This is a genomic window from Mycobacterium sp. SMC-16 (assembly GCF_046250085.1).
In the GTDB taxonomy this organism is placed as follows: Bacteria; Actinomycetota; Actinomycetes; order Mycobacteriales; family Mycobacteriaceae; genus Mycobacterium; species Mycobacterium phocaicum.
The window spans coordinates 1-55,725 of the sequence record NZ_CP176427.1; the positions used below are offsets into that span (position 1 = coordinate 1).

The 55,725-nt window shown below is 67.1% G+C and carries 57 protein-coding genes and 3 tRNA genes (1 of these 60 only partly in view); 40 read left to right on the top strand and 20 right to left on the bottom strand.

Going from position 1 to position 55,725, the window contains the following annotated elements:
• The 10 genes from dnaA (at position 1) to ACJEIK_RS00050 (ending at position 12,204) form a co-directional block, all read left to right on the top strand.
• Positions 1–1,479 carry a chromosomal replication initiator protein DnaA gene (dnaA, locus tag ACJEIK_RS00005; RefSeq protein ID WP_409430816.1) on the top strand — a complete coding sequence of 493 codons (1,479 nt, stop codon included), beginning with the start codon at positions 1–3 and terminating at the stop codon, positions 1,477–1,479.
• A 645-nt stretch (positions 1,480–2,124) separates the two neighbouring features.
• Positions 2,125–3,315 (top strand): DNA polymerase III subunit beta, encoded by a 1,191-nt coding sequence (gene dnaN / locus ACJEIK_RS00010; protein ID WP_061006386.1) that lies wholly within the window; start codon positions 2,125–2,127, stop codon positions 3,313–3,315.
• Between the two features lie 28 nt (positions 3,316–3,343).
• Positions 3,344–4,237, top strand: a complete 894-nt coding sequence (gene gnd / locus ACJEIK_RS00015) for a phosphogluconate dehydrogenase (NAD(+)-dependent, decarboxylating) (protein WP_409430817.1) — start codon at positions 3,344–3,346, stop codon at positions 4,235–4,237.
• Positions 4,238–5,401 carry a DNA replication/repair protein RecF gene (gene recF / locus ACJEIK_RS00020; RefSeq protein WP_409430818.1) on the top strand — a complete coding sequence of 388 codons (1,164 nt, stop codon included), beginning with the start codon at positions 4,238–4,240 and terminating at the stop codon, positions 5,399–5,401.
• Positions 5,398–6,006 carry a DUF721 family protein gene (locus ACJEIK_RS00025; RefSeq protein WP_409430819.1) on the top strand — a complete coding sequence of 203 codons (609 nt, stop codon included), beginning with the start codon at positions 5,398–5,400 and terminating at the stop codon, positions 6,004–6,006. Before recF ends, ACJEIK_RS00025 begins: the two co-directional genes overlap by 4 nt.
• A 219-nt stretch (positions 6,007–6,225) precedes the next feature.
• Positions 6,226–8,253 carry a DNA topoisomerase (ATP-hydrolyzing) subunit B gene (gyrB, locus tag ACJEIK_RS00030; protein ID WP_064857432.1) on the top strand — a complete coding sequence of 676 codons (2,028 nt, stop codon included), beginning with the start codon at positions 6,226–6,228 and terminating at the stop codon, positions 8,251–8,253.
• Between the two features lie 91 nt (positions 8,254–8,344).
• Entirely contained in the window at positions 8,345–10,870 is a 2,526-nt protein-coding gene (gene gyrA, locus ACJEIK_RS00035; RefSeq protein ID WP_061001162.1) for a DNA gyrase subunit A, read from the top strand.
• Positions 10,871–10,913: 43 nt separating this feature from the next.
• Positions 10,914–11,837, top strand: a complete 924-nt coding sequence (locus ACJEIK_RS00040) for a DUF3566 domain-containing protein (RefSeq protein WP_064857430.1) — start codon at positions 10,914–10,916, stop codon at positions 11,835–11,837.
• Between the two features lie 65 nt (positions 11,838–11,902).
• A tRNA-Ile gene (locus ACJEIK_RS00045) sits at positions 11,903–11,976 on the top strand.
• 155 nt (positions 11,977–12,131) lie between these two features.
• A tRNA-Ala gene (locus tag ACJEIK_RS00050) sits at positions 12,132–12,204 on the top strand.
• Between the two features lie 33 nt (positions 12,205–12,237).
• On the opposite strand, the gene ACJEIK_RS00055 is transcribed toward ACJEIK_RS00050, so the two are convergent.
• Both ACJEIK_RS00055 and ACJEIK_RS00060 read right to left on the bottom strand, forming a co-directional pair.
• A complete protein-coding gene (locus ACJEIK_RS00055; RefSeq protein ID WP_409430820.1) occupies positions 12,238–13,401 on the bottom strand; it encodes a tyrosine-type recombinase/integrase in 1,164 nt (387 codons plus the stop codon).
• Positions 13,388–13,849 (bottom strand): XRE family transcriptional regulator, encoded by a 462-nt coding sequence (locus ACJEIK_RS00060; RefSeq protein ID WP_409430821.1) that lies wholly within the window; start codon positions 13,847–13,849, stop codon positions 13,388–13,390. Before ACJEIK_RS00060 ends, ACJEIK_RS00055 begins: the two co-directional genes overlap by 14 nt.
• Positions 13,850–14,217: 368 nt before the next feature.
• Between ACJEIK_RS00060 and ACJEIK_RS00065 the strand changes: the two genes are divergently transcribed.
• From ACJEIK_RS00065 to ACJEIK_RS00125, 13 genes are all read left to right on the top strand, one after another.
• Positions 14,218–14,424, top strand: coding sequence for a helix-turn-helix transcriptional regulator (locus tag ACJEIK_RS00065; protein WP_409430822.1), 207 nt, complete (start codon positions 14,218–14,220; stop codon positions 14,422–14,424).
• Between the two features lie 80 nt (positions 14,425–14,504).
• On the top strand, positions 14,505–14,870 hold the full coding sequence (locus tag ACJEIK_RS00070) for a hypothetical protein (RefSeq protein ID WP_409430823.1): 366 nt from the start codon (positions 14,505–14,507) through the stop codon (positions 14,868–14,870).
• A complete protein-coding gene (locus ACJEIK_RS00075) occupies positions 14,867–15,256 on the top strand; it encodes a hypothetical protein (protein WP_409430824.1) in 390 nt (129 codons plus the stop codon). Before ACJEIK_RS00070 ends, ACJEIK_RS00075 begins: the two co-directional genes overlap by 4 nt.
• The gene (locus ACJEIK_RS00080) at positions 15,253–15,585 is read left to right on the top strand and encodes a DUF2742 domain-containing protein (protein ID WP_409430825.1); all 333 of its coding nucleotides are present in this window, start codon (positions 15,253–15,255) and stop codon (positions 15,583–15,585) included. Before ACJEIK_RS00075 ends, ACJEIK_RS00080 begins: the two co-directional genes overlap by 4 nt.
• Positions 15,586–15,632: 47 nt before the next feature.
• On the top strand, positions 15,633–16,991 hold the full coding sequence (locus ACJEIK_RS00085) for an AAA family ATPase (RefSeq protein WP_406774080.1): 1,359 nt from the start codon (positions 15,633–15,635) through the stop codon (positions 16,989–16,991).
• Between the two features lie 53 nt (positions 16,992–17,044).
• A complete protein-coding gene (locus ACJEIK_RS00090; RefSeq protein ID WP_409430826.1) occupies positions 17,045–17,476 on the top strand; it encodes a hypothetical protein in 432 nt (143 codons plus the stop codon).
• 381 nt (positions 17,477–17,857) lie between these two features.
• Positions 17,858–19,324 carry a terminase large subunit domain-containing protein gene (locus ACJEIK_RS00095; RefSeq protein ID WP_409430827.1) on the top strand — a complete coding sequence of 489 codons (1,467 nt, stop codon included), beginning with the start codon at positions 17,858–17,860 and terminating at the stop codon, positions 19,322–19,324.
• On the top strand, positions 19,321–20,649 hold the full coding sequence (locus tag ACJEIK_RS00100) for a phage portal protein (protein WP_409430828.1): 1,329 nt from the start codon (positions 19,321–19,323) through the stop codon (positions 20,647–20,649). Before ACJEIK_RS00095 ends, ACJEIK_RS00100 begins: the two co-directional genes overlap by 4 nt.
• 169 nt (positions 20,650–20,818) lie before the next feature.
• Positions 20,819–21,259 carry a hypothetical protein gene (locus ACJEIK_RS00105; RefSeq protein WP_409430829.1) on the top strand — a complete coding sequence of 147 codons (441 nt, stop codon included), beginning with the start codon at positions 20,819–20,821 and terminating at the stop codon, positions 21,257–21,259.
• A gap of 96 nt (positions 21,260–21,355) precedes the next feature.
• Positions 21,356–22,216 carry a phage major capsid protein gene (locus tag ACJEIK_RS00110; RefSeq protein WP_409430830.1) on the top strand — a complete coding sequence of 287 codons (861 nt, stop codon included), beginning with the start codon at positions 21,356–21,358 and terminating at the stop codon, positions 22,214–22,216.
• Between the two features lie 3 nt (positions 22,217–22,219).
• The gene (locus tag ACJEIK_RS00115; protein WP_409430831.1) at positions 22,220–22,531 is read left to right on the top strand and encodes a hypothetical protein; all 312 of its coding nucleotides are present in this window, start codon (positions 22,220–22,222) and stop codon (positions 22,529–22,531) included.
• The gene (locus tag ACJEIK_RS00120) at positions 22,528–22,887 is read left to right on the top strand and encodes a hypothetical protein (protein WP_409430832.1); all 360 of its coding nucleotides are present in this window, start codon (positions 22,528–22,530) and stop codon (positions 22,885–22,887) included. The genes ACJEIK_RS00115 and ACJEIK_RS00120 overlap by 4 nt, the downstream gene beginning before the upstream one ends.
• Before the next feature lie 316 nt (positions 22,888–23,203).
• Positions 23,204–23,569 carry a hypothetical protein gene (locus ACJEIK_RS00125; RefSeq protein WP_135355972.1) on the top strand — a complete coding sequence of 122 codons (366 nt, stop codon included), beginning with the start codon at positions 23,204–23,206 and terminating at the stop codon, positions 23,567–23,569.
• Positions 23,570–23,582: 13 nt separating this feature from the next.
• On the opposite strand, the gene cwsA is transcribed toward ACJEIK_RS00125, so the two are convergent.
• Positions 23,583–23,951 carry a cell wall synthesis protein CwsA gene (gene cwsA, locus ACJEIK_RS00130; protein WP_064859216.1) on the bottom strand — a complete coding sequence of 123 codons (369 nt, stop codon included), beginning with the start codon at positions 23,949–23,951 and terminating at the stop codon, positions 23,583–23,585.
• 129 nt (positions 23,952–24,080) lie between these two features.
• Between cwsA and ACJEIK_RS00135 the strand changes: the two genes are divergently transcribed.
• Positions 24,081–24,608, top strand: coding sequence for a peptidylprolyl isomerase (locus ACJEIK_RS00135; protein WP_061005901.1), 528 nt, complete (start codon positions 24,081–24,083; stop codon positions 24,606–24,608).
• A gap of 111 nt (positions 24,609–24,719) precedes the next feature.
• Here the strand turns inward: ACJEIK_RS00135 and ACJEIK_RS00140 are convergent, their stop codons facing one another.
• Positions 24,720–25,139: a PH domain-containing protein gene (locus ACJEIK_RS00140; protein WP_135355971.1), complete on the bottom strand. Its 420-nt coding sequence runs from the start codon at positions 25,137–25,139 to the stop codon at positions 24,720–24,722.
• A 148-nt stretch (positions 25,140–25,287) separates the two neighbouring features.
• On the bottom strand, positions 25,288–25,572 hold the full coding sequence (gene crgA / locus ACJEIK_RS00145; RefSeq protein WP_020099906.1) for a cell division protein CrgA: 285 nt from the start codon (positions 25,570–25,572) through the stop codon (positions 25,288–25,290).
• Between the two features lie 188 nt (positions 25,573–25,760).
• Here crgA and ACJEIK_RS00150 point away from each other — a divergent pair, with 188 nt between their 5' ends.
• Together ACJEIK_RS00150 and ACJEIK_RS00155 are read left to right on the top strand one after the other, a co-directional pair.
• On the top strand, positions 25,761–26,474 hold the full coding sequence (locus ACJEIK_RS00150) for a DUF881 domain-containing protein (protein WP_061005905.1): 714 nt from the start codon (positions 25,761–25,763) through the stop codon (positions 26,472–26,474).
• A gap of 37 nt (positions 26,475–26,511) precedes the next feature.
• A complete protein-coding gene (locus tag ACJEIK_RS00155; protein ID WP_061005907.1) occupies positions 26,512–27,180 on the top strand; it encodes an aminodeoxychorismate/anthranilate synthase component II in 669 nt (222 codons plus the stop codon).
• Positions 27,181–27,201: 21 nt separating this feature from the next.
• Here ACJEIK_RS00155 and pknB read toward each other — a convergent pair whose 3' ends face one another.
• The 7 genes from pknB to ACJEIK_RS00190 form a co-directional block, all read right to left on the bottom strand.
• On the bottom strand, positions 27,202–29,085 hold the full coding sequence (gene pknB / locus ACJEIK_RS00160) for a Stk1 family PASTA domain-containing Ser/Thr kinase (RefSeq protein WP_061005909.1): 1,884 nt from the start codon (positions 29,083–29,085) through the stop codon (positions 27,202–27,204).
• Positions 29,082–30,311, bottom strand: a complete 1,230-nt coding sequence (locus ACJEIK_RS00165; protein ID WP_061005914.1) for a protein kinase domain-containing protein — start codon at positions 30,309–30,311, stop codon at positions 29,082–29,084. Before ACJEIK_RS00165 ends, pknB begins: the two co-directional genes overlap by 4 nt.
• Positions 30,308–31,786, bottom strand: a complete 1,479-nt coding sequence (gene pbpA, locus ACJEIK_RS00170) for a D,D-transpeptidase PbpA (RefSeq protein ID WP_064859213.1) — start codon at positions 31,784–31,786, stop codon at positions 30,308–30,310. The genes ACJEIK_RS00165 and pbpA overlap by 4 nt, the downstream gene beginning before the upstream one ends.
• Positions 31,783–33,288 carry an FtsW/RodA/SpoVE family cell cycle protein gene (locus ACJEIK_RS00175; protein ID WP_131808758.1) on the bottom strand — a complete coding sequence of 502 codons (1,506 nt, stop codon included), beginning with the start codon at positions 33,286–33,288 and terminating at the stop codon, positions 31,783–31,785. The genes pbpA and ACJEIK_RS00175 overlap by 4 nt, the downstream gene beginning before the upstream one ends.
• Before the next feature lie 28 nt (positions 33,289–33,316).
• A complete protein-coding gene (locus ACJEIK_RS00180) occupies positions 33,317–34,858 on the bottom strand; it encodes a PP2C family protein-serine/threonine phosphatase (protein WP_409430833.1) in 1,542 nt (513 codons plus the stop codon).
• Positions 34,855–35,322 (bottom strand): FHA domain-containing protein, encoded by a 468-nt coding sequence (locus ACJEIK_RS00185; RefSeq protein WP_064859211.1) that lies wholly within the window; start codon positions 35,320–35,322, stop codon positions 34,855–34,857. Before ACJEIK_RS00185 ends, ACJEIK_RS00180 begins: the two co-directional genes overlap by 4 nt.
• A gap of 124 nt (positions 35,323–35,446) precedes the next feature.
• Positions 35,447–36,967 (bottom strand): DUF3662 and FHA domain-containing protein, encoded by a 1,521-nt coding sequence (locus ACJEIK_RS00190; protein WP_138247539.1) that lies wholly within the window; start codon positions 36,965–36,967, stop codon positions 35,447–35,449.
• 276 nt (positions 36,968–37,243) lie between these two features.
• Here ACJEIK_RS00190 and ACJEIK_RS00195 point away from each other — a divergent pair.
• From ACJEIK_RS00195 to ACJEIK_RS00225, 7 genes are all read left to right on the top strand, one after another.
• Positions 37,244–37,326 (top strand) — tRNA-Leu (locus ACJEIK_RS00195).
• Positions 37,327–37,461: 135 nt separating this feature from the next.
• A complete protein-coding gene (locus ACJEIK_RS00200) occupies positions 37,462–37,917 on the top strand; it encodes an SRPBCC family protein (protein WP_409430834.1) in 456 nt (151 codons plus the stop codon).
• Positions 37,918–38,023: 106 nt separating this feature from the next.
• Positions 38,024–38,218, top strand: coding sequence for a hypothetical protein (locus tag ACJEIK_RS00205; protein WP_061000058.1), 195 nt, complete (start codon positions 38,024–38,026; stop codon positions 38,216–38,218).
• Between the two features lie 121 nt (positions 38,219–38,339).
• Entirely contained in the window at positions 38,340–38,747 is a 408-nt protein-coding gene (locus ACJEIK_RS00210) for a hypothetical protein (protein ID WP_135356301.1), read from the top strand.
• A gap of 58 nt (positions 38,748–38,805) precedes the next feature.
• On the top strand, positions 38,806–39,639 hold the full coding sequence (locus ACJEIK_RS00215; protein WP_061000088.1) for an SDR family NAD(P)-dependent oxidoreductase: 834 nt from the start codon (positions 38,806–38,808) through the stop codon (positions 39,637–39,639).
• Between the two features lie 29 nt (positions 39,640–39,668).
• The gene (locus ACJEIK_RS00220) at positions 39,669–40,724 is read left to right on the top strand and encodes a DUF6670 family protein (RefSeq protein WP_064858611.1); all 1,056 of its coding nucleotides are present in this window, start codon (positions 39,669–39,671) and stop codon (positions 40,722–40,724) included.
• A gap of 70 nt (positions 40,725–40,794) precedes the next feature.
• The gene (locus ACJEIK_RS00225; protein WP_110767171.1) at positions 40,795–41,442 is read left to right on the top strand and encodes a TetR/AcrR family transcriptional regulator; all 648 of its coding nucleotides are present in this window, start codon (positions 40,795–40,797) and stop codon (positions 41,440–41,442) included.
• Here ACJEIK_RS00225 and ACJEIK_RS00230 read toward each other — a convergent pair.
• Complete coding sequence (locus ACJEIK_RS00230; protein ID WP_064858610.1) at positions 41,439–41,936, bottom strand: nuclear transport factor 2 family protein; 498 nt, start codon at positions 41,934–41,936, stop codon at positions 41,439–41,441. The genes ACJEIK_RS00225 and ACJEIK_RS00230 overlap by 4 nt on opposite strands.
• Complete coding sequence (locus tag ACJEIK_RS00235) at positions 41,933–42,799, bottom strand: LLM class F420-dependent oxidoreductase (RefSeq protein WP_409430835.1); 867 nt, start codon at positions 42,797–42,799, stop codon at positions 41,933–41,935. Before ACJEIK_RS00235 ends, ACJEIK_RS00230 begins: the two co-directional genes overlap by 4 nt.
• Positions 42,800–42,883: 84 nt before the next feature.
• Here ACJEIK_RS00235 and ACJEIK_RS00240 point away from each other — a divergent pair, with 84 nt between their 5' ends.
• From ACJEIK_RS00240 to ACJEIK_RS00250, 3 genes are read left to right on the top strand one after another with little or no spacing between them, the layout of a single operon-like run.
• Positions 42,884–43,708: an SDR family NAD(P)-dependent oxidoreductase gene (locus ACJEIK_RS00240; protein WP_409431776.1), complete on the top strand. Its 825-nt coding sequence runs from the start codon at positions 42,884–42,886 to the stop codon at positions 43,706–43,708.
• Positions 43,709–43,710: 2 nt separating this feature from the next.
• The gene (locus ACJEIK_RS00245) at positions 43,711–44,313 is read left to right on the top strand and encodes a TetR family transcriptional regulator (protein ID WP_064858608.1); all 603 of its coding nucleotides are present in this window, start codon (positions 43,711–43,713) and stop codon (positions 44,311–44,313) included.
• An 11-nt stretch (positions 44,314–44,324) separates the two neighbouring features.
• Positions 44,325–44,840, top strand: coding sequence for a nuclear transport factor 2 family protein (locus tag ACJEIK_RS00250; protein ID WP_409430836.1), 516 nt, complete (start codon positions 44,325–44,327; stop codon positions 44,838–44,840).
• 9 nt (positions 44,841–44,849) lie between these two features.
• Here the strand turns inward: ACJEIK_RS00250 and ACJEIK_RS00255 are convergent, their stop codons facing one another.
• The 3 genes from ACJEIK_RS00255 to ACJEIK_RS00265 are packed head-to-tail and all read right to left on the bottom strand — an operon-like array spanning position 44,850 to position 47,094.
• A complete protein-coding gene (locus ACJEIK_RS00255; protein ID WP_061000044.1) occupies positions 44,850–45,164 on the bottom strand; it encodes a hypothetical protein in 315 nt (104 codons plus the stop codon).
• Between the two features lie 34 nt (positions 45,165–45,198).
• Positions 45,199–46,554, bottom strand: coding sequence for a neutral zinc metallopeptidase (locus tag ACJEIK_RS00260; protein WP_409430837.1), 1,356 nt, complete (start codon positions 46,552–46,554; stop codon positions 45,199–45,201).
• A 3-nt stretch (positions 46,555–46,557) separates the two neighbouring features.
• Complete coding sequence (locus ACJEIK_RS00265; protein ID WP_135357133.1) at positions 46,558–47,094, bottom strand: DUF4333 domain-containing protein; 537 nt, start codon at positions 47,092–47,094, stop codon at positions 46,558–46,560.
• A gap of 232 nt (positions 47,095–47,326) precedes the next feature.
• Between ACJEIK_RS00265 and ACJEIK_RS00270 the strand changes: the two genes are divergently transcribed.
• Positions 47,327–48,061 carry an LpqN/LpqT family lipoprotein gene (locus ACJEIK_RS00270; RefSeq protein ID WP_133425709.1) on the top strand — a complete coding sequence of 245 codons (735 nt, stop codon included), beginning with the start codon at positions 47,327–47,329 and terminating at the stop codon, positions 48,059–48,061.
• A gap of 4 nt (positions 48,062–48,065) precedes the next feature.
• Positions 48,066–48,467, top strand: a complete 402-nt coding sequence (locus ACJEIK_RS00275) for a hypothetical protein (protein WP_409430838.1) — start codon at positions 48,066–48,068, stop codon at positions 48,465–48,467.
• A 1-nt stretch (position 48,468) separates the two neighbouring features.
• Here ACJEIK_RS00275 and ACJEIK_RS00280 read toward each other — a convergent pair whose 3' ends face one another.
• The 3 genes from ACJEIK_RS00280 to ACJEIK_RS00290 all read right to left on the bottom strand — a co-directional run bounded on the left by ACJEIK_RS00280 (position 48,469) and on the right by ACJEIK_RS00290 (position 53,585).
• Positions 48,469–51,555, bottom strand: coding sequence for a BTAD domain-containing putative transcriptional regulator (locus ACJEIK_RS00280; protein WP_409430839.1), 3,087 nt, complete (start codon positions 51,553–51,555; stop codon positions 48,469–48,471).
• A 103-nt stretch (positions 51,556–51,658) separates the two neighbouring features.
• Positions 51,659–52,255, bottom strand: a complete 597-nt coding sequence (locus ACJEIK_RS00285) for a DUF3592 domain-containing protein (RefSeq protein ID WP_061000033.1) — start codon at positions 52,253–52,255, stop codon at positions 51,659–51,661.
• 160 nt (positions 52,256–52,415) lie between these two features.
• Positions 52,416–53,585, bottom strand: coding sequence for a S1C family serine protease (locus ACJEIK_RS00290; protein ID WP_064858625.1), 1,170 nt, complete (start codon positions 53,583–53,585; stop codon positions 52,416–52,418).
• A gap of 464 nt (positions 53,586–54,049) precedes the next feature.
• On the opposite strand from ACJEIK_RS00290, the gene ACJEIK_RS00295 reads away from it, so the two are divergent.
• Together ACJEIK_RS00295 and ACJEIK_RS00300 are read left to right on the top strand one after the other, a co-directional pair.
• On the top strand, positions 54,050–54,487 hold the full coding sequence (locus ACJEIK_RS00295; protein WP_064858601.1) for a hypothetical protein: 438 nt from the start codon (positions 54,050–54,052) through the stop codon (positions 54,485–54,487).
• 145 nt (positions 54,488–54,632) lie between these two features.
• On the top strand, positions 54,633–55,725 hold the 5' portion of the coding sequence (locus ACJEIK_RS00300) for a metallophosphoesterase (protein WP_234789627.1). 539 nt of this gene lie beyond the right edge of the window; the window shows 1,093 of its 1,632 coding nt (coding positions 1–1,093); it begins with the start codon at positions 54,633–54,635; the stop codon falls past the right edge of the window.

A 55,725-nucleotide genomic window follows, 5' to 3' on the forward strand; every position in this document is an offset into this window, starting at 1 on the left:
TTGACCGCTAACCCCAGTTCATCGTTCACCGACATCTGGAAAAGCGTGGTCGCCGAACTCAACGGTGACCTCGGCGGCACCACGACGCTGACCGCCCAACAACGAGCCTGGTTGCGCATGGTTCAGCCGCTGGTGCTGACCGAGGGTTTCGCGTTGCTGTCGGTCCCCACTCAGTTCGTCCAGAACGAAATTGAACGCCACCTGCGCGAACCGATCATCGCCGCGCTCAGCCGGCACCTCGGACAGCGTGTCGACCTGGGCGTGCGCATCGCGGTTCCGGAGACCGACGAACGGCCGGCGGCCACCGAGACCGCAGAAACCGCCGAGATTCCGGACCCCGAGCCGGTCACCGCGGCCGACGACCTGGACGAGGACGCCGAAGAGCTGTCCAGCGCCGACGAGACCTGGCCCCGGTATTTCAACCGGCCGCCCGCCGACGAATCGGCCGACCTGAGCCTCAACCGGCGCTACACCTTCGACACCTTCGTGATCGGCGCGTCCAACCGGTTCGCGCACGCCGCGACGCTGGCCATCGCCGAAGCGCCGGCCCGGGCCTACAACCCGCTGTTCATCTGGGGTGAATCAGGACTGGGCAAGACCCACCTGCTTCACGCCGCCGGTAACTACGCGCAGAAGCTGTTCCCGGGCATGCGGGTCAAGTACGTCTCGACCGAGCAGTTCACCAACGACTTCATCAACTCGCTGCGTGACGACCGCACCGCATCGTTCAAGCGCAGCTTCCGCGACATCGACGTCCTGCTGGTCGACGACATCCAGTTCATCGAAGGCAAGGAAAGCACTCAGGAAGAGTTCTTCCATACCTTCAATACGCTGCACAACGCGAACAAACAGATCGTCATCTCGTCGGACCGCCCGCCGAAACAGCTTGCGACACTGGAGGACCGGCTGCGGACCCGCTTCGAGTGGGGTCTGATCACCGATGTTCAGCCGCCCGAGCTGGAGACCCGCATCGCGATCCTGCGCAAGAAGGCGCAGATGGATCGCCTGGATGTGCCGGACGACGTGCTCGAACTCATCGCCAGCCGCATCGATCGCAACATCCGCGAGCTCGAGGGTGCGCTGATCCGCGTGACGGCGTTCGCGTCGCTGAACAAGACGATGATCGACAAGTCTCTGGCCGAGATCGTGCTGCGAGATCTCATCGCCGACGCCGGCACCACCCAGATCAGCATTGCCACGATCATGGCGGCCACGGCCGAGTACTTCGAGACCACCGTCGAGGAGCTGCGCGGGCCCGGTAAGACCCGCGCGGTGGCCCTCTCCCGGCAGATCGCCATGTATCTCTGCCGCGAGCTCACAGACTTGTCCTTGCCCCGCATCGGGCAGGCCTTCGGCCGCGACCACACCACGGTGATGTACGCCGAACGCAAGATCAAGAAGGAAATGGCCTCGCGGCGTGAGGTTTTCGATCACGTCAAGGAGCTCACCACCCGGATCCGGCAGCGATCCAAGCACTGAAACTGTCTTCTTCCACACCGGCCCGCAGGCGTGATCGCCTCGGGCCGGTGTTGTTTTGGCGGGACCGACAGTGGGTACCCGAGCCGCGGATCCCCCGGATCCAGCGTGATTTGTGCCCCTCCGACCCGAATCTCAAAAAAGATTTTTTGGCATCAGCAGCACCTCCAGTCACACCGTGGGGGTGTGCACAGCACTGTGTATTACTTGGGACAAACCCTGGGATTTTGCTCAGAACAATCCACATGGCCGGATCGCTCCACAAATACACGGATTGGATTAACGGCGCGTGCACAGTCCGCTCACAGGCCGGGATCCCGCCGGTGAGGCCCCGACCAGCAACTCCGTGCATCCATCCACAGCGTGCACAACCCCTATTACTAATACTTTTAGATCTCCCTAGATCTTCTTCTAAAAGCAGTCTGTTGGGGAAACTCCCGGTGGACTACCGGATCCCGACGGGATTCCGGGGGCCGTCACGCGCTGTCCGGGCTGATCGTTTAGCTTTCAACTTCACGCAGAACGCTCTACGGTGTTCTTCGATAGCCGGAACCAACGCCGATGCACACGCACGGGCCCAGCGCCCATGCGACCTGCGTCCACTGGATCCGGCAGGCAAGCGTGGTGGGGTTACAGCGAAGGGACGCTATGGACGTGGCGACGACAGCCGGTCTGACCGATTTGAAGTTCCGTCTCGTTCGGGAAGACTTCGCCGACGCCGTGGCATGGGTCGCCCGGATCCTGCCGTCCCGGCCCCTGAACCCGGTTCTGGCCGGTGTGCTGCTGACCGGCTCCGACGACGGTCTGACCATCTCCGGTTACGACTACGAGGTGTCGGCCGAGGTCCGTGTTGCGGCTGAAATCGCTTCTCCCGGAAGCGTTTTGGTGTCTGGCAAGCTGCTCTCGGACATCACCCGCGCGCTGCCGGCCAAGCCGGTGGAGCTCAGCGTCGAAGGCACCCGCGTGGCGCTGAGCTGCGGTAGCGCCCGCTTCTCGCTGCCCACCATGGCGGTCGAGGACTACCCGGCGCTGCCCGCGCTGCCGGATGAGACCGGCATCGTGCCCGCCAACGTCTTTGCCGAGGCCATCGGTCAGGTGGCCGTCGCCGCCGGCCGCGACGACACGCTGCCGATGCTCACCGGTGTGCGCGTCGAGATCTCGGGTGAGAAGGTCGTGCTGGCCGCCACCGACCGATTCCGGCTCGCGGTCCGTGAGCTGACCTGGAATTCGGCGGTGCCGGATCTCGAAGCCGCCGTGCTGGTTCCGGCCAAGACGTTGGCCGAGTCGGCCAAGTCGGGCGCCGACGGCACCGAGGTGCACCTGTCGCTGGGTGCCGGTCAGGCCGTCGGCAAGGACGGCATGCTGGGTATCCGGAGCAATGGCAAGCGCACCACCACGCGCCTGCTCGACGCAGAGTTCCCGAAATTCCGGCAGCTGCTGCCGGCCGAGCACACCGCGGTCGCCACCATCGGTGTCGCCGAGCTCGCCGAGGCCATCAAGCGTGTCGCGCTGGTCGCCGATCGCGGCGCCCAGGTCCGGATGGAGTTCGCCGACGACATCCTGCGCCTGTCGGCCGGCGCCGACGACGTCGGCCGCGCCGAGGAAGACCTGCCGGTGGAGTTCTACGGTGAGCCGCTGACCATCGCGTTCAACCCCACCTACTTGACCGACGGTCTGGGCTCGTTGCATGCCGATCGCGTGACATTCGGGTTTACGACACCCAGCAAGCCTGCAGTGTTGCGGCCCGCCGGGGAGAATCAGTACTCGGGATCCGGTCCGTTCCCCGCCGGGGACACCGACTACGTGTACTTGCTGATGCCGGTGCGCCTGCCGGGCTGACCGGAACAGAACAGCGGAGGACGCACTGATGCAACTGGGGTTGATCGGCCTCGGAAAAATGGGCTTCAACATGCGCGAGCGTCTGCGCGGTGGCGGCCACGAGGTCGTCGGGTACGACCCGAGACCGGAAGTCAGCGACGTCCCGTCGCTCGCTGCGCTCGCCGAGCAACTCGAGGCCCCGCGCGTGGTGTGGGTCATGGTGCCCTCGGGTGAGATCACCCGCGAGACCATCGAGGATCTCGCCGGCGTGCTCAACTCCGGCGACCTGGTGATCGACGGTGGCAACTCCCGCTACACCGAAGACGCTGTACACGCAAAGCTGTTGGCAGACAAGGGAATCGGCTTCATCGATGCCGGCGTGTCCGGTGGCGTCTGGGGCCTGACCGAAGGCTACGGCCTGATGGTCGGCGGCAGCGACGACGACGTCGCGCGCGTCATGCCGATCTTCGACACGTTGCGGCCCGAGGGAGATATCGCCGACGGTTTCGTCCACGCGGGCCCGGTCGGTGCCGGCCATTTCGCCAAGATGGTGCACAACGGTGTGGAGTACGCGTTGATGACCGCCTACGGCGAGGGCTACGAGATGCTGGCCGCCGAGCCGCTGATCAAGAGCCCGCAAGCGGTCTATCAAGCCTGGACCAACGGCACCGTCGTGCGGTCCTGGTTGCAGCAGCTGCTGGCCAAGGCGCTGAAGGAAGACCCCGAGCTGGCCGATATCAGCGGGTACACCGAGGATTCCGGTGAAGGCCGGTGGACGGTCGAGGAAGCGATCCGGCTGCGGGTCCCGGTGCCCGGTATCGCGGCCTCGCTGTTCGCCCGGTTCCTGTCCCGGCAGGAGGACTCGCCGACGATGAAAGCCGTTGCAGCACTTCGTAATCAGTTCGGTGGGCACGCCGTGCAGAGGGTCAGTAAGTCGGGTTAGGTGTTTGTTCGACAGCTCAGTCTGACCGACTTCCGGTCGTGGCCGCGGCTCGACCTGGAATTGGCGCCGGGTCGGACCGTGTTCGTCGGCCAGAACGGTTTCGGCAAGACCAATATCGTCGAGGCGCTGTGGTACACCGCCACGCTCGGTTCCCACCGTGTCGCCTCGGACGCCCCGCTCATCCGGTCCGGATGTGACCGCGCCGTCGTGTCCACCATCGTCGTCAACGACGGCCGCGAACTGGCGGTGGATCTCGACATCACCGCCGGACGGGCCAACAAGGCTCGGCTCAACCGCTCCCCCGTCCGGTCGGCGCGCGAAATTCTCGGCGCCCTTCGGGCGGTGTTGTTCGCCCCCGAGGATTTGTCGTTGGTGCGTGGGGATCCCGGGGAACGCCGGCGCTACCTCGACGAACTGGCGAGCACCCGGCGGCCCCGGCTGGGCGGCGTGCGTGCGGATTACGAGAAAGTGGTGCGTCAGCGCACCGCGCTGCTGAAGTCCGCGGGCGCCAGTCGTTTTCGTGGAGGCGACGCGGGTGCGCTCGAAACCCTCGACGTCTGGGACGGTCACCTGGCGAGCCACGGCGCAGAGCTCATCGCCGCCCGCGTGAACCTGATCAACGAGCTGCATCCGGAGATCACGAAGGCCTACCACCTGCTGGCGCCCGCGTCGCGGCCCGCATCGGTGCGCTACCGCAGTTCGGTCGAGGCCGTGGAAGAACAGGCCGGCACCGGATCGGTCGATGTTGCGGCCTACGAGACCGCACTACTGGACGAACTGGCCCGGCGCCGCTCGGCGGAACTCGAGCGCGGTGTCTGCCTCGTCGGCCCACACCGTGATGACCTCGAACTGCGCCTCGGTGACCAGCTCGCGAAAGGTTTTGCCAGCCACGGCGAATCGTGGTCGATGGCGCTGGCGCTGCGCCTGGGTGCGTACGAACTACTGCGGACCGACGGCACAGACCCGGTGCTGCTCCTCGATGACGTGTTTGCCGAACTCGATTCGGCACGCCGGCGGGCGCTGGCCGACGTGGCACAATCGGCGGAGCAGGTTTTGGTCACCGCGGCGGTGCCTGACGACATTCCCCAGGACTGGGACGGCACCCGGGTCAATGTGGTGATGCGCGACGACGACGGCGGGCGGATTTCGGTGGTGGACGCATGAGCGAGGTTGGCCCAGCCGATCAACCGGATCGGGCAGCCGATGCTGCGCAGCCCGACCTGCCGGAAAGTGCTTTCCCGCCAGCGCATCTCGCGCATCTCAAGGGCATGGATCTGGTGCGCCGCACGTTGGAGGAAGCCCGCGGCGCCGCCCGCAGCCAAGGAAAAGATGTCGGTCGCGGCCGCAGCGCCCCGGTGTCCAAGGCCAAGCGTGGCGGTGGCCGGCGTACCTGGTCCGGGCCGGGGCCCGACCGCCGGGACCCCCAGTTGCTGGGCTCGGCGACCATGGATCTGGCCCGCAACCGCGGGTGGTCCGGCCGGATGGCCGAAGGATCGGTGTTCGGTCAGTGGTCGACGGTGGTCGGCGAGCAGATCGCGGAGCACGCCTCCCCCACATCGTTGCGCGACGGCGTCCTGACGGTGACCGCCGAGTCGACGGCCTGGGCGACGCAACTGCGCATGGTGCAGTCGCAGATCTTGGCGAAGATCGCAGCGTCGGTCGGTGACGGGGTCGTCACGTCGCTGAAGATCCTGGGGCCGTCGGGCCCGACGTGGCAGAAAGGCCCGCGGAATTTCGGCGCCCGCGGACCGCGCGACACCTTCGGCTGAGGCCGGTTGCGGGCGTCGCTCAGCGCGCCGATGAGTCTCAGATGACGCCCCTGGAGCGTCCGGACGCGACATCACCCGAGAAATTCCCCGCACGGCGCGGACAGACGTGTCAAAACGCTGTCAGAAAGTCAGTGCCGCCGGGTCCTACCGGTAGACTGTCGACAGATCTGAGAGCGGTGTCCTCACCGCCCCCGCGAACCCCAAGGAGACGCGTCCGACGTGGCTGCCCAAAAGAAGGATGCGCCGGCTGAGTACGGTGCCGATTCGATCAAGGTCCTCGAAGGTCTGGAAGCGGTCCGCAAGCGTCCCGGTATGTACATCGGTTCCACCGGCGAGCGCGGTCTGCACCACCTGATCTGGGAAGTTGTGGACAACGCGGTCGACGAGGCGATGGCCGGTTTCGCGACCAAGGTCGACGTCCGCATCCTCGAGGACGGCGGTGTCCAGGTCACCGACGACGGCCGCGGTATCCCCGTCGCGATGCACGCCACCGGTATCCCGACCGTCGACGTCGTCATGACGGTGCTGCACGCCGGCGGCAAGTTCGAAGAGGGCGCCTACCAGGTGTCCGGTGGTCTGCACGGTGTCGGCGTCTCGGTCGTGAACGCCCTGTCGACGCGGCTCGAGGCCGACATCCACAAGGACGGCTTCGAATGGCACCAGACCTATGACAAGTCCGTCCCCGGCACACTGCGCAAGGGCGAGCCGTCCAAGAAGACCGGTACGACCATCCGCTTCTGGGCCGACCCGGACATCTTCGAGACGACGGTCTACGACTTCGAGACCATCGCCCGCCGCCTGCAGGAGATGGCATTCCTGAACAAGGGCCTGACCATCGAGCTGACCGACGAGCGCGTCGCCCCGGCCGCGGTCGTCGACGAGGTCGTCAGCGACCATGCCGAAGCGCCCAAGTCCGCTGAGGAACAGGCCGCCGAAGCCGCGGCCCCGCAGAAGGTGAAGCACCGGGTCTTCCACTACCCCGACGGTCTGGTCGACTTCGTCAAGCACATCAACCGGACCAAGAGCGCCATCCAGCAGAGCATCATCGATTTCGGTGGCAAGGGTGACGGCCACGAGGTCGAGATCGCCATGCAGTGGAACGCCGGCTACTCGGAGTCGGTGCACACCTTCGCGAACACCATCAACACGCACGAAGGTGGTACCCACGAAGAAGGTTTCCGCGCCGCGCTGACCACGGTCGTCAACAAGTACGCGCGCGACAAGAAGCTGCTGAAGGAGAAGGAAGCCAACCTCACCGGCGATGACATCCGGGAAGGTCTGGCGGCCGTCGTCTCGGTGAAGGTCCACCAGCCCCAGTTCGAGGGCCAGACCAAGACCAAGCTGGGCAACACCGAGGTCAAGTCGTTCGTGCAGAAGATCTGCAACGAACAGCTGACCCACTGGTTCGAGGCCAACCCCGCCGAAGCCAAAACGGTTGTCAACAAGGCGGTTTCGTCGGCGCAGGCCCGTGTCGCCGCCCGTAAGGCGCGTGAGCTGGTGCGCCGCAAGAGCGCGACCGACATCGGTGGTCTACCGGGCAAGCTTGCCGACTGCCGCTCCACCGACCCGACGAAGTCGGAACTGTATGTGGTGGAGGGTGATTCGGCCGGTGGCTCGGCCAAGAGTGGTCGCGACTCGATGTTCCAGGCGATCCTGCCGCTGCGCGGCAAGATCATCAACGTCGAGAAGGCCCGCATCGACCGCGTGCTGAAGAACAACGAAGTCCAGGCCATCATCACGGCGCTGGGCACCGGTATCCACGACGAGTTCGACCTGTCGAAGCTGCGGTATCACAAGATCGTGCTGATGGCCGACGCCGACGTCGACGGCCAGCACATCTCGACGCTGCTGCTCACCTTGTTGTTCCGGTTCATGAAGCCGCTGGTGGAAAACGGCCACATCTTCCTGGCGCAGCCGCCGCTGTACAAGCTGAAATGGCAACGCAGCGAACCGGAATTCGCCTACTCGGACCGCGAGCGCGACGGCCTGCTCGAGGCCGGCAAGAAGGCCGGCAAGCGCATCAACACCGATGACGGAATCCAGCGCTACAAGGGTCTGGGTGAGATGGACGCCAAGGAACTGTGGGAGACCACGATGGATCCGTCCGTCCGCGTCCTGCGTCAGGTCACGCTCGATGACGCCGCGGCCGCCGACGAACTGTTCTCGATCCTGATGGGCGAGGACGTCGAAGCGCGGCGCAGCTTCATCACCCGGAACGCGAAAGATGTTCGTTTCCTTGATGTTTAGCCACCATCGCACGCCGAAGCGCTGTGAGTCCGGTCCCGGCGACCACCGAAAAAGCAATGTTTAACGTGAAACAATCCGCAGAAGGAACCCGATGACCGACACCATGCCGCCCGAGGGCGACCGCATCGAACCGGTTGACATCCAGCAGGAGATGCAGCGCAGCTACATCGATTACGCCATGAGCGTCATCGTCGGCCGCGCGCTCCCCGAAGTCCGCGACGGCCTCAAGCCGGTGCACCGACGGGTGCTCTACGCCATGTACGACTCGGGATTCCGGCCGGACCGCTCGCACGCCAAGTCGGCACGCTCGGTCGCCGAGACCATGGGTAATTACCACCCGCACGGTGACTCGTCGATCTACGACACCCTGGTCCGTATGGCCCAGCCGTGGTCGCTGCGCTACCCGTTGGTCGACGGCCAGGGCAACTTCGGTTCGCCGGGTAACGACCCCGCCGCTGCCATGCGTTACACCGAGGCCCGGCTCACCCCGCTGGCGATGGAAATGCTGCGCGAAATCGACGAGGAGACAGTCGATTTCATCCCCAACTACGACGGCCGCGTCCAAGAGCCGACCGTCCTGCCCAGCCGGTTCCCGAACCTGCTGGCCAACGGCTCCGGCGGTATCGCCGTCGGTATGGCCACCAACATCCCGCCGCACAACCTGCGCGAACTCGCCGAGGCCGTGTACTGGTGCCTGGAGAACCACGAAGCCGACGAGGAGACCACCCTCGAAGCGGTGATGGAGCGGGTCAAGGGTCCGGACTTCCCGACCCACGGCCTGATCGTCGGGACGCAGGGCATCTCCGACACCTACCGCACCGGCCGCGGCTCGGTGCGCATGCGCGGTGTCGTCGAGATCGAGGAAGACGCCAAGGGCCGCACCTCGCTCGTCATCACCGAGCTGCCGTACCAGGTCAACCACGACAACTTCATCACCTCGATCGCCGAGCAGGTGCGCGACGGCCGGATCGCCGGCATCTCCAACATCGAGGACCAGTCCAGTGACCGCGTGGGTCTGCGCATCGTCGTCGACCTCAAGCGTGACGCCGTCGCCAAGGTGGTGCTGAACAACCTCTACAAGCACACCCAGCTGCAGACCAGCTTCGGTGCCAACATGCTGTCGATCGTCGACGGCGTGCCGCGCACCCTGCGGCTGGACCAGATGATCCGGTACTACGTCGCGCACCAGCTCGACGTCATCATCCGCCGCACGCGGTACCGGTTGCGCAAGGCCAACGAGCGCGCCCACATCTTGCGCGGCCTGGTGAAAGCCCTTGACGCCCTTGATGAAGTCATCGCGCTGATCCGTGCGTCGGCCAACGCCGATGCGGCCCGGACCGGCTTGATGGAGCTGCTCGAGGTCGACGAGATCCAGGCCCAGGCCATCCTCGACATGCAGCTGCGTCGTCTGGCCGCCCTGGAACGGCAGCGCATCGTCGACGACCTGGCCAAGATCGAAGCCGAGATCGCGGACCTCGAGGACATCCTGGCCAAGCCCGAGCGGCAGCGCGCCATCGTCCACGACGAGCTCAAGGAGCTCGCCGACAAGTACGGCGACGACCGTCGTACCCGCATCATCGCGGCCGACGGTGACGTCACCGACGAGGACCTCATCCAGCGCGAGGACGTCGTCGTCACCATCACCGAGACCGGCTACGCCAAGCGCACCAAGACCGACCTCTACCGCAGCCAGAAGCGCGGCGGTAAGGGCGTGCAGGGCGCAGGGCTCAAGCAGGACGACATCGTCAACCACTTCTTCGTGTGCTCGACGCACGACTGGATCCTGTTCTTCACCACGCAGGGCCGGGTGTACCGGGCCAAGGCGTACGACCTGCCCGAGGCCTCGCGGACCGCGCGCGGCCAGCACGTGGCGAACCTGCTGGCCTTCCAGCCGGAAGAGCGCATCGCTCAGGTCATCCAGATCAAGAGCTACGAGGACGCGCCCTACCTGGTGCTCGCCACCCGCAATGGTCTGGTGAAGAAGTCCAAGCTGGCCGACTTCGACTCGAACCGCTCGGGCGGCATCGTTGCGATCAACCTGCGCGACGGCGACGAACTGGTCGGCGCCGTGCTGTGCTCCGCCGAAGAGGACCTGCTGCTGGTGTCCGCCAACGGCCAGTCCATCCGGTTCTCCGCGACCGATGAGGCGCTGCGCCCGATGGGCCGCGCCACCTCCGGTGTGCAAGGCATGCGGTTCAACGAAGACGACCGATTGCTGTCGCTCAACGTCGTGGTGCCGGACACCTACCTGTTGGTCGCGACCGCGGGCGGTTACGCCAAGCGGACGGCCATCGACGAGTACACGGCACAGGGCCGCGGCGGCAAGGGCATCCTCACGATCCAGTACGACCCCAAGCGTGGCAGTCTGGTCGGTGCGTTGATCGTCGATGACGACACCGAGCTGTACGCCATCACTTCCGGCGGTGGTGTCATCCGGACCGCGGCACGTCAGGTGCGCAAGGCCGGACGGCAGACCAAGGGTGTGCGGTTGATGAACCTGGGTGAGGGCGACACACTGATTGCCGTCGCGCGCAACGCCGAAGAGGCCGAAGGTGGCGACGAAACCGACACCGAGGTCGTCGACACCGCGACCGAGACCGAGACCGACGAAACGTAGTGCTGCGACTGTCCCCAGCCGCCCTGATTGAAGGAGCCGCCAGGTGAGTTCCCCGAACGAGCCGGGATACACCCGTACCGGTGACGGACCCGCGAGCAACAACGGGCCCGCCACCGGATCGGGTGGCGGCGCCCACGCGGCCGACCAGAGCGGGGACACCCCGCCCTGGCAGCGGACCCGCGGTGGGGCCCAGGCGGACGCTCCCGCGGCCGGTGGACAGAGCCTCGACGAGCGGCTGAACCGCTTCGTCAGCGGCAGTGGATCGGGATCGGGGTTGTCCAGCAGTTCGCCGTCCGAGGCGGAGACGACCATCACGCCGGCCATCACTCCTGACACGCCGCCGGTCCCCCCGGTGCCGGCTGCCCCGTCGTCCCCGGCGGTCACTCCGCAGGGCAATGTGCCGCCGAAGCCGGTCCGGACGGCTGAGACCGTCCGGACGGAAACCCGGCCCGAGGCCGCCTACGCCAGCGAGATCCCGGACCTGTCCCGCCAGCCGCAGCGCCGCGCGGGCGAGCCGCGGGAGCCCCGGAGCACCGTCGCCACGGTGTCGCCGGCCCCCGCACGTTCGGCAGCGCCGCGCAGCCGTGCGGGTGCCCGGCAGGACGGCCCCGTGCGGGCCAGCATGCAGGTGCGCCGCGTCGACCCGTGGAGTGTGCTGAAGGTCTCGCTGGTGCTGTCGGTGGCGTTGTTCTTCGTCTGGATGATCGCCGTCGCGTTCCTGTACCTCGTCCTGGGCGGCATGGGGGTGTGGAGCAAGCTCAACAGCAACGTCGGTGATCTGCTCACCAGCGGTGGCGGCAGCGGCGGCGAATTGGTTTCTGCCAGTACGATTTTCGGCGGCGCGACCCTGATCGGTTTGGTCAACATCGTGCTGCTGACGGCCATGGCCACGGCGGCGGCGTTCGTCTACAACCTGACCACCGATCTGGTCGGCGGCGTCGAGGTGACGCTCGCGGACCGCGACTGACGTCGCGTTTTGGGCGCAGAGGTACCCATACGGTAATCTCATCGCTCGGCCGCAAGGCCACTTTCGGGCCTATAGCTCAGGCGGTTAGAGCGCTTCGCTGATAACGAAGAGGTCGGAGGTTCGAGTCCTCCTAGGCCCACGGAAGTCGGTATCACCGACTCCCCCACCGGAAGGGTGCACCGTGAGATTGGTTCTGCTGGTGCTCGGTGCCATGGTCGCGATCGCAGCCGGCTTTGTTTGGCGGACCCGGCATGGCGCGGAGGTCTGGCACTCCATTCAATCGGACCTCGTCGAGGGGCCTTAGCTCAGTTGGTAGAGCGCTGCCTTTGCAAGGCAGATGTCAGGAGTTCGAATCTCCTAGGCTCCACAAACAAACAAGCAGGTCAAAGCGGTTCTGGCACTACTCGCCAGGGCCGCTTTCTTCGTTCGCGGACACACTTTGGACACACTTTCGAGTAATCCCCACGGTGAGTAGGTCATTTATCGCGATTCCAACGGCTTCGACGTCGGACGGGTACAGGTGTCCGTACCGGTCCAGCGTCAGTGCCGCGGACTCATGGCCCAACATGTTCTGCACCGACTTGATGTTGGCGCCGGACAAGATCGCCAAGCTCGCCGCCGTGTGCCGCAACTCGTGCAACTTGAAGTCGTGCACCGTCTCGTCATCCCCGGCTGCGTTCCGTACCAGCTTCGGATGAATACCCGCCGCGGCAATGGCGTCGGCCCACCACCTGCGCCGCACATTCGAGCCCCGCATATGCCCACCCTGGCTGTCCGGGAACACGAGCTCATCGACTTTCCCGGCGCCGGGAAAAAGGTCGGCCACGAACGCCGGCAGCGGCACCGTGCGGCCCTTGCCGCCCTTCGGCGGCCCGATCTCGAATTCGCCGTCGACCAACGCCACCGACCGAGTGACCTTCAACTTGAGGGTCTCAAGATCGACGTCCTTCCAACGAAGCTCCGCGGCCTCACCGAATCGGATGCCGCATGTCCCTAGCACGTACACCAGCGGCCGATGCTCCCCCGCCGCGTCCGCGAGCGCGTGCAGTTGCTCCAGCGTCAGGAACCGTTGCTCCACCGCCTGCACCGTGGGCAGCTCCACGCCGTCCACGGGATTGATCGCCAGCCGGTTCTCGGCCACTGCCATCGCCAGCACCTGGCGTAGCACGCCGACCGTCTTATGCACCGACGCCGGGGCCAGGTCGACACTCAGGTCCACTACCCACTCACGAACCCACCGTCGCGTGATGTCCCCGAGGGGGATGCGTCCGTACTTCGCCAACTCACCCTCGACCACGATCCGGTACCGGGCGCGCGTCGAGGGCTTCAACTTGTGCTTCGACTCCAGCCACTCGCGTGAGAACTCGCCCAGTGTGATTCGGCCGGCCGCCGGGGCCACGTAAACGCCCTGGCGCTTGTCCACCTCGAGCTGATCGGCCCACGCCTGCGCATCACGCTTCGTCTTGAAGCCGCGCTTGCGTGTCGTCCGCCGATCCGGCGTGCGATAGCGAACCGCGTAAAACGCTGCGCCTGTAGTCGTCTCGTACTTCTCAATGGTCGCCATCGCCGAGGCTTTCTCCTGGGAACATGATCGGCCTCATGCGCTCCTCGCGCTCCCACGACGGCAGGCCCCGGGCCATGAAGTACGCGTCCTCGCCGTAGACCAGCGGCGCCGCCGCGGACAGCCACCGCCATACGACCGTGGCAGTTATCTCCTTGTGCCAGCCGGTGATAGGTACCAGGTCATCCTTCGCAACCTCCGCCAAATTCGGCATCAACAACGATGCTGGCGAAACACCAAGTGCCACAGCAAGAGCCGCCAGATCGTCAGCATCGACACGGCGTTCGTAGCTCTCGATCTTGCGCAGCCCCAGCGTCGGAATCGGTCGTCCGAGCACCTCCAATTGCGCCGCAAGTTTCACGTACTGCATATCTCCGCGCAGCAGCTTGATGTTGTCGGCAACTGCCTTGCCGGTTGCCCCAAGTGGGTTCTTCTTCTGTGGCTCTGACATGACACGAGGCTAAGCGATGAAAATCATCTCCACAACGGTGGTATTGACAGGTACACCGCTCATAACGCAAGATCACTGTTGGAGCGATGGAAATCATCGCTCAATCGATCTAAGACAACGCCATAAAGGGCACGGATGCAGATACGGGCGGGTCGCAACCGCCCACACCCCAGTGATTGCCGCCCGACCGCAAATGCGGATGCGCGGGCCGGAACTGCGGAGGGAACCGAATTCGGGCCTGAATTTCAGAAAGGAAGTTATCCACAGACCTATCCACAGAGGTGGTTTCAGCTGTCGCGGGCCTTGCGTACGCTTCGCAGCCATCCCCCACACGGGACATCACCAAAATCTAACGGAGACAACAACTCATGCTCGAAACACTCAGTCCGAAGCAAGTCGCAGAAATCCTGCACACCACCGAAGCTGGCCTCGCCCAGATGCGATACCGCGGTATCGGCCCGAAATTTTGCCGGGTCGCCGCCCGCAAGGTGATCTACACGAAGGCCGACGTCGAGGCGTACATCACGGCGAACACCCTGCAGCGCACCGATGACGTGCCGCGGGGCGCCGCGTGAACCACCCCGGAAACAGTGACGCCGCCAGGGCTGCAACCCCGACGGCGTCTGAACTCACATCTCAGCAGACAGGAAGTTCAATGACCATCGTATCCACCCCCGCAACCTGCACCGGCGACGTGTGGTGCGGCTGCACCTGCCACGCCTGCACCGTCACCTTCGAGCACTGCGACCAGATCGAGGCCGCCCGTCGCGTGCTCGACAAGGTCCACGCAGCGCTGCGGGTGCCCGCCCTGCTCGACGAGGCAGACAGGCTGTTGCCCACGCTGTTGGCCTCGCGGCTGGCGTCGGCTTCGGCGTGCTTTCCCGCGCCCGACGGCGGCACCGTCTACGTCCAGTCCAACGGCAACCGCATCACCATCGCAGTCACCGAGAAGGACTTCGAGACCCAACAGTTGGTCAGCCGGGAATTCACCGCCACGATCACGGAGGTGACCGCATCATGAGCGATCGCAACCCGTTCTCCGGCGCCCGCACCGACCGCCGACAGTCCGCCTACCTGGGCGACGTCGGCGGCGGCCTCGAAAGCTACGCGGTGACAACCGAAATTAGTTCCGACGGGTGCACCATCGGGTTCTGGATCGAAGACCGCTCCACCCCCGATTTTCGCTGCACCGACGGATGGAATGTCACCCCCGAGCACGAACGGGTCGGCCCGCTGCCCGACAGGTGGAAGTACCGCATCGAGTTGGCCCAAACCAGACTCAGGATCAAGGCTTTGCGAGCGATCACGCCCCGGTGCGGACGGCCGACGGCACACGGCACCAAATGCCTCAATCGGGTTCGGGAGGACGGCCAGCCGTGCCACCGTCACGCAGAGGCAGTCAGGTGAAAGATGCGACGGGAGGCCGGCCCTTCGGGGCCGGTTTCCCGGCGTCCCAACAAATCTCATGGTGGGACGTCCACCAGTTCGTGCAGGCGCTCGACCTGCCACCGCTGCCGTTCCCCGGCACACCCGCCTGGTGCGCACTCGACGACGAGAACAAGACGTTGGCGTGCATCGCGGCCGCACCGCACTACGCGCTGGCCCTGGACACCCGACAGGAACACCTTGCCGAGGCATCCAAACAGATTGCGGGCGCGGAGAACTGGGCCGCAGTCGCCCGCAACATCACTCGCCGGGAGTCCGGCCTGTACGTCCCACGAAGGAAAGCATCATGACAGAACCGCGCCCGGACGCCGCGCCGGCCGTCACCCGAGAGGTCGTCATGGGCGGCCAGCTGGTGACCCGCAGCCTGACCGTTACACGCGGATCCGACGTCAAGGCCAAGCGGCTGATCTGGTGGGAGGTCGGCCTGATCCTTCAGTACGCCATCAACCTGCTGGCTGCCCGTGAAGGCAAGGGCAAGTCCACCGTCGCCTCATCCTGGGCGGCACGCGAGACCCGCAACGGTGGCGTAGTGCTCTGGATCGGCACGGAGGAATCCCGCGAGCACGCCATCGTGCCCAGGTTGATCGCCGCAGGCGCCGACATGGAGAAGGTCATCTTCGTCGACGTCCAGACCGACCTCGGCACCGGCGCACTGATGTTTCCGCTCGACCTCGCCGGCATCGAGGATGTCATCCGTCAGCACGGCGTCACCATGATCTTCCTCGACCCCGCCAAGGCCGTCGTTCCGCCCGGATTCTCCGGCAACGACGACATCGCGGTACGCCAGTACCTCGAACCGATCGCCGCACTGGCAGACCGCTGCAAGGTCACCATCATCGGCCTAGCGCACTTCGGCAAGCGCGTCGGCAACGACTCCGGGCAACTCATGCTCGGCTCGGTCGCGTGGTCCCAGGTCGCCCGCTGCGTCCTGTCGATCGCAGAAGACCCGGACTCCGGCACCCGCGTGCTGACCAACACCAAAGCCAACTACGCCGGCACCGACCGCTCCGTCGAGTTCCGCATCGTCTCGACCACCGTCCAGCTCGACGACGGCACCACCGAGATCGGATCCGTGGAATGGCTCGGCGACACCAGCACCGACGCCCGCGATCTTCTGGCCGGCGACGAGGCGGAGGACGCGGGAGAGCGGACAGCGGCCGAACACTGGCTACAGGACTACCTGAAAGCTAACGGCCCACTGCCATCCAAAACGATCAAAACCGAGGCCGCCAAAGAGAAGATCAGCGAGCGAACACTGCAGCGAGCAAAGAAGAAGGCCGGCATTCTCGACACGTCGATCGGATTCCCAAGGCGATCGACGTGGTACCTGCCGAGCCAGGCCGAGAAGATCGAGGCCATGCGCGATGATGGCGCGACTGAGGGTGTCGCACAGGACGGTGGCGCGACTGGCGCGACTGAGTCCGACCAGGGAAAATTAGATGGCGCGACTGAGCTCGAAGATCAGTCGCGCCACGGTTCTACGCCTGGCGCGACTGATGGCGTCACTGAGCCCACTGGGCCATCGCCCGCCTCTATGCCCGCTAGGCAGTTCCACAAACCGGCCCGCAACCGACGCCGCACCATCGGCGGCAAACCCGCATCCAGCTACCCCGCCTGCCGCGTCTGCGCCGAACCAGTCACATGCGGACAAGGCGACACGCACCTGTCCTGCAGCAAACAACAGGCAGCCTCATGAAGCGCCGCGTCATCTTCCCCGACCCATCCATCTGGACCCGAAAGGACACCACCATGACCGACCAGCCCACACCCATCAACCGGCCACTCACCGACGACGAGCGGTTCCTGCTCGCCGACCTGACCGTCTGGTGCATCGCCGAACAGAAGGGCATCACCGACGACCAAGCACGAGACGCACTCGCCGAACTGAGCGCCAAAGGCGGACTCTCCACCACCGGCGACGCCATCAACGCCTACGTCCGCTACACCAACAGCGGCAAGGTGATCGTCCACGTCACCAGAGAATGGCTGGCCTACTGGGCCCACACCGACGAACAACTCACCAGCGACGAGCTACGCCGCGTCGTGCGGTACGACATCCCCGAGCCCAACGACACCATGGCGATGGACTGGCCCTGGCGGTGCATCCGCTGCCACCGAGGCAGCGACACCCTCAACGAGCACAAGGTGTGTGCCCAGTGCGCTGCCAAGGAGAAGCCGTGACGCCTCGTCCCTGCTTGGACTGCGGTGCGCCCAGTGCCTCTACCCGCTGCACCGGCTGCCGCGGATACGACAGTGAATGGGAGCGACTGAGCAGGAAGGCCCGCAAGCTGCAGCCCTTCTGCTCAGACTGCGGCGCCACCGAGAACCTGCAGGCAGACCACTCGCCCGAGGCCTGGGCACGACGAGCGGCAGGCAAGCCCATCCGCCTCAAAGATGTCGACGTGGTGTGCGGACCATGCAACACCGACCGAGGCCAAGCGCGACCCAATCCCCAAGGGCCGCAACAATATTCGCGAACCGAGGGTGGGGAGAAGCCCCGAGCAAACGCCCTGGTCGGACGGCCCAGCCTTGTTCCCAGTTACACACCGGAGGTGATGACCGATGCGCGCGGGGCCTAAAGCTGCGCCGAAGGGTGACCCACTGCCGCTGTGGGAGCTGCCAGAGGGTGGTTCGGGGCGGGTGGCGGCGTTCATCGAGACGTATTGCCGGGTGGTCAAGGGCGGGACCGGCAATCCGGCGGGCGAGTTGATCCGGCTGCGGCAGTGGCAGCGGGACTTCCTGGCTGATGTCTATGACCCGGATCCGCGTCCCCGTCAGGGTTTGTTGTCGGTGGCTCGGAAGAACGGTAAGAGCCTGCTGGGAGCGTCGATTGCCCTGTATCACCTGTACGCGGACGGGGAGGAGTCCGCCGAGGTGCTGCTGGCGTCGTCGGACCAGCGGACTGCCGAGGTGATCTTCAAGGTGGCCCGCCGGATGGTGGAGCTGGACGACCGTCTGGCCGGTGTCACGCAGATATTCCAGGACCGGATTTATGTGCCCGAAACGGATTCGGTGCTGGAGCCGTTGCCGGCGAACGCGAAGAATTTGCAGGGCCGCAACCCGTCGTGCTCGCTGATCGATGAGGTGCACGTCAGTGACGCCGACACGTGGGATGCGTTGGCTCTGGCCGGCGGCACCCGCGCTCGGCCGTTGACGCTGGGCCTGTCGACGGAGTGCGGTGATGATCCCGACAATCTGATGGCCCGCCTGGTCGAGCATGGTCGGTTTGGTGGCGATCGGTCGTTCGCGTTCCGCGAGTACACCGCGCCGATCGGCTGCGCGCTGACGGACCGGGATGCGTGGGCGGCGGCCAATCCGATGTTGGGCGACACTCTGGACCCGGACCACTTGGCCACCGTGCTGGGTACGACACGCGAGGCGGCGTTTCGGCGGTACCACTTGAATCAGCGGGTGTCGGCGGCCGGATCGTGGCTGCCGCCCGGTGTCTGGGATGGCCTGTCCACCGGCCGGCCGGTCCCGGCGGGTGCCGAGGTGGTCATCAGTTGCGACGGCTCGTACAACTCGGACGGCACGGGCCTGGTCGTCGCCACCGTCAGCAAGCAACCGCATATCGACGTGTTGAACTACTGGGAGCCGCCCGAGCGGGCCGAGGACTGGTCGGTGCCGCTGCACGACGTGATGGCCGAGATTCGCGCGGCGTGCCGCAAGTACCGGGTGACCGAGGTGGTGTTCGATCCGTTCCGCTACGCGCTGGTGATGCAGAGCCTTGAGGCTGAGCGGATTCCGGTGGTGGCGTTCCCGTGGAGCCCTGCACGGATCACCCCGGCGACCACTGAGCTGTTCCGGGCTGCGGTCAGTGGCGAGCTGAGCCATTCCGGTGACCCGCGGTTGGCGCGCCACGTCGCCAACGCGGTGCTACGCGAGGACGCCAAGGGTGTGCGTCTGGACAAGGCCAAGCGTGGTTCTAAAGCCCGCATCGACCTGGCAGCGGCGATGCTGCAGGCACATTCGCGTGCCACCTGGTGCGCGACCAAATCCCGTAAACGAGCTAGGAGTTTCGCATCATGACACTGTTGATTGATCTACTGCAGCGGCTCAACGAGCCGTTGGCCCGGTACGCAGACCTCGACCGGTATTACGAGGGCCGGCAACCGTTGGCGTTCCTATCCCCGGAAGCACGGACGGCGCTGGGCAACAGGTTCGGCATCATGTCCTCGAACATCCCCCGCCTGGCGGTCACGGCGCTGGCCGAGCGGCTGCGGATCACCGGATTCACGGGAGACGCGACGGTATGGGCGGATTGGCTGCGCAATGACCTCGACCAGCAGGCCGGGGTGGCACACCGCGAAGCACTGCTGCTCGGCGATTCGTACGTGATCGTGTGGGCCGACAGTCAAGGTCGGCCGCAGGTGACGGTGGAGTCTGCGAAACAGGTTGCCACGCTGAATGATCCGGGCACCCGTAAGCCGTACGCCGGGGTGAAGCGGTGGGAGGACAAGGCGCGCAAGACAACCGAGCTGATGATGTATCTGCCGGATGTCATCGTGCACAAGCGGGCCGACCAGCTCGGTGCCGTCGCGAGCGGGTTCAAGACGGTCGAGGAGTTCCCGAATCCGCTCGGCGTGGTCCCGGTGGTGAACCTGCGGAATACCGACCGCATCGTGAACTTCAACTACTCGTCGTTGTTCGACTACGGGCTCAGTGAGGTCGAGGACCTGAAGCCACTTGTGGACGCCCTTAACAAGTCGTTGGCGGACATGATGGTCACCTCGGAATACGTTGGGCGCCCGCGTCGTTGGGCTACCGGCATCGAACTGACAGAGGCACCCGAGCTGGACAACGAGGGCAACCCGGTCCTCGATGACGACGACCAGCCGGTGATGACCGAGGTCAACCCGATCCCCGAGGGTCACCGCGCGATGATCTCGGAGAACAACGAGGCCAAGTTCGGGCAGCTCGCCGCCGCGGACCTCACCGGGTACGAGGCATCGGTGCGGGTCATCCTCGGCCAGATCATGGCGGTGTCAACGCTTCCCGCGCACTACGTCGGTGTGTTCACCGATAACCCGGCTTCGGCGGATGCGCTGCGAGCCTCTGAGTCGTCGCTGACAGCAAGGGCCGAGGCACGGCAACAGACGTTCGGTCGAGCATGGGAGCAGGTGGCCCGCTTGATGATTGCGGTACGGGATGGCTTCGACCCCAACGGTATTGACGGCATCCGAGTGCAGTGGGCCGACGCGGCAACACGTTCGGTTGCACAGGAGGCCGACGCGGTCGTGAAGCTGTTCCAAGCGGGTCTGTTGCCGCAGGCGTACGCGCTGGGCAAGCTCGGCTACTCGGACGATGAGATTGCCAAGGTGGCCGCAGTCACCCCAGTCCCAGGGGTGGCGTAATGCGCTTAGCTGCACGCAATCTCGAACCAACTGTCGTCGTAGCACCAGGGACTGAGCGTCCGATCCGGCTGCGCACAGGCGCCATTACGTACATGCTCACCGACGATGAAGCAATTGACCTGGCCACCAAGTTGGCCGACGCAGTAGACGAAAACAGAAGGAGCACAACATGAGTGAGAACATTCCCGGCGCCGAGGAAGTTTCGGACGTGACCACCGCCGAGGGTGACATTCCAGATGTAACCCCTGAGGGGTCCGATTTGGAATCGGAACCTACCGAGGATGCGGAGACCTTCCCGCGTGAATACGTCGAGAAACTGCGCCAGGAGAACGGCAAGTACCGGCAGCGTGCGAGTGAGGCAGACTCCCTCGCAAACCGGTTGCACACCGAACTCGTCCGGGCCACAGGCAGATTGGCCGATCCGACTGACCTGCCGTTCGATGCCGACCATGTTGCCGACGCCGGCAAGATGTCCGCCGCGATCGACGCCTTACTCGAAGCGAAACCGCACCTGGCGTCCCGCCGGCCCACCGGTGATATCGGCCAGGGCAACCGGGGCCAGGGCGGCGGATCGTTCTCCCTGCTGCAGATGCTCAAAGATCGAACCTGAGCGAGGTACACTCAACTCACCGGGCCTGGCGCCCGATTCGCGGCTGACGTCCTGGCGACGTGTCGAACCAATCCGACACGTCTCTAGGAGTCAACCGTGGCCATCGAAGTCACAAGCGGCAATTCAACTCTCATCCAGTCGCAGGTATCCAGCCTGCTCGTCCAGCCCCTCGAACAGGCATCCACGTTCCTCGCGGCCGGCCCCGTCATTCTCGACAGCTCCAGCCCGGTCCGTGTCCCGCGCATCGTCAACGGCGTCACCGCCGGGTTCGTCGCGGAAGGCGCCCAGATCACCGACGGCGACGTCGCGTTCGACGAAGTCACCCTGCTACCAAGCACTTTGAAGTCGTTAAAGACACTCGTGAAAATGTCGAACGAACTCATCCGCACATCGGTGGTCGGCCTCGAAGCGGTGCTGCGCACCCGACTTGTCACCGACGTCGCCAATGGCCTCGACGCGGCACTGTGGGACGGCGCCGGCACCTCGAACACCATCAAGGGCATCTTTAAGCAGACCGGCATCGCCACCGGTGTGCTCAACCTGTCCGACCCCGACAGCCTCATCGACGGACTGGCCACCGCGCAGGGCAACAAGGTCAGCCCGACCCACTGGGTCATGACGTCCAGCTCGTGGGCGACGCTGCGCAAGAACAAGATCGCCGCCACCGGTAGCAAGCAGTACCTGTTCGACCCCAACGGCGGCATTGCCGGCGGGACCGAGCTGCGGCTGTTCGGTCTGCCGGTGATCGTCACCGACAACATCCCGGCGGTGTCCACCAAGAACCGCGTCGGCCTGGTCGACTTCTCCAAGGTGGTCGTCGCCCGCGACGTGGACGCCGAAGTGAAGATCCTCGACCAGACATGGGGCGACTACGACAGCATCGGCATCCGCGTCGTCTCCCGCTGGGACACCGCGCTGCTGCAGGCCAAGGCCGTCACGCTGCTGACCGAGGCGTAACCAGTGCCGGTCACTGGCCAAGACGTGGCCGACTTCCTCGGCCAGGGCACCGACGTCTCCCTCGTCGCCCTGGCCGGGGAGGTCGTGCCCGTAATCACTGCAATGGTGAAGGCCTACACCCGCGCACGAGGATTCACCACCAACGAGCCCAACGAGGAGCTGTCCGCGGTCATCACCTCCGCCTCGGCCCGCATGGTGGCCAACCCCGAGCAGATTCCGAGCAAGGTGGGCTCAGTCGAGTTCGGAGGCGGCTTCCAGGGCTTCACGTTGGCCGAGACGTTTGTGCTCAACCGCTACCGAAGGACCGCGTTGTGATCCTGCATGACGAGGTGACCGTGCAGTTCCAGGTGGCGTTCGACCCGCGGCGGTTCACCGATTACGGCGAGGAACTATTCGACACCGTCGACCAGACGGTCCGCGCCGAGGTGTTCCCATTGGGCACCGAGGTAGTCGTGCGCGACGCCATCGTGTCCAGCCGCTACCGCATGGTCCTCGCGCCGTCCGTCGACATTCCGCCGGCGGTCGGCGACAGCCTGCGCCTGGGATGGGGACCGTTCGTCATCGACCCCGCGCGCAGCGAGACCGGCCTACGCGTCGACGGCACCGTCGAACGGCACACGGTCCGCGGTCGGCTTCATCACTACGAGCTGATCACCAAGACCGTCGAGTAGGTGCGCCTGCGCCGGGGACCGCCTGTGGGCGCAACGTGGGCGCATTCTGGACACAGTTACAGATAACTACCGTGAACCACCGTCATGTATTTATGCACTTCGAGCTGCCCGTAACCCGTTGTACTGCAGCCTGTTTCGCCTTTGCAAGGCAGATGTCAGGAGTTCGAATCTCCTAGGCTCCACAAGAACTCACAGCAGTGCAGAAGCGGTTCCGATGTCCATCGGGGCCGCTTTTCTCGTTGGCGGCCACGCGGCCGTGGGAGAGTGGCGTCAGCGTTCCAAAGGCGCTCCAACGGCGCGGTCCTACGCTGCCCCCATGACGACAGAGATCAGCTACGCGAAGTGGATGTTGCCACTGTCGGTGCCGTTCGGTCTCGGACCGAAGCACAGCGAGGTACAGGTGCGCGACGGTGCGCTGCACGTGGCCATGGGGTGGGGTTTCGCCGCCGAGATCCCGCTGGCGTCGATCACGGAGGCCCGCCGCTGGGAGGGCCGCATCACCTCGTGGGGCGTGCACGGCTTCCGCGGCCGCTGGCTCGTCAACGGGTCGTCGGACGGCGGCGTGGCGCTGACAATCGATCCGCCGGTGAAGGCCAAGGTGTGTGGGGTGCCGGTGACGCTGCGTCAGCTGGGGGTCAGTGTGACCGATCCCGATGCGCTGATTGCGGCGGTGAATCGTTGAGCGGCGCCCGCAATCAGGGCTGCGGCGTCACATCCACGCTCGGGGGCAGCGGGGACGGCTCCGGCTGCATCGAGCGCCGCACGATCGAGAACGTGATGCCACCGAGCGCCAGGACCGCGACGGTCGCGCCGGCGATCAACAAGGGCCGGCGACGCTTGGCGCCCGACTCCACCACCAAAGCCAGATCGCCCGCGGAGTCCTCGCTACGGTGGCACCGACGTCCGACCCAACGAGCGGTCCCCAGCGTCGAGCCGACGCCCAGACCGAGGAGCCCGCGCAGCATCAGCAGCGGCCCGACGATGGTGTACTTCAGCCCGCGACCCAGGCGGGCACCGGAGCTGGGGCGGCTGACCTCGGGGACGTTCTCGGTGACAGTGCTCATCAACCAACCTCTCTGCCGGACGATTTGTGGAGAGAACCGAAGCGGTGGCCCGGTCCTGTGCTCGGACATCCACGTTATTCGGTGGGGGCGACTTCGGGGTCTTAAATGTGAGTGGCAGACTGACTTTCCGTGACGAGCCCCATTCAGACTGCGACCGCGACGCTGCACACCAACCGCGGCGACATCAAGATTGCTTTGTTCGGTAACCACGCGCCCAAGACCGTCGCCAACTTCGTTGGACTGGCGCAGGGCACCAAGGATTACTCCACCGAGAACGCCTCGGGCGGCACCTCCGGCCCGTTCTATGACGGCGTCATCTTCCACCGTGTCATCGACGGCTTCATGATCCAGGGCGGCGACCCGACCGGTACCGGCCGCGGCGGCCCGGGCTACCAGTTCGCCGACGAGTTCCACCCGGAGCTGCAGTTCGACAAGCCGTACCTGCTGGCCATGGCGAACGCCGGACCGGGCACCAACGGTTCGCAGTTCTTCATCACCGTCGGACCGACCCCGCACCTGAACCGTCGCCACACCATCTTCGGTGAGGTCGTCGACGAGGCGTCGCAGAAGGTGGTGGACGCCATCGCCACCACCTCCGTCGACCGCGGTGACCGCCCGACCGAGCCGGTCGTCGTCGACTCGATCACCATTTCCTGATTTCAGCCTGACGCACGGCGCGGCAGTCCCCTACCGGGGCTGTCGCGCCGTTTGCGTTGAGCCTGCGATGCTGGCGGAAAAGTGCGAGTGCGGTGCGCCCAGGGCGCAGGATCAACGCTGTGGAATGAGGCCGGCGTCGGTCAGGGCATCGAGGACGTTGATGGGGTCGGTGCCGACGTCCCACCGGGTGAAGACCAGGAGCCGGTCGTCGGCGGTGTCGAGCTCCAGCAGCCGCACCTTGCGGGTCAGCCGGCGGAACTCGGTGATACGCACACTCTTGAGGTCGGCCTGTGTATAAGTCTGGGTGCTGAACCATCCGCGCACGACGAGCCCCGCCGGCGTGATCGCGAGCTTCGGCCGCGCGCGCCAGGACATCACGGCGAACACCAGCAGACCGACGGCAGCGATGCCGCCGAGAACGCGTCCGGGCAGGTCAGTGAAGGAAGTCAGGGCCACCGCGGCGAGTACGACGCCGAATGCTCCACAAGCCGCGATGCCGGCTGTCGGCGGGCTCCATTGAGTTTGTTCCACGAGATGTCCACACCCTTGGGGGCAAGTTATCCACAGGCACTATCCCCAATGGGGATGAATCACATCGATGTGATTGGGTGTCCGTCAGGTTGCAAGTTGGGTTACGTCACGAGACCTGGATGTAACGAACTGGGTCGGTTGACGCAGCTCAGCGCCACCGCATGGTCAGCAGCAGACCGGTGATCATGAACGCGAAGGCGATTGCGTAGTTCCACTGGGCGAGATCGGCCATCCACTGCAGCAGGTGCGGAGTACCGGCCGGGTTCAGCGCGGCGAGCTGGAACACCGCCAGCCAGATCAGACCGATCAGCATGAGCGAGCAGAAGAACACCACGAACCACACGCTCGACGGCCCGGCCTTGACCTTCACCGGCGTCCGACTCACCGGGTTGATGGTGAAGTCGTTCTTCTTGCGAACCTTGGACTTGGGCATTGGTACCTTCGCGGACAGTCGGTGCCGCACTCCCGCGCCGGTGGAGAAAAACCGGCAATTCGGTGCGACGATGGAGCGGTATGCACTCAGAGCCTAACGCAGAAGACGTGTCGCCTCGCAGGCCCTGGTTGACGGCCGGGACCTCGGAACCTGACCAACCGGCCCGCCACTCGGCCTGGCGATTCGGCGTGCCGGTGGTCTGTGTGCTCGCCGGCCTCCTGCTCGCCACCACCCACAGTGTCTCCGGGGGCAGCGAGATCCGGCGCAGCGACGCGCCCCGCCTCGTGGACATGGTCAAGGAGGCCCAGCGCACCGTCGCCACCCGGGCCGCCGAGCGCGACAACCTCCAGCATCAGCTCGAGAATCACCACGGCGGTACCCCCGGCGCCGATGCCGCGCTCGGCGCCATCACCAGCCGGGCCAACGAACTCGGCCTGGAGCTGGGCCTCGACCCCATGCGGGGACCGGGCCTGGTGATCACCCTCAACGACGCGCAGCGCAACGCGCAGGGCCAGTACCCGCGCGACGCCACCCCTGACGACCTCGTCGTGCATCAGCAGGACGTCCAGGCGGTGCTCAACGCGCTGTGGCTGGGCGGTGCCGAGGCCGTCCAGATGCAGGACCAGCGGATCCTGGCCACCTCGGCCCCGCGCTGCGTCGGGAACACCCTGTTGCTCAACGGCCGCACCTACAGTCCGCCGTACGTCATCACCGTGATCGGCAACGTCGAAGGTATGCGGGCCGCACTCGCCGCCGCGCCGCTGGTGACGCTCTACAAGCAGTACGTGGTGCGGTTCGGGCTCGGTTACACCGAGGAGCCGCGGGCATCGGTGGACGTCGTCGGCCATCGGATGCCGCTGAAGCTCCGGTACGCCAAACCGGCTGGACCGGTCACATATTGAGTGCTCGGCTCGGCGGGTGACCCAGTAGCCTGGCGGCATGCAGGTTCTCGTCCTCGACAACTACGACAGCTTCGTGTTCAACCTGGTCCAGTACCTGGGTCAGCTCGGGGTGCACGCGCAGGTCTGGCGTAGCGACGACGAGCGCGTCTCCACTCCCGACGGCGTCGCCGCCGTGGCCGAGGAGTTCGACGGCATCCTGGTGAGCCCCGGCCCGGGCACCCCGGAGCGGGCCGGTGCGTCCATTCCGTTGGTCCGCGCGTGCGCCGAGAACGGCACTCCCCTACTCGGGGTGTGCCTCGGACACCAGGCGATCGGCGTCGCTTTCGGTGGCACGGTCGACCGCGCGCCGGAGCTGCTGCACGGCAAGACCAGTCAGGTCCATCACGCAAACAGTGGTGTGCTGCAAGGACTTCCGGACCCGTTCACGGCGACCCGCTATCACTCGCTGACCATCCTGCCCGAGACGCTGCCGGCTGAGCTGGAGGCCATCGGCCAGACCGACAGCGGCGTCATCATGGCCGTCCGGCACCGCGAACTGCCGATCCACGGTGTGCAGTTCCACCCGGAGAGCATTCTGACCCAGGGCGGCCACCGGATGCTGGCCAACTGGCTCGCCTTCTGCGGCCAGGCTCCCGACGAGGGACTGGTCAGCCGGCTCGAGCAGGAAGTCGCCGACGCGGTTTCCGCTGCCACCCGCACCGCGTAGTTCGGCGCGGGTCGCGCGAATTTACGAGGCGAAGCTCAGCGTGATCGACGCGTTGAAGTTGACCCCGCTGCCGGCCGCCGGCACCTGGCTCACGACCGCGTTGCTGCGCTGACCGCTGTTCTGCACGTCGGCGCCCTTGATCAGCACGCCGGTCCAGCCCAGCGCGCGCAGATTCGGTTCGGCGTCGGTCCAGAACTGGCCGCTCAGGTTCGGCATGACGAACTGGTTGCCCTGCGACACCTTGAGCGTGATCGGCGCGTCCTTGGCCGTCGGCGTGCCGGCCGGCGGGTCGGTGCCGATGATCTCGCCGGCCGGTTTCGGGCTGTCGACCGGGGCCGTCAGGATCGTCGTGAAGCCGACGGTGTTCAGATTCTTGGTCGCGATGTCGACGGTCTGCCCGTTGACATCGGGGATCGGGACCAGGCCCGGGCCGGAGCCGACGATGATCGTGATGACGTTGGTGATCGCGGAGGTCTGGTGCGCCGGCGGGTTGGTCGCGATGACCCGGTCCTTCTGCTCCGGCAGCGACTGCGACACCGTCTGCTGGATGTTCCGGAAGCCGGCGGACTGCAGCTTGGCCATCGCGTCGGCGGGTGACAGCTTCGACACGTCCGGGACCTCGCGCTGCTCCGGTCCGGTGGAGATGTTGATGGTGATCTCGTCACCGGCGGCGACGGAGGTGTTGGCCGCCGGCTCGGTGCCGATGACGTGGTCCGGCGCCACCGTCGAGTCGGGCCGCTGTTGCGTGCGGGTCTTGAAGCCGCGGTTCTGCAGGTTGGCGACGGCGTCGGCCTGAGCCAGCCCACGGACGTCCGGAATCTGCTGGTCGTGCGGCTTGCCACCGATCAGGTTGATGGCCACCGTGACGACGACGGTCAGCACCGCCAGGATGGCCGCGGCGATGAGCCAGCGACCGATGGGCGTCGAGGCGCGTTCCGTCGACCGGTACGGCTGGGGGTTGACGCTGATCGGCTCCGGCATCATGCTGCGCGGCCCACCGAAGCCGCCGGTGCCCATCATCGCGGTGCGCTCGGCGTCGGTGAGCACCTTGGGCGCATCCGGCGCCTCGCCGGCGTGCACGCGGATCAGATCGTTCCGCATGTCCGCGGCGCTCTGGTAACGGTTGTCCGGGTTCTTCGCCAGCGCCTTGAGCACGACGGCGTCCAGGCCGGGGCTGATGCCGGCGTGCCGCTGCGACGGCGGCACGGGATCCTCGCGCACGTGCTGGTACGCCACGGCGACGGGCGAATCGCCGACGAAGGGCGGCTCACCGGTGATGAGTTCGTAGAGCACGCAGCCCAGCGAGTACACGTCCGAGCGGGCGTCGACGTTCTGCCCGCTGGCCTGCTCGGGCGACAGGTACTGCGCGGTGCCGATGACCGCGGCGGTCTGCGTCATCCGGTTGCTGCTGTCGGCGATGGCGCGGGCGATACCGAAGTCCATGACCTTGACCGCGTTGGACTTGCTGATCATGATGTTCGCCGGCTTGATGTCCCGGTGCACGATGCCGTGCTGGTGGCTGAAGTTCAGGGCCTGGCAGGCGTCGGCGATGATCTCGATGGCGCGCTGCTGCGGCAGCGGGCCCTCGGTGTGCACGATGTCGCGCAGCGTCACGCCGTCGACGTACTCCATGACGATGTACGGCAGCGGCCCGTTGGGCGTCTCTGCTTCGCCGGTGTCATAGACCGCGACAATCGCCGGGTGGTTCAGTGCCGCGGCGTTCTGCGCCTCCCGGCGGAAGCGCAGGTAGAAGCTGGGGTCCCGAGCGAGGTCGGCGCGCAGCACCTTGACCGCCACGTCGCGGTGCAGGCGCAGATCCCGTCCGAGGTGAACCTCGGACATGCCGCCGAAGCCGAGGATGTCCCCCAGTTCGTAGCGGTCGGAGAGGTGCTGGGGCGTGGTCATGAGATGGCCGGTCCTGACAGATCCGGGAGACGAATCGACTGGCCCGCCGGTGCGCCTGGAGTCTTGGTGGTCTCGGTGATGGTGTTGGTGACCGTCGACTGCTGCTGGTTCTTCTGGTCCTGGCGGTCCTGCGCGTTGAGCACGATCAGGATCGCGATGACGATCGCCAGCGCACCGAGGACACCCGCCGCCCACAGCAGCGCGCGCTGCCCGGGCGAGAACGTGCGCCGGGCCGGCGGGGCCGGCCGGTGGCTACCGGTGGCGGGCCGGGGCCGCGGCGTCGCGGGTGCCGGGCGGGCGGGCTCGATGGCAGCCCGTGCCTGTGTGCTCGACGGAATGGCCGCGGGAGCGGCCCGTCCGATGGTCGGGGCCTGGTTGGGCCGCGGGGGGCGGCGGCCGGCCCGGACCGCGGCGACGGCGTCGGCGAACGGACCGCCGCTGCGGTAGCGATGGATCGCGTCCTTGGCGAGGCTGATCTCGATCAGCTCGCGGACGTTCGGGGGCAGGTCGGCCGGCAGCGGTGGCGGCGCTTCCTTGATGTGCTTCATTGCGACGGTCAGCGCGCCGTCGCCGGTGAACGGTCGTCGCCCGGACACGGATTCGTAGCCGACGACACCGAGCGAGTAGACGTCGCTGGCCGCGGTGGCGTCGTGGCCAAGGGCCTGCTCGGGCGCGATGTACTGGGCGGTGCCCATGACCATGCCGGTCTGGGTGACAGGCGCCGCGTCGACGGCCTTGGCGATGCCGAAGTCGGTGAGCTTCACCTGGCCCGTCGGGGTGATCATGATGTTGCCGGGCTTGACGTCACGGTGCACCAGGCCGGCGCTGTGCGCGACCTGCAGGGCCCGGCCCGTCTGCTCCAGCATGTCCAGCGAGTGCCGCAGTGACAGCCGGCCGGTGCGCTTGATCACCGAGTTCAGCGGCTCGCCGTTGACGAGTTCCATCACCAGGTAGGCGGTGCGGCCGGAATCGTCGAGTTCGGTCTCGCCGTAGTCGTAGACGCTGGCGATGCCGGGGTGGTTCAGCATCGCGACCGTGCGCGCCTCGGCGCGGAACCGCTCGACGAATTCGGGGTCGGTCGAGTATTCGGCCTTGAGTACCTTGATGGCGACCTGTCGGCCGAGCCTGCTGTCGACGCCTTCCCAGACCTGACCCATGCCGCCTGTGGCGATGAGTCGCTGAAGTCGATAGCGGCCGGAAAGTGTGACTCCGACCCGCGCGCTCATGATCCCTCCCGTAGCGCCGCGGCGATGGTGGCCCGCCCGATGGGTGCGGCCAGCGCACCGCCGGTCGCGGACAAACGGTCTCCACCATTCTCCACTAGGACGGCGACGGCGACCTTCGGGGATTTCGCCGGGGCAAAAGCGATGTACCACGCATGTGGTGGGGTGTTACGTGGATCGGTGCCGTGTTCGGCCGTGCCCGTCTTGGATGCGATCTGCACGCCGGCTATGGCTCCCTTCTGCTGCGTCACCTGCTCGGCGCCGACCATCAGATCCGTAAGTGTAGCCGCGACCTGGGATGAGATGGCCCGCCGCTGTTGGTGCGGTGAGGTGGCCGCGATGTTGGAAAGGTCGGGTCCCTTGAGGTCGTCGACCAGGTAGGGGGCCATGCTGACGCCACCGTTGGCGACGGTCGCGGCGATCATCGCGTTCTGCAGCGGGGTCAGGGCGACGTCCTTCTGACCGATGCTGGAGATACCCAGGGCCGGGGCGTCGGAGATCGGCCCGACGGTCGATTCCGCGACCTGCAGCGGGATCGACGGCGGCGGGGTGTCCAGGCCGAACTGCTTGGCCATGGTCCGCATCGCATCGGCCCCGTTCCGCAGTCCGAGTTCGACGAAGGCGGTGTTGCAGGACTTGGCGAACGCCTCACGCAGGGACACCGTCGGGCTGCCGCCGCAGGCCGAGCCCCCGTAGTTCTCCAGCGTTGCGGTGCTGTCCGGCAACGTGATTCGTGCTGCCGATGTCAGCTGGGTGTCCGGCGTGGCGCCGGCCTGCAGCGCGGCTGCGGTCGTCAGCACCTTGAACGTCGACCCCGGCGGGTAGGTCTCGGAGATCGCCCGGTTCTGCAGCGGTGAGTCGGGGTTGTCGCGCAACTCCTGCCAGGCGGCGGACTGCCGGTCGCCTTCGTGCGAGGCCAGCAGATTGGGGTCGTACGACGGGGACGACACCATGGCCAGAATCTTGCCGGTCGACGGATCCAGCGCCACCACCGAGCCCTTGCACGGGTTGCCGCCGCAGCCCTGCTGCATGGCGTCCCACGCGGCCTGCTGCACCCGCGGCACGATGGTGGTGTCGACGTTGCCGCCGCGGGGGTCGCGGCCGGTGAAGAAGTCGGCGATCCGGTTGCCGAACAGCCGCTCGTCGGAGCCGTTGAGGATGCTGTCCTCGGCGCGCTCGAGTCCGGCGCTCGAGTACTGCAGCGAGTAGAAGCCGGTGACCGGCGCGTAGACCAGCGGGTTGGGGTAGATGCGCAGGTACCGGAACCGGCCGTTGGTCGGCATCGAGTACGCCAGCAGCTGGCCGCCTGCGGTGATCTGGCCGCGCTGGCGGGAGTATTCGTCGAGCAGCACGCGCTGGTTCCGCGGGTCGGCACGCAGGCCGTCGGCGGCGAACACCTGGGTGGTGGTGGCGTTGAGCAGCAGCAGCACGACCAGTGCCATCACCAGTCCGGAGACGCGACGAAGTGAGGTGTTCATTGCTTCTCGATCACCTCGGTGTTGGCCGCCGCGATCGGTGCTTGGTTGGGGCCGCGGGTCGACAGCGGCCGGCGCGCGACGTGCGAGACCCGCAGCAGCAGGGCCAGCAGCACGTAGTTGGACAACAGAGACGAGCCGCCGTACGACATCCACGGTGTCGTCAGGCCCGTCTGCGGGATCAGTTTGGTGACGCCGCCGACGACGATGAACAGCTGCAGCGCCAGCGCGGCCGACAGGCCCGCGGCGAGCAGCTTGCCGAAGCTGTCACGAACGGCGATGGCGGTGCGCAGCCCGCGGATGATGACGATCGTGTAGAGCATCAGCACCGCGGCCAGACCGACGAGCCCGAGCTCTTCGCCCACCGCCGCGATGATGAAGTCGGTCGAGGCGTCGGGCACGGTGCCGGGCTGCCCGTTGCCCAGTCCGGTGCCGAAGATGCCGCCGGTCGCGAAGCTGAACAGCGACTGGACCATCTGGTACCCGGCGCCGTCGGGGTCGGCGAACGGGTCCAGCCAGTTCTGCACCCGCACCCGCACGTGGTCGAAGAGTTGGTACGCCAGCAGGCTTCCCACGCAGAACAGGCTCAGCCCGATGATCACCCAACTGAGCTTCTCGGTGGCGACGTACAGCAGGACCAGGAACGTCGCGTAGAGCAGGAGGGAGGCGCCGAGGTCCTTCTCGAACACCATGACGCCGATCGAGCCGATCCAGGCCACCAGCAGCGGCGCCAGGTCGCGCGGCCGCGGCAGGTCCATCCCGAACATGTGCTTGCCGGCGCTGGTGAACAGGCTGCGCTTGGTGACCAGCACGCTCGCGAAGAAGATCAGCAGCAGGATCTTGGAGAACTCGGCGGGCTGAATCGAGAAGCCCGGCAACCGGATCCAGATCTTGGCGCCGTACTGCTCGGCCACCGAGTCCGGCAGCACGGCCGGAATCGCCAGCAGCACCAGGCCGGCGAGGCCGCAGATATAGCCGTAGCGGGCCAGCATCCGGTGGTCGTGCACGAACATCAGCACCGCGGTGAACACCAGGATGCCCAGCAGAGTCCACAGCATCTGCTGGTTGGCGTTGCCGCCCGGCAGGATCCCGGCGGGCCGGGTGTGCGCCGACAGGTCCAGCCGGTAGATCAGCACCAGGCCCAGACCATTCAGCAGCGCGACCACGGGAAGCAGCAGCGGGTCGGCATACGGCGCATACCGGCGCACCGCCAGGTGAGCGCCACCGAACAGCACGACAAAGCCGAGTGTGAACTGGATGAGGTCCAGCCGCAGGCCGCTCTCCTGATTGGCCTCGACGATGAGCAGTGCCACCGTGGTGATCACGGCGGCGAAACCCAGCAGCACCAACTCGGAATTACGCCGATTGGGTAGTGGCGGGGCGATCGCGACCGGAGACTGCGGCTGGGTGTCTTCCCGTCGCTGCGCTCGCCCGGACGTGTCTTCCCGTCGCTGCGCCGGCACCGGGGTGTCTTCGCGCCCCTTCTCTTGCCCCGGCGTCGTCATGCCGGGGCTCCCGCTCGCTCTCGGGCCGTCATGACGCGTTCCGGCAGTTGGTGCCCGGCTCCTGAGGTGGCGGAGGGAGTGCCGTGGCCGTCGGGGACGGAGCCGCGGGCGAGGTCGGGGCCGGTGCGGGGCTCGAAGGGTTGGGGGCGGGCGCCGGGCTGGGTGCCGGTGCCGGGGTCGGAACGGCTGTCGTCGGCGCCGGGGCCTCGGGACCGGGGGCCGGGCCGCGCGGCGGCTGCGGCACCACCGACAGCGACGGCGCCGGTGCAGGGTTCGGAGCGGGCGCCGGCGGGGTGACGGGCGGCGCGCACAGTGGCAGCAGCGAGGCGCGGCTGAGTTCCTTGAGCTGACGGATCGCGTCGTCGACGGTGCCGGTCGGCAAGCCGGCGGTGACCTGGGCGCGGCCGGACTCGCGCAGATCGGCCACCTTCATGGGCTGGCAGCCCGCCCGGGTGTCGTCGACGCCGATGATCGTCATGTCCGAGTGGCTGTCCAGACACGCCAGCAGGTAGGGCTCCTGCAGCGGCAGCCCGAGCAGCGAGCCCGGCACGCCGCGCATGATGTAGACCGAGCCGTTGTGGCCGGAGACGTAGTAGTTGCTGCGGATCAGGTAGCGCCCGATGGCCAGTCCGCTCACGAGCAGCAGGATCAGCAGGATCGCGCCGATGATCAGATTGCGCCGGGTGTGCTTCTTGCGCTGCGGTGGATCAAGTTGTGCCGCAGGCTTTTTCGCGGCCGCTGCCACACGCTTGGGGTTGAAGGCGGAGGCGCGTCCGGCCGCGGTGTTGGGCGGCAGGGCGTCGTCGTCCTGACCTGACACCGCGCCCGCCAGGATGGGCGCGGTCTGGCCGTACTCGTAGTCGACGACGTCGGCCACCACGACCGTCACGTTGTCGGGGCCGCCGCCGCGCAGCGCCAGCTCGATGAGCCGGTCGGCGCAGTCCACGACGTCCGGGATCTGCATGGCGGTCTGGATGGTCTCGTGGCTGACCGGATCGGACAGGCCGTCCGAGCACAGCAGGTAGCGGTCACCGGCGCGGACCTCGCGCATCGTCAGCGTCGGCTCGACCTCGTGACCGGTCAGCGCCTTCATGATGAGCGAGCGCTGCGGGTGACTGTGGGCCTCTTCGGCCGTGATGCGGCCGTCGTCGACCAGGGTCTGGACGAAGGTGTCGTCCTTGGTGATCTGGGTCAGCTCGCCGTCGCGCATCAGGTAGCCGCGGGAGTCGCCGATGTGCACCATGCCCAGCCGCGTCCCGGCGAACAGGATGGCGCTCAGCGTGGTGCCCATGCCCTCGAGCTCGGGGTCGGCCTCGACGTGCGCCGCGATGGCCGCGTTGCCGTCGTGGACGGCGTCGTTCAGCTTGGCCAGCAGATCGCCGCCGGGTTCGTCGTCGTCGAGGTGCGCCAGCGCGGCGATCACCAGCTGCGAGGCGACCTCGCCCGCGGCGTGGCCGCCCATGCCGTCCGCCAAGGCCAGGAGGCGGGCCCCGGCGTAGACGGAGTCCTCATTGTTGGCGCGGACCAGGCCGCGGTCGCTGCGCGCGGCATATCGGAGTACGAGTGTCACGGGCGCAGCTCAATTACCGTCTTGCCGATTCGAACCGGCGTTCCCATTGGAACCCTTACCGCCGTCGTCACTTTCGCCCTGTCCAGGTATGTACCGTTGGTCGATCCTAGGTCTTCGACGTACCACTCGGAGCCTCTCGGCGACAGCCGGGCGTGCCGTGTCGAGGCGTAGTCGTCGGTGAGCACCAGGGTGGAGTCGTCGGCCCGGCCGATCAGAACGGGCTGGCTGGTCAGGGTGATCCGGGTGCCAGCGAGGGCGCCTTCGGTCACCACCAACTGGCGCGCGTACCGGCGTCGGTCCCGGTTGGGCAGCAGGGTGCCACGGAACGCCAGGCCGCGCCGCACCATGACGGCTCCGGTGGGTGCGTAGATGTCGGTGCGCAGCACGCGCAGAACCGACCAGATGAAAAGCCAGAGCAACAGGAGGAAACCGACCCGCGTCAGCTGCAGAACTAACCCCTGCATCCGACGTCCTCTCCGTTGCCGCGTCGAGGCTGGGCCCGGTGCCCGGTAGCCGTCGGCATCGTCACGATACTTTGGCGCTCACCGGCCGGTGCGAACATCATCCGGCCGGTGACAGAAACCGGGCTCAGTGAACGCGGACCACGATCTCGGAGTGACCCACCCGGATGACGTCGCCGTCGGCCAGCTGCCACTCCTGCACCGGGGCGTTGTTGACGGTGGTGCCGTTGGTCGAGTTCAGATCCGAGAGCAGCGCGGTGTGGCCGTCCCAGCGGATTTCGAGGTGCCGGCGCGAAACGCCGGTGTCGGGCAGACGGAACTGCGCGTCCTGGCCGCGGCCGATGACGTTCGCGCCTTCGCGCAGCTGGTAGGTGCGGCCGCTGCCGTCGTCGAGCTGGAGGGTGACGTTCGCGCCCGCGGCGCCGTAGCCACCGCCGTAGCCGCCGGCCGGCTGACCGTAGTCGGGCTCGGCGTAGCCGGCGCCAGCGCCGCCACCGTAACCCTGGTCGCCGTAGCCACCCGGCGCCGGCGCCTGACCGTATCCCTGATCAGCGGGGGCATGACCGTAGCCCTGATCGGCCGGCGCCTGGCCGTAGCCCTGCTGCTGCGGCTGGCCGTAGTTCTGCTCGCCGTAGCCGCCCTGGCCGTAGCCACCCTGCTGGGGCTGGCCGTAGCCGCCCTGCTGGCCGCCGTAGCCCTGTTCGGGCTGGCCGTAACCGCCCTGCTGGGGCTGGCCGTAGCCGCCCTGGCCGTAGCCACCTTGCTCGGGCTGCCCATAACCGCCCTGCGGGGGCTGGCCGTAGCCGCCCTGCTGGCCGCCGTAGCCCTGTTCGGGCTGCTGGCCGTAGCTCTGCTGGCCGTAACCCTGCTCGGGCTGGCCGTAACCATGCTGAGGACCGACCGGCGGCGGTCCGGGAGGACCACCCTGCGGGCCGCCGAAGCCGCCCTGGCCGTACCCCGACGGGCCGGCGCCGTAACCGGCCTGCTCGGGCTGGCCATAGCCACCCTGCTGGCCGTATCCGGGGCCACCCTGCGGCGCGCCGTAGCCGCCCTGCTGGCCGTAACCCTGCGGTGGCTGGCCGTAGCCCTGGCTCGGGTCCTGCGGGTACTGCTGACCGCGCTGCTCGTCGGGCTGCCGTCCGTAGTCGTACTCGTCGCCTGGCTGGCCCTGTCCCGGGCCGGGACGGTGGGTCGGGTTGTCAGTCATCGTTGGTACTCCTGGTTCTGCGGTGTGCACGCGGTCGCTGGGTGCCGGCCGCGGTGGCCCGGCGGTTGAGTCGGGGTTGACCGCGCCGTGGGCGCGGAATTGGCCGGTATGAAGGCCAGGTGACGGCTCAAACCTGACGACCACCTCACCATACGTTTGCCATCCCCGCTCATGGACGAATCCCTCAAGGTGTTTGGCAAAAGCACTGGGTGTGAGGTCAGGATCGGCGTTCACCTTCTCGAAATCGGTGTTACTGAGCGTAATGACGTATTCGTTCGGTGCCAAAATACGGCCGCCACCGACATCACGGGCACCGGATTCGGCTTCCCGCTGGAGGGCGGCCTCGACTTCCGGGGGTGCGATCGACCCCCCGAAGACGCGGGCAAAAGCGTCTCCGACCGTGGTCTCGAGCTTGCGCTCGATCCGGTCGACCAGACCCATGTCCCCCTGCCTCGCTTCGTCTCGGTGGTCCAGATGTGATGTGCGCGATAACCGCGGACACCACTGTTACGCATGGTATCGGCCTGACCTTGCAATACGTGACCAACAGAATCGTGAGAATTCGAAAGCCGCAGGTCAGGACGTGGCCGGCCGGCACGCGGACCGGCCGATCGCTGGATTTCGCGGTCGCGGCGGACCAAATTGGGCCGTATCCGGTGGTCAGGCGCGGATTTGGAGCCGGGGGTGGGGGTGGTGATACTCTCTCCCAGTTGTTTGGGGCGAGTGGCGGAATGGCAGACGCGCTGGCTTCAGGTGCCAGTGTCCTTCGGGACGTGGGGGTTCAAGTCCCCCTTCGCCCACACAACAAAAGCCGCGAATCCGGTTCGGATTCGCGGCTTTTGCATTTATCGGGTGTTGTGGTGAGGCCCGTGTAGGCGATCCAGCCGAAACAGGAGGGTGGCCTGCCGGGCGGTACCGATCGATAGGATCGCGCCATGAAGGGTTCGGTTACCGTCCACATGAGCGCGCGGGCCGATCAGGTCTGGAACCTGATCGCCGATATTCGGAACACCCCGAAGTACTCGCCCGAAGTATTCGAGTCGGAATGGCTGGACGGAGCCACCGGACCCGCACTCGGCGCGCTGTTCCGCGGCCACGTCAAGCGCAACGAGATCGGGCCGATCTACTGGACGACGTGCCGTGTCACGGCCTGCGAACCCGGGCGCGAGTTCGGCTTCGCGGTGCTTGCCGGCGACAAGGCGGTGAACAATTGGCACTACGCCCTGGCGCCCGCCGGCGATGGCACGGATGTCACCGAGACGTTCTGGATGACGCCCGGCCTGCTCGACACCGTGTTCGGCATTTTCGGCGGCCAGCTGCGCACCCGGCGCAACATCCGGGACATGAGGACCACTCTCAACCGCATCAAGGCCGAGGTCGAGTCCGTCTGATCCGCCTGCGCGCAGGAAGGTGAACAGCGCGCTCCGCCCCCGGTATGAGGACGGAGCCGTCCCCAGCACGATGCCCGACGGTGGTCTCGGCTCATAGGGTTCGTCGATGACTGCATTCTCCTGCCGGCCGAGCCTGGCCGCGGTCGTCCTCGTACCGCGAACTCGATTCCGGCGCAACATAATTGGAAATCCCGCCTGGGCGGCCCGGATCGCCGCCGCGCGGGCGCACACCGCGCATCGGGGACGGCCCGACCTGCTTTTCGACGAAGCGGCCACCGAGCGCGAGATGTACCGGCTGTAGCCCACGCTGGCGGGCCAATCTGTGATTCGTGCGAGGAAACGGCCCGCTGGCGTAGGAAGCACTTCCCCGACCGCGTCGCCCGCGCTCACACTCGGTGCACGAGCTGCGGAAGGGGATCGGCATGAGGACAGAGATCGTCCGCGAAATCCCGGCGCCCTTCTGGATCGCGCCCGGGACCGGTGTCGACTGGCGGACGGCCGTAGAGGCGACGGCGACGGCGGCGGCGCGGCACGTGCCGTCGGCACTGCGGTGGACAGCCGAGGTCGATGATTGCGGGACGCACCACCGCAGCGAGCGATACGACATCTCGGAGCAGTCGTTGCCGGGCCTGCCCACGTATGTACTGACCGGCTACGGTCTGGATTACCTGAGCGAAAGTGTGGACTTTCTGAAGTCGGTCGCCGCCGGACACTACGACCGGATGACGCGCCGTCAGCGCTGGCGCGGGTTGGTCCCGCATACCGCGGCCGGTGATCACTGCGAACCGCCGCTGTGGATGGGCGGCTCGGGCATCACCGGCCGAGGCTGAAGTAACCGAGTGGTAATATCGGCGACGTCCCGGTGAGAACACCGTGTGGGAGGAAACCATGTTCATTCGTAATGCCGTGATGGATCTCGTCCAGCGCCGCACCCTGTTGCCCGAGCGACTCGACGCCGCGCTGGCCGGCCCGGGACGTGACGTCAGCGACCTGACGATCGTCGTGACGGGCGCCTCGGCCGGTATCGGCCGGCAGGCCGTCACCCAGCTCCGCGCGCGCGGTGCCACCGTCATCGCCGTCGCCCGCCGGGAGGACGAACTACGGACGCTCGCCGCCGAGACCGGATGCTCTTGGCGCACTTGCGATCTGGCCGACCAGGCGGCCACGGCCCGGCTGCTGGCCGACCTCGCCGACGAACGCGTGGACGTGCTGGTGAACAACGCCGGACATTCGATCCGCCGCAGCATCGCCGACGCCACCGACCGGCTGCACGACTATCAGCGCACGATGTCCCTCAACTACCTGGCTGCTGTCCAGCTGAGCCTGGGGCTGCTGCCGGGCATGATCGAGCGCGGCCGCGGTCAGGTCGTCAACGTCTGTACCTGGGGCCTGCACGCCAACACGTTCCCGCGCTTCTCCGCGTATGCCGCTTCCAAGAGTGCGCTGGCGATCTTCGGCCGCAGCCTCAATGCCGAACGGCCCCACCCAGGCATCAGTGCCACCAATGTCTACTTCCCGCTGGTCCGCACCGAAATGATCGCGCCCACAGCCGAATACGAGGATGCCCCGGCACTGTCGGCGGAAGAGGCCGGACGCTGGATCGTGCGGGCGGTCACCCATCAGCCGGTCGAGGTCAGCCCCGCGGTGCTGCGCGCGGTCCTGCCGACCATCGACCTCATCTCCCCCGCCACGGCGGACCGTGCTCTCGCCGCCCTCACCTAGTCGCCGATCCCACGCCAGACAAGGACTCCATGAAGACGCACCCGATCTCCCGCGCGCTGTCGCGTGTCGTCATCGACGGCCTGCTGCCGCTGGTCGACAGTCGCCTGCCGGCGTCGCGCCTGCCGTTCGACGCCCCGGAGATTCTCCGGCCGCATGACCTCTCACGTGCCTGGGGCGTCACGCATTTCGGTGTGTTCGTGCCGGACCTGCCCGAGCCCTACCGCTATCTCAACACCATGACGCTGCTGGGTGCGTCGGGCGCCGAACTGTTCGATCTCGACCACCTGGCCGCCGCCGACGCGCGCGACACCACCACGGTCTTCTCGTCGACCGCGCATGCGGATCAGCGGTTCTATCGGGCCTACGACATGAGCGCGGACTGCTGGTTCACCGCCGATGCCCGCCGGCTGCACTGGGCCGAAGACCTGGCCATCAACGTGGCCCTGCCGCACGTCGTCGTCCGCGGCCGCTATCCGCAGTTCGACGTAGACCTCAAACTGAATGTCACAGCACAGGTTTCGTACTTCGTGAAGTCGCCGATCTATGACCACCTGAGCCTGCTCGCGCCCTACACCGGCACGGTCGACGGCGTCGCAGTCAGCGGTCTGGGTACCTTCGAGTACGCGAGAATCCGTACGCACCAAGCACTTACGCGCCGGCCGATACCGGCCCAGCTGAAACTGCCGCTGGATTTCTTCACCTACCAGATCATCAACCTCGACGAGCGAACGCAGGTGTTGCTGACCGACGTCCGGGCGCGGGGCCGCACCGCCTGCAAGCTGGCCCACGTGCGGGTGCTCGGCGGCGAGACCGAGGTCTACACCGACGTCCACTTCGCGGTCACCGAATACGGCGAGCCGCTCGTCGACGATCGGGGCAACAAGATGCGGAGGCCCCGCAAGTTCAAGTGGTCGGTGCGTGATGGCGACCGGGAAATTCTGGCGCTGATCGGCACCGTTGACGCGCCGTGGCGCCTCGGGCACGGACCGGGATACGTGACGGCGTACTCCTATACCGGTACCTGGGGTACCGGATCGGTCTCGGGCAGTGCATATCTGGAGTGGATCGACGTTCAGCCGGACTGAATTGCCTGTTCGTCCCAGGCAACGGTCAACTCCGGGGCAGAGGTGCTGCGGGGCTGATTAGGCTGTCCCGATGACCACGCGCCCCGTCACCGGCAGGACCGGTACCAAAGGTGTGCCGCGCGGTGAGCGTGAGCAGCTGATCGTCGAGGCCGCCATCGCCGAGTTCAGCCGTGCCACGTACGCGGGCGCGTCCCTGGCCGCCATTGCCGCGCAGGCCGACGTCTCCAAGACCCTGATCATCAGTTACTTCGGGTCGAAAGAGGCGGTCTACGCCGCCTGCGTGACCAAGATCGGCACCCAGATCGAGCAGGCCGTCGCCGACGCGCTCACCTCGCCCGACCACCTGGCCGGGGCCGGCGCCGCCGCCGGCGAGCCCGTGCTGGCCGCCATCTTCACGACGTTCGAGGGGCACCCGGGCGACTGGCATGTGCTGTTCGACCGGTCGGTCCCCCATGGCCCGGCGCGGGATGCCGCACGCGAGCAGCGGACGATCTTGCGGCAGCAGGCGTTCGCCGGGGTATCGCGGTCCCTCGGCAGTGTCGGCCTGACCGATCCCGTCGACCTGGTGGCCGCCACCGGCGTCTGGGAACACATGGTGTCGGCGCTGATGCTGTTCTGGCGCAATCATCCCGAGGAGTCCGCCGCGGCCATGGTCGCCCGGGCCCACCGCGTCCTGGCGGCCATGGCCGGGCACACACTGGACCGGGTGCGCGGCTAGGCCGGGAGCCGTCCGGCGATACCGTCCGACAGCAACCTGCGGGGCCGCTCGGTTCCGTCGAGCAGTCGCGTGACGCGTTTGACGATCTGCCAGCCGTGCGGCGCCCCGGTGGCCCGGCGAAGGTGGAAGTGGCTGACGCCGGCCCGGATGGGTTCGTAAGTCGTTGTGCGCCTGAGCAACAGCGTCGACTCGCAGACGGCGACCGCCTCATCGCCGTCGACGGTGACGACGGCGGGACTCAGGAAGTGGGTGCAACCGGTGGTGATGAAATCCTGGTGACCGGGTGAGCGCACCATGGCCGCGACGTCGGCGGGCCCGGTCATGAGCCAGTTCTCGACATCGTAGACACCGTCGGGCGCCCACATCGCGGCGACGGCGTCGGCCTCGCCGGCGTCGACGAGCGGACCGTAGGAAGCGATCATCCGCTCGATGGCGCGTTCGTCCTCGATGCGGCGCAACCGCGCTTCGAGCTCGGCCAGTCGCTGGTCGGTCATCTCGCCTCCGTGGTCAGCAGGTTCGTCAGATCTGCCAGGGCGCCGAGTTGTTCGCAGCAGTGCGCCGCGGATCGGGAGGCGATCACGCAGGTCGCGGCCGTCGCACCGGCGTCCTCGAGCGCGCCGAGTGCATCGAGTGTCTGTTGCGGTGCACCCATGGGATCCAGCGGCCTCGTGGCGAGCACGATGTCGAAATCCGTCGGAAGTTCCACGGTGGCAAGCATTGTCGAGATCTCGGCCGCCGCGAGGCCGAAGGGCATCCAGCCGTCGCCGAGCTCGACGGCCCGGCGCAGCGAACGGCGGGTCCGGCCGCCCACCCAGATCGGTACGCGCGGTTGCAGCGCACAGGGGTCCATCACGAACGAGTCGTAGTTGTAGTGATCACCCTGGTGCACTGGATGATTGGTGGGCAATGCCGCGCGCAGCGCGGTCATCGCCTCGTCCGCGCGGGCACCCCGGTCGTCCCAGGCCGCGCCCAGCAGGTCGAACTCCTCCCGCAGCGACCCGACGCCCACGCCCAGGATCAACCGGCCACCGCTGACCTGGTCGAGGGTGCCGTAACGCTTGGCGATCTCGAGCGGATGGTGGTAGCCCAGCACCAGCACCGAGGTGGCCAGCCGGATGCGCGATGTGCGCCCGGCGATGAAAGCCAAGGTGGCCAGCGGATCCCAGTACGTCGCGCCCCGGGTGGCCGCCACATCGGTCGGCACGACGACATGTTCGGAACACGTCAGGTAGTCGATGCCGAGCAGGTCGGCGACGGCGGCGATCTCCCCGATCTCGGCGGCGCCGGCCGTCGCTTCCCACGCCGACGCGGTGGCGGGTACCTGGATCACCACTGGCGTCTGCAGACCTATCCGCATTTATGCGCCCTTCCGATCTGGCGTCTGGATCGGCTACCCTCGGACGCTGAAAACTAAAATGAATTTTAGATATGGGGCGTGAACTTGTCTAGTGAGGACGCATTGCAGTTGCAGCAATACGGGCCGTGGGCCGTCATCGCGGGTGGCTCGGAAGGCGTCGGGGCCGAGTTCGCGGCACTGCTCGCGCGGGCCGGTGTCAACCTGGTGCTGATCGCGCGCAAGCCGGGGCCGCTGCAGGCCACCGCCACTCGCTGTCGCGAGTTGGGCGTGACGGTGCGCGAGCTCACCGTCGACCTGACCACCGATGACGGTGTGGATCAGATCATCAGTGCCACAACCGATCTGGAGGTCGGACTCCTCATCTACAACGCCGGCGCCAACACCCACAGCGCCGAGTTCCTCGACGGCGACCTGACGGAGTTCCAGCGCGTCATCGACCTGAACGTCACCACCCCGCTGCGGCTGGTCCACCACTTCGGCGCGCCGATGAGCGAGCGTCGCCGGGGCGGGCTGATGTTGGTCGGATCGCTCTCCGGGCACCTCGGCTCGGCGCGGCACACCGTGTACGGCGGGGTGAAGGCATTCAGCCGGATCTACGCCGAGGGTCTGTGGCTGGAGCTGCGCGAGCACAACGTGCACGTCCTCGAACTCGTCCTCGGCCTCACCAGGACACCGGCGATGGAGCGCGTCGGCCTCAATTTCGACGTCCCCGGCATGCCCGCGTCCGATCCGGCCGACGTCGCCCGTGAAGGCCTCGCGAATCTCGCGAACGGACCCGTGCACGTCATCTCGATGCACGCCGCCAGTCCGGCGGTCCACGCCACCACCGATCGCGACAAGGTGCTGCTGGCGTCACACGCGATGATCCAGAAGATGTTGCAGGGCACGCCGTCTGGGCCGGCGGTTTAGCCATGCCCCGCGCACCGCTCGACAGGGAACCGGCGACTCCCAGGACCCCCGCGCAAATCGACCGCTGCGACCGCATCCTCGCGACCGCCGCGCTCCTGGGGGCGCGGTACGGCCTCGAAGAGGTCCGGATGCAGGACGTGGCGGATCAGTCGGCGGTCTCGATCACCACCGTCTACCGCTACTACCCCACGAAGCATCACCTGTTCGCGGCGTTGCTGTTCCACCTCACCCAGACCGCAGCTCCGCCGGGTCCGACGACCGGGCACCCGGTCGCCGACGTCACCGAGTTCATGGCCGGCATCATCCGGAACATGCTGGCCCGTCCGCTACTGGCGCGCGCGATGATCACGTCGGTCAATGCCCGCCGCGCCGAGTCGACGGTCCGCGGCGACTACAACCTGCGGCGCAACATTCTCGGCGTCGCCGGGATCGCGGCGCCCACCGCCGACCAGACGCAGATCGCGCTGCTGCTCGAGCAGTGCGCGTACGGCATCCTGTCGTGGGCCATCACCGGGGAGACGACGCCCGAGCAGGCCGAGCGCGACATGCGCCGGGCCTGCGAACTGCTGCTGGCGCCCTGGCGCCGGCGAAACCGCACATCCTGAAAAGAGATCGAATGACCACCGACATCACCCTCAGCACCGGCGACCAGGCCTGCGCCATCGAGGCAATCAAGCGCACCTTCGCCCGCCGGCTGCGGTGCATGGATACCAAGCAGTGGGAGGTCTACCCGACACTGCACACCGACGACGTCGTCTCCGAGACCTGGGATGGGTTGCCCGACAACGACAATTGGACGCCCAAAGAGGCGGCCGGCAACCGGGTGGTCGGTAAGGAGCCGCTGACGCGCGCCATTCGGTCACTGCTCGACGGCGGCACCACCGTCACCACCGTCCACCACGGTCACACCCCCGAGATCGAGCTGACCAGCGACACCACGGCCACCGGAATCTGGGCCATGGAGGACAAGTTGTGGTGGACCAACGGCGAAGCCGAAGAGCATCTCCACGGCTACGGCCACTATCACGAGCAGTACCGCCTGGAACACGGCCTGCGGCTCATCAGCTACCGCAAGCTGACGCGGCTGCGGGTCGACACCACGCCGCACTTCTTCGACTTCCTGAAGCGATAGGACGCCCGCTCACTTGAGCTGACTGGCGGCATACTCCTCGGGCCGGTTCTTCTTCATCCACGCGCGCAACGGCCAGAACAGGACCCACAGGACCCCGTACCCCGTGAAATAGATGGCCGCGCACAAGGGCGCCGCGAGCAGCCAGCCCGGATAGATCAGCAGCAGGCAGAACTGCAGAAACTGTTTGACCCCAACGGGATAGCCGTCGGCCATGGCGAAGAACGCCTTCGGGTGCATCGAATTCAGCAGGCCGCGCCCGGCCGAGGTCTGCTGTCCGGCCGGCGTCTCGTCCGCGGCGACGCTGGTCTGGTCGGGCTGGGTCATCGAGCACGCTCCTTGAGCGACGAGGTGGCTGTGGTCAACGGGCGAGGCACGGCTTCGCGCCCTCGTAGACGCCCTTGCGGTAGGCGTCGATCCGGTCGCTGCCTTGACCTTGGCGTTCGACGTCACCCTCACCCCGGAACAGCAGGAGTGCGGACACCGCCTTGTCGAGGTCACCCGGCGACAGGCTGTAACGGCTGTCGGCGCGTTCGTGCAGCAGCAGGCTCGCGGCCCAGGCGCCGGCGAGGCAGTCGGCCTGCAGAGACGTCTGCTTGTCGCTGCTGTCCTGCCCGAGGCGGGTCAGCAGCGCGAGCCCGTACTGCGTCGCGATCAGCGTCGCCACCGCGAAATCCCCCGCCTCCTCATAGATTTGGGGCATGGCCTCGACGTTGTCGAATCCGACATAGTCCTCGGGGACACAGTAGAACAGCACGTAGCCCTTGGTCGATTCGTTGCCGCAGTCCGGTTGGTTGCGCGGGTCGAGCTTCTGCGCGGGCTTCATCGGGGTCCACGGTTTGCCGGTGCCCTGCTGGTAGAGCTTCGCGAAGTAGTCCTCGGCGTCCTCGGGGACACCGTCCACGATCGACTCGTACGGGGCGTTGCCGCCGGCCGCGGCATCCTCCGCGTTGTTGAACGGCAGCTCGACCACGACCGGGTCACCGCGCCGGTAGTCGGCGCAGGCTTGCGGGCCCTGATCGTATCCGTTGCGGAAGGAACTCACCCGGTCGAAACCACTGCCGTGCGCGCTCAATTCATGCTGCCCGGTGCCCGGCTCGTCGCGCAGGAACAGCACGCCGGCGAGGGCGCGGTCGAGATCGTTGGGGCTGGGCTTGAAGGTCTCGGCGCTGTGTTTGGCCCAGGCCCCGGCGAAGCAGTCGGCCTGGATCTCCTTGGTGACGGTCTCGCCCTGGAAGTTCGCGCGGGCCTGGATCGCGTGCCCCCACTCGTGGGCCATCACCACGGGAATGACGAAGTCGCCGAACCGCTTTCGCAGACTCGGCAGCAGACCTGCGGCGTCCCAGGCGACGTTGTCGGCCTTGGCGCAGTAGAACGCGTTGCCGGCGATGTCGGCGGCCGCCTGGGCGCACGGCGGCAGCGGTCCCTGCTCGGGATCCACCGCGTAGAACCCACCCTTGACCGGGGTGTAGTCCTTCTTGTAGAGCTTGGGAAACTCGGTCTGCCAATAGCTTTCGATGTCGCCGATCGCTTTGATGACGATCTTGTTCACCGGGTCCGAGGCGTCGCCGTGAATCTCCACCGGAGGGCCCGCCGGCGTCGTCGACGATGGTGGCTCGGCCTGTGGTTTCAGGTGCTTCTCGCCGCAGCCGGCGACGGTCAGGGTGCAGACCGCCAGGAGCGCAGATGCCCGCCAGAGGGCCCGGTGAATTCCCATCGGTTACGACGTCGGCTTGTCGTCGACCTTGAACCCGTAGTTCACGTCGGAGCCGTCGACCTTGTTGACGGTGACCGTGACGCCGTAGGTCTGGCCGCTGTCCTTGAGCTCACAGCGCAGCGTGGCGCCGGGCGTGCCTTTGAGGTTCTCCGGGCAGGTCAGAGTTTCGGGCTTGGTGCCGAACTGCTGTCCCAGCTCCTCGCTGATCTGTTTGGCGACCTGGTCCTTGTCGATCGTCTGGACCATGTCGAACTTGACATTCTCACCCTCGACGCTGGTGACCGTGACGTTGACGGTGCTGGTCTTGTCGCCGACCTTCATGGTGCAGTTGACCTCGGCGCCCTTCTGGCCCGCGAGGTTGTCGGGGCACGTCACCGAATCGGCCTTCTTGCCGTCGGCGCCGGTCATCTTTTCGACAATCTGGCTCTCGACGTCTTTCTTGCTCACCGACGGCGTCCCGCTGGAGCAGGCAGCGGCGCCGAACACGGCAGCCGTGATCGCAGATGCCAGAACGATTCTCTGACACATCGTGTTGGTCATGTCGCCAACCCCTTCCGAGTTCGGGCGCCAGCCACCGGCGCCGCACTGATCGAGCGGACGGCAAAAGTTAGCGCTGCGGTGTTGGAATCCGGTTGGAAGTCCATGGAGGTCCGGTTGGTGGCCGCCGTTCCAACCGCGTCCGCCGCCGGGTTCAACGGAATTCCAATCGGCCGTCCATATCGTGGCGCCGAGGACGTGACCGGCGTCCGTCGTCTACCCCTGAGGAGTCACGATGCAGATGTCGCATCGGCCTGTCATCGCCGTTGCCGCCGCGGTCTGCCTGAGCATCACGCTGGGCGCTTGCGGAGGAGGCGGCGACAAGGGCAAGAGCTCGACCAGCTCCAGTTCCAGCTCGTCGAGTTCGAGCAGCAGCTCGAGCGCGACGTCATCGACCAAGGCGGCGCCGAAGCTGAAGCCGCGTACGGCCGATGAATCCGGCACGAATCCCACGATCGCCGACTACATCAAGGAAGAGAAGATCCAGGAGACGTCGATCCATCCCGGGGATCCGGGCGCGCCGGCTGTCGACATCGACCGCCCGACCGGATGGGACAGCGCCGGCGAAGACACTCCCGACTACGCGTACGGCGCGCTCGTCTACACCGGGCCCGGCGCCCAGAGCACCGACTACACCGCGAACATCATCGCGCTGGTGTCCCGTCTCGACGGTCCGGCAGACCCCGACAAGCTGCTCAAGCTCGCGGGCGGCGAGGTGAAGAACCTCCCCGGCTTCGAGTCCGTCGGTGAGGAACCGGGCACCTCGGCAGGCTTCCCGGCGTTCCGCATCGCCGGCACCTACAACCTCAAGAGCGGTGGCAAGGCCGCGTTCGGGCAGGAGACGGTGGTCTTCAAGGGGCCCGACGGCCTGTACGTGCTGCAGATCAACGCGACCAGCGATGAGAGCCAGGGCCACGAGCTGTTCGAGGCGCTGGACGCGGTGGACAAGTCTTTGAAGATCACCTTCTGACGAAATGGCGACGGCGCCACCCCGAAGCAAGGCGTATCTGCTCAAGAGCCGTACCAACACCTGGTGGGTGAACGTCGAACTCGAGCTGACCGACACCCAGGTGCGGTGCCTTGCGTCCGAGTATTCGAAGTGGGTCGACGACCAGTTGGGCCTGACCGATTACCAGGCGAAGCTGTCCGCGGGTGAGGAGGTGGTGATCTTCGACTTCCCGCGGGACGCCGTGACGGTCACCTGGTTACGTCAGTTGTACCGGGGCGGCTGCGAGGTCAGCCGCGGGGACTCCCGCAAATGGGTTGTCTCCCTGGTGTATCCGTCCGGGTTCGGCAGTGTGCTCGACATGATGACGGATCGGGCCATCTGGCGGCAGTGGCGCGAGGAACTGCCCGACTGGACCGCCAAGGCCTGATTCACACGGGCTCGACGGACTGGGCCGCCAGCCGTTCGGCGATGCCGCGGGCGAATGCCTGTTCGCCCGTGGCATCGGCGAGGCGGCCGGCCCGGTGCACCAGGGCACGGGCACTGTCGGGACGGCCCTGGTGCAACTCGATGTCGGAGAGCAGGCACAGGAACATCGTGTTCATCACGGTGGTCCCGTCGCAGGTGTATTCGTCGAACGCCTGGAAGGCGACGGCCGCGTCGCCCTCACCCGAGCCGATGACCTGCGCCCAGACCCGGACGATGCGCGCGCACGCAGCCCATTGCGGGCTGCCGGCCGCGGTGAACTCGACGTCGACCTGGTCTGCCAGTTCGACGATGCCGTCGGTGACACCGAGGACTGCCGCGCACTCGACGTACGTCAGCCGGGCGGCCAGGATGTTGAACACGTCGCCGCGACTCTGCGCGAGATGCAATGCGCGGCGGTGGTATTCGCGCATGGCCTGCACGTCGCCGCGGACCGCCTCGGCAATCGCCATCCAGCAGTAGACGCGGGGATGGAAGAAGTGCAGCGGATCGATGACCGTCTCGGGCGGCGGGAAGGTGTCCATCATGTGCAGCCCGGTGCTGATCAACATGTCGGTGTTGCCGCGCAGGGTGTACAGCAGGATGTGCACGAAGTCGTTGACGAGACCGATCACCGGGTCACCGGACTTGTCGTACTGGTCCTGCAGGCCGATGGCGATGATCTCGACCTCGTCGATGCGGCCGTGCGCGCACAGCAGCATGGACTGCAGTGCGATGGCGCCGTAGAAGGCCCGGCCCTTGACTTCCTGACCGATCTCGAAGGCCCGCTGGACGGCCGCGGCGGCCGACTCACTGGCCTGCCCCTCGAGGATGTTCTTCGCCCCGGCCAGGTGCAGCCACAAGGTGGCCTGCCGGTCCAGGTGTTCGGGTTTGGCCGGCAGTCGGTCACCGATCTGCAGGGCGTGCTCGGCCAGCCCGGCGACGTCGTGGTAGGCGGACCGGTTCAGGGCCCGCTGGATGGCGATCTCGAGAATGCCAAGGGCCACATCGGGATTCAACTCGGCGCCGGCCCGCCAGGCATGGTCGGCGGTTGCGATGACGTGTTCGTACGCGGCGGTCGCGAGCGTTGCCGTCCGCGTGGTGGCGATCGCGGCATGCACGCTGGTGCGGTCGGTGGTGGCGAGCTGGGCGATGAGCGCGTCGCGCACCAGGCCGTGGCTGAACCGGTAGGCGCCGGGACGGGCGGGCAGTTCGTCGAGCAGGCCGGTCTGATACGCCGGACGTAGCCGGCTCTGCACCGTCGAGACCGACAGGTCGACGATGTCGGCCAGGTCGGCGACGTTGAATTCGGGCCCGACGACGGCGGCTGCGCAGAGCACCCGACGGCAGGGCCGGTCCAGGACGCCGAGCCGGCGGCCGACGACGCCGACCACGGCATCCGACAGCGCGGGATGGCCGCGCTGCGGTGCACCGTCGGTGTCCAGCGCCCGCGCCAGTTCCTTGATGTAGAAGGGGTTTCCGCCGGCTTGCTCCCAGACCTGTGCCGAGATGGCCGGCGGGATCGTGCCGCCCACCACCGCGTCGACGAGGTCTGCGGCGGCCGCGCGGTCGATGCCGTCCAGATGCAGGGTGACGGTGTCGTTCGACCGGACGATGCGCTCGAACGAGGACCGGTTCATGGGCCGGTCGTCCCCGAAGAAGGTCCAGTTGCCGATGACCTGGATGGGGACGCGCGGGAACTCTTCGGCCAGCAGGACGAGGGTGTTGATCGAGGCGGGGTCCGCCCGTTGCAGATCGTCGATGACGAGCACCATCGGGGCCAGGGTCGACAGCTCGCGCAGTGCCGCGACGATGCGCTCGACCAGGGCGAATCCCGTTGGCGCGAACCGGCTGCCGGCGTTGAGGTCGTCATCGCCGTGCCATTCGGGAACCAGGGCGTTGACGACGCCGGGGGCCTCCCGCAGCACGGCCTTGCGGCCGGTGGTGCCGAGCTCGCCACCCAGTTGGCGCAGCAGCTGGATCCAGGTCCACAGCAGGGGCAGCTTCACCCCGCTCGGGTGGCCGGCCCAGGCCACGGCGATGCCCGCCGCCCGGGCGCGGTCGACGGCGGCCTGCGCCAGGGTGGTCTTGCCGATGCCGCTGTCGCCGGTCACGAGCGTCAGCCCGCCGGCGCCGCCGTCGGCCCGGCGCACCGCCGCGGTGACGGCGCCCAGTTCGGCGTCCCGGCCGACGAACGGGGGCGGCGCCGCCGGGTCCGGATCGGGATTCAGCACGTGCGGTGCGGGTGCGACGCGCAGTTCCGCGGCGCCGTCGCGAATCTTCTCGAACAGGGTCTGCAGGCCTTCGCCGGGCCGGGTCCCGACCTCGCGGTCGAGTGTCGTGCGGGCCCGGTCGAATGCTTGGATGGCGTCGGCGGTCCGGTTGGACCGGTGTAATGCCAGCATCAGATGACCCCACAAGCGTTCCTGCAGTGGGTGTTCCGCAAGGGCCGCCTCGATCTCGGGTACGAGTTCGCCGCCACCGCCGAGTTGCAGTGCGGCGTCGAAACGGGCCTCGATGGCGGTGGTCCGCAGGGCTGCGAAGCGGATGGCCTCGGGTGCGGCGAACTCGTGATAGGCGAACTCGCCGAACGGATCTCCGTGCCAGAGTGCCAGCGCCTCGGTCAGCATCTCCACGGCGGCACCGGCCGAGTGGCGGATCAGCGCCGTCCGGCCTTTCGAGACAAGGCTTTCGAAGCTGACGAGGTCGATCGTGTCGCCGCTGAGCAGATTCAGCTGGTAGCCGTGGGGGTGGGAGGCGAGCCGTTGTCGCTGCGCGTCGCCCCGGCGGGCATCGGCGGTCTGGTCGGGCCCGACGTCGGCGCCCGGGTCGAGAACCCGGCGGAGGTTGGCCACATACGAGCGCACCGACGCGAGCGCCTTCGGCGGGGGCTCGTCACCCCAGACGGCGTCGATCAGGCGGTCGATGCTGACCACCGTGCCGTGATTGGCCAGCAAGACGGCCAGTACACACCGCTGCTTCGGTCCGCCGAGCGCTGCCGGCGTGCCGTCGACCCGGGCCGCTACTGCACCCGAGAGGTAGTACTGGGCCATTTCCCCCGATTCACAGCAAATTTGGAACTGGAGAGACGATACATCCGCGCATGACCTGCGGCAGCGCAGATGAACCTGGCAATCTGCTGGCGGTCCGGCCAGTTCAGAGGCGTTCCGGCCCGCGGCGACGGCCGGCCCGGCTCACGATCCCGAATCCGGCGCCCACCAGCAGGAACGGGGCGCCGATGATGGCGAGCAGGGTCGGCAGGAACCACACCTGCCAATAGCTGTCGATGGTGGCGTCGTGCGGGTCGTCGGGGTCGTACCGGACGTCGACGTGTTCGCCCAGCTTGGCGGGAGGCGGATTGCTGCTGATCGAACTGAGAAAGCGGACGTGGGTTCCCGTGGAGGTGGCGAATTCGACACGCGCCCGGTAGCGCGGGCTGCTGCCGCCGCCGCTGGGCACCAGCTCGACGACAGTCCCGTCAGCGTGCCTGTCTGACGAATTCGATTGGGCGACAATCGCCGCGCAGACACCGGCCGCGACGGCCAACGACAGCCCGACGGCAAGGAACGCCTTCGCCAGGACGGGCGCCGCGGATGTCTTGGGTACGTCGGTGGTGCCGAGTTCCGTTGCGCCGGTGGTCGCCGGATGGGCGGGCGCGGTCCGGGCGCGGTGCTTGCGCAGCAGCGCAATGAGGACGGCGATATCCACGATCACGATCACGGCGATCAGCGCCACGATGTACTCGACGCGCATGGCCCCTCCGGAGATGTCGACACGGAGAGGGTAGGACGGCGCGATTGGAATCCGGTTGGCGCGGCGATGCCCGGAAACGCCTGTGAGGGTTGTGTACGCGTATCTCGGGTTCGGCGTACACAACCCTCACAGGGATTGCGGGACAGGACGTGCGGGCGGTCTAGGCCTCCGTCTGTCCCAAGGTCACCTGCACGGAGCGCTCCGCTCCGGAGGGGTCGGCGTAGGTCACGGTGACGTTGTCACCGGGCGCCTTGGACCGGATGGCCGCGACGAGCGCTTCGGGACTGTCGATCGGCTGGTTGTCGACCTTGGTGATCACGGCGCCCTTGTCCAGGCCGGCCGCGGCGGCGGGACCGTCGGCGACGACGCCGGCCACGGCCGCGCCCTGGGCGCTGTTGTTGGCGGCCAGCTTGACGCCCAGCGAGGCGTGCTGCACCGTGCCGGTCGAGATCAGTTGGTCGGCAATGCGCTTGGCCTGGTCGACCGGGATGGCGAAGCCGAGGCCGATCGAGCCCGGCTGGGAGCCACCGGATTCCGGACCACCACCCAGCGAGGCGATCGCTGAGTTCACCCCGATCAGATTGCCGTTCATATCGACCAGCGCGCCACCGGAGTTGCCGGGATTGATCGCGGCGTCGGTCTGGATGGCGCTCATCACCGACTGCTGGCCGGTCTGCTCGTCACCGGTGCTCACCGGACGGTTCAACGAACTGATGATGCCGGTGGTCACGGTGCCCTGCAGGCCCAGCGGCGAGCCGATGGCCACCACGTTCTGTCCGACGCGCAGGTCCTTGGAGGAGCCGATGCTGATCGGGGTCAGGTCGGACACGCCCTGCGCCTTCACAACAGCGATGTCGTCGGCCGGGTCCGCGCCCACGACCGCGAAGGGCACGGTGCGGCCGTCCGCCAGCGTGACGGTCGCCTTGGTCTGGCCGCCGCCCATCATGCCGCGGGGCAGCCGGCCACTCGGGCTCAGCCCGCTGGGCAGCGAATCCTGTTCGGCAGCAGACTGATTGGCCTCTGCGATGACATGGTTGTTGGTCAGAATGAGGCCATCCGCGGTGAGGACGATGCCGGAACCCTCGCCGCCCTGCTGGCCGGTCTGCACCTGCAGTTTCACGACGCTCGGCAACACCTTCGCCGACACCGCCTCGACGGAGCCGGCCGGCGCCGCTGGGGCGGGTGCGGAAGCCGTTGGCAGCGTACGGTTCTGAATACCGGTGGCGAGCGGAACCTGCGCCGACGACGCCACGCTGCCGTAGTGATCGACCGCGGCCATGGTGCCGGCTGCGCCCGCCGCGATGGCTACCGCGGCGACACCGAAAGCCAGCAGCCCGGAACGCGAGCGCTTAGCTGGCGCCGGCGGAACGGGTGCGGCGGGATACTGCTGCGGCGCCAGGTACGGAGTCCGAATCGGTTGGGTGTGCGCGTCCGATGCGTGGGGACGCTGGTAGCGGTCATTGCTCCACTGGACCAGTTTCTCCTGCTCAGCGGCGTACTGCCGCGACCAGAGGTGCTGGTTGTCGGGGGTCGGCTGTTCTGACGGGTGTCTCATTGGCGTTGACTACTTTCTCGAAACGTCGGTAAGACAGGCGTGCTCGCGCTTGATGTCTCCACCGTGCCGCCGCCAACTGAGGCGTTGCTGAGAAAGAGTTCGGGACAGCCCAAGACTTTTCAGATCACAAAAAGTGTCATTTCGGGTCGGTCGCGCGGATCCACGTGAGGTGTCCTGGCACCCGCGATCCATGGCTTCAGCGTATGGCGTACTCGTGCTGACCTCGATACCGTCACCGCATGTTCCGGCGAGTGGTCGTGGTGCTGCTGACGGTGTCGCTGTCGATCCTGATCGGTGCCGCGCGGGCCGGGGCGGACCCGGGCGTCGACCCGGGTTCGCCGACTGGAGCGGCCATCGTGGCGCCGGCCGTCGCGGCGCTGAGGGCCGAACTCGGCAAGCCCGCAACGCTCGCGGTCGAGGCCATCAACGTCTCCGGGCCGTGGGCGTTCGTATACGGCGGTATCCGCGGCGCCGACGGCCGGCAGTTCGACTTCCGCGGGACACCGCTTGCCGACGGCGCCGCCGAAGGGTTCGTCTCGCGGGCCTACGCGGCGCTGTTGAACCAACACGGCGGCGAGTGGACGGTATCGGAGCAGGCCGTCGGCCCGACGGACGTCGCATGGCAGGACTGGCCACAGCGGTACGGCGCCCCGGCGTCGTTGATCGCGATTCCGTGAACCCCGGCTGAACTTCGGCCGTGATTCCGGTGTCGGACTCGCCAGACGCTCCGGGCTGAGCCACGATCGACTGGTGCGTCCGACCCGACTGACCGCTGCCGACGAAATCCCGGACACGGGCATCCCCGACAACTTGTCGACGACCATGACCATCGCCGAGCAGTACGACTGGCACCAGCAGTACCTGCGCCGGCACCGGGTATCGCGGCGGAATTTCCTGCGCGGGTCGGCGGCCGCCGCGGCGGTGGCGGCCCTGGGCCTGGCGCCGTTCGGGCGCCGCGCCTACGCGCAGGACGCGCCGCTGAGCGTCGCCAACCGCCGGGTCGGCTTCGGCGGTGACGCCGACAGCCAGCTGCGGCTGGCCGCGCAGTTGTCGCGAAACCCCGGTAGCACCAGGGTGTTCGTCGACCACGGGCCCACCGATCAGTTGGGCGCGACCATCGAAGCCGAGGTGCGCAACCTCGTCACCCAGATCCCGACCAGCGACCGTGGTGTCCTGGCGGCCGAGCAGTTCTACGCCCATGTGCCGGTCGACGGGCTGCCCGGTGGCAGCGCGCATTTCTACCGGTGGCGCACCGAGGACGGTTTCGTCAGCGACGTGCGGTCGGCCAAGACGGCGCTGCCCAGTGTGCGAAAGTCGTTGGCGCCGTTTCGGTTCACGATGATGGGCGACCAGGGCACCGATGAGGTGCCCCGCCAACCTGCGGGGCTCAAGCGCGGCGACTACGACGACAGCTACTACAAGCCGGACAACGAGCCGGACGTCCCGCACACGGCCAACGTGTTCAGCCAGATCGTCGCGTCGAACCCCGAATTCCATTTGCTGGCCGGGGATATCGCATACGCCGACCCGTCCGGCGGCGGCCGGCCGCTGTCGTTCGTGCCGTCCGGGGGCAAGGTCGCCAACGGCTTCGACAAGTACAACCCGTTCGTCTGGGACGTCTATCTGGGCTCGATCGAGGCCAGCGCGGCGAGCACGCCGTGGATGTTCGCGACCGGTAACCACGACATGGAGGCCTCGTATCCGAGTCACGGCTACGGCGGTCACCTGGCGCGCATGGACTTTCCGGACAACGGCCCGGCGGCCTGCCCGTCGGTCTATTCGTTCACGTACGGCAACGTCGCGGTGCTGTCGCTCGACGCCAACGATGTCAGCTTCGAAATCCGTTCCAACACCGGCTATTCCGACGGAACCCAGAACTCCTGGGTCGAGCGCACCCTGGCGGCCTACCGCGCCG

Excerpts from the sequence above, each read along its gene's own strand:
- ACJEIK_RS00260 (WP_409430837.1), bottom strand. The coding sequence starts at position 46,554 with ATGGGAATTCACCGGGCCCTCTGGCGGGCATCTGCGCTCCTGGCGGTC.
- ACJEIK_RS00255 (WP_061000044.1), bottom strand. The coding sequence starts at position 45,164 with ATGACCCAGCCCGACCAGACCAGCGTCGCCGCGGACGAGACGCCGGCC.
- ACJEIK_RS00270 (WP_133425709.1), top strand. The coding sequence starts at position 47,327 with ATGCAGATGTCGCATCGGCCTGTCATCGCCGTTGCCGCCGCGGTCTGC.
- ACJEIK_RS00095 (WP_409430827.1), top strand. The coding sequence starts at position 17,858 with ATGCGCGCGGGGCCTAAAGCTGCGCCGAAGGGTGACCCACTGCCGCTG.
- ACJEIK_RS00100 (WP_409430828.1), top strand. The coding sequence starts at position 19,321 with ATGACACTGTTGATTGATCTACTGCAGCGGCTCAACGAGCCGTTGGCC.
- ACJEIK_RS00065 (WP_409430822.1), top strand. The coding sequence starts at position 14,218 with ATGCTCGAAACACTCAGTCCGAAGCAAGTCGCAGAAATCCTGCACACC.
- ACJEIK_RS00295 (WP_064858601.1), top strand. The coding sequence starts at position 54,050 with ATGTTCCGGCGAGTGGTCGTGGTGCTGCTGACGGTGTCGCTGTCGATC.
- gyrA (WP_061001162.1), top strand. The coding sequence starts at position 8,345 with ATGACCGACACCATGCCGCCCGAGGGCGACCGCATCGAACCGGTTGAC.
- ACJEIK_RS00155 (WP_061005907.1), top strand. The coding sequence starts at position 26,512 with ATGCAGGTTCTCGTCCTCGACAACTACGACAGCTTCGTGTTCAACCTG.
- ACJEIK_RS00280 (WP_409430839.1), bottom strand. The coding sequence starts at position 51,555 with ATGGCCCAGTACTACCTCTCGGGTGCAGTAGCGGCCCGGGTCGACGGC.
- ACJEIK_RS00125 (WP_135355972.1), top strand. The coding sequence starts at position 23,204 with ATGACGACAGAGATCAGCTACGCGAAGTGGATGTTGCCACTGTCGGTG.
- ACJEIK_RS00245 (WP_064858608.1), top strand. The coding sequence starts at position 43,711 with ATGCCCCGCGCACCGCTCGACAGGGAACCGGCGACTCCCAGGACCCCC.
- pknB (WP_061005909.1), bottom strand. The coding sequence starts at position 29,085 with ATGACCACGCCCCAGCACCTCTCCGACCGCTACGAACTGGGGGACATC.
- ACJEIK_RS00105 (WP_409430829.1), top strand. The coding sequence starts at position 20,819 with ATGAGTGAGAACATTCCCGGCGCCGAGGAAGTTTCGGACGTGACCACC.
- ACJEIK_RS00210 (WP_135356301.1), top strand. The coding sequence starts at position 38,340 with ATGAGGACAGAGATCGTCCGCGAAATCCCGGCGCCCTTCTGGATCGCG.
- cwsA (WP_064859216.1), bottom strand. The coding sequence starts at position 23,951 with ATGAGCACTGTCACCGAGAACGTCCCCGAGGTCAGCCGCCCCAGCTCC.
- ACJEIK_RS00235 (WP_409430835.1), bottom strand. The coding sequence starts at position 42,799 with ATGCGGATAGGTCTGCAGACGCCAGTGGTGATCCAGGTACCCGCCACC.
- ACJEIK_RS00225 (WP_110767171.1), top strand. The coding sequence starts at position 40,795 with ATGACCACGCGCCCCGTCACCGGCAGGACCGGTACCAAAGGTGTGCCG.
- ACJEIK_RS00205 (WP_061000058.1), top strand. The coding sequence starts at position 38,024 with ATGACTGCATTCTCCTGCCGGCCGAGCCTGGCCGCGGTCGTCCTCGTA.
- pbpA (WP_064859213.1), bottom strand. The coding sequence starts at position 31,786 with ATGAACACCTCACTTCGTCGCGTCTCCGGACTGGTGATGGCACTGGTC.
- ACJEIK_RS00185 (WP_064859211.1), bottom strand. The coding sequence starts at position 35,322 with ATGCAGGGGTTAGTTCTGCAGCTGACGCGGGTCGGTTTCCTCCTGTTG.
- gnd (WP_409430817.1), top strand. The coding sequence starts at position 3,344 with ATGCAACTGGGGTTGATCGGCCTCGGAAAAATGGGCTTCAACATGCGC.
- ACJEIK_RS00250 (WP_409430836.1), top strand. The coding sequence starts at position 44,325 with ATGACCACCGACATCACCCTCAGCACCGGCGACCAGGCCTGCGCCATC.
- ACJEIK_RS00230 (WP_064858610.1), bottom strand. The coding sequence starts at position 41,936 with ATGACCGACCAGCGACTGGCCGAGCTCGAAGCGCGGTTGCGCCGCATC.
- ACJEIK_RS00070 (WP_409430823.1), top strand. The coding sequence starts at position 14,505 with ATGACCATCGTATCCACCCCCGCAACCTGCACCGGCGACGTGTGGTGC.
- ACJEIK_RS00215 (WP_061000088.1), top strand. The coding sequence starts at position 38,806 with ATGTTCATTCGTAATGCCGTGATGGATCTCGTCCAGCGCCGCACCCTG.
- ACJEIK_RS00055 (WP_409430820.1), bottom strand. The coding sequence starts at position 13,401 with ATGGCGACCATTGAGAAGTACGAGACGACTACAGGCGCAGCGTTTTAC.
- ACJEIK_RS00175 (WP_131808758.1), bottom strand. The coding sequence starts at position 33,288 with ATGACGACGCCGGGGCAAGAGAAGGGGCGCGAAGACACCCCGGTGCCG.
- ACJEIK_RS00265 (WP_135357133.1), bottom strand. The coding sequence starts at position 47,094 with ATGACCAACACGATGTGTCAGAGAATCGTTCTGGCATCTGCGATCACG.
- crgA (WP_020099906.1), bottom strand. The coding sequence starts at position 25,572 with ATGCCCAAGTCCAAGGTTCGCAAGAAGAACGACTTCACCATCAACCCG.
- ACJEIK_RS00190 (WP_138247539.1), bottom strand. The coding sequence starts at position 36,967 with ATGGGTCTGGTCGACCGGATCGAGCGCAAGCTCGAGACCACGGTCGGA.
- ACJEIK_RS00085 (WP_406774080.1), top strand. The coding sequence starts at position 15,633 with ATGGGCGGCCAGCTGGTGACCCGCAGCCTGACCGTTACACGCGGATCC.
- ACJEIK_RS00275 (WP_409430838.1), top strand. The coding sequence starts at position 48,066 with ATGGCGACGGCGCCACCCCGAAGCAAGGCGTATCTGCTCAAGAGCCGT.
- ACJEIK_RS00060 (WP_409430821.1), bottom strand. The coding sequence starts at position 13,849 with ATGTCAGAGCCACAGAAGAAGAACCCACTTGGGGCAACCGGCAAGGCA.
- dnaN (WP_061006386.1), top strand. The coding sequence starts at position 2,125 with ATGGACGTGGCGACGACAGCCGGTCTGACCGATTTGAAGTTCCGTCTC.
- ACJEIK_RS00200 (WP_409430834.1), top strand. The coding sequence starts at position 37,462 with ATGAAGGGTTCGGTTACCGTCCACATGAGCGCGCGGGCCGATCAGGTC.
- ACJEIK_RS00090 (WP_409430826.1), top strand. The coding sequence starts at position 17,045 with ATGACCGACCAGCCCACACCCATCAACCGGCCACTCACCGACGACGAG.
- ACJEIK_RS00025 (WP_409430819.1), top strand. The coding sequence starts at position 5,398 with ATGAGCGAGGTTGGCCCAGCCGATCAACCGGATCGGGCAGCCGATGCT.
- ACJEIK_RS00165 (WP_061005914.1), bottom strand. The coding sequence starts at position 30,311 with ATGAGCGCGCGGGTCGGAGTCACACTTTCCGGCCGCTATCGACTTCAG.
- ACJEIK_RS00285 (WP_061000033.1), bottom strand. The coding sequence starts at position 52,255 with ATGCGCGTCGAGTACATCGTGGCGCTGATCGCCGTGATCGTGATCGTG.
- ACJEIK_RS00075 (WP_409430824.1), top strand. The coding sequence starts at position 14,867 with ATGAGCGATCGCAACCCGTTCTCCGGCGCCCGCACCGACCGCCGACAG.
- ACJEIK_RS00220 (WP_064858611.1), top strand. The coding sequence starts at position 39,669 with ATGAAGACGCACCCGATCTCCCGCGCGCTGTCGCGTGTCGTCATCGAC.